The sequence below is a fragment of the Streptomyces sp. NPDC013455 genome, assembly GCF_040632975.1.
In the GTDB taxonomy this organism is placed as follows: domain Bacteria; phylum Actinomycetota; class Actinomycetes; order Streptomycetales; family Streptomycetaceae; genus Streptomyces.
This window is the reverse complement of sequence record NZ_JBEYCX010000008.1, coordinates 57,445-115,115: the sequence shown is the minus strand read 5'-3', so window position 1 is coordinate 115,115 and position 57,671 is coordinate 57,445. Positions and strand designations below refer to the sequence as shown.

Sequence of the window (57,671 nt, the reverse complement as noted above, 5' to 3'; positions counted from 1 at the left end):
GGGAGCTGGCCCGGCACAGGGGCGGCGACCTGCTGCGCCGGCTGCTGGACGGCACGGCGCCGGAACCGGCGACGGCGGCCGCCCGCCTGGGGGTGGACGGCCCGGCCCGGGTGGCGGCCTTCGTGCCGGACTCCGCCGCGAGCGTCCCGGACGCCGAACGCACCGCGCTGCGGCTGCTGGACGTCGTGCGCCTCCAGTGCGAGGTGCGCTACGGCCGGCAGGCGTGCGTGCTGGTCGACGGGGTGGTGTACGCGGTGCTGCCGGCCCCCGGGGAGCGGCACCGCGGGCTCGCCGAGGACATCGCGGCGCGGGCCGGGCAGGCGCTGCGGGTGCCGGTGCGGGCGGGGCTGGGCGAGGTGGTGCCGGGCCCGGCCGGGTTGGCGGACTCCCGGGCGGACGCGGACCTGGTGCTGCGCGTGCTGGACGCGGACCTGCCGGTGGCCGCCGTGGAGGAGGTGCGGCCCCGGGTGACGCTGCTGCGGCTGGCCGACGTGATGGCCGAGCACCGTGAGCTGGGGGCGGGCGCCTGGCGGCGGGTGCTGGCGTACGACGCCGGGCACGGCACCGAATACGCCCGCACACTGATCTGCTGGTTCGACGCGGGCTGCGACATGGCGGGCGCGGCGAAACTCCTCGCCGTCCATCCCAACACCTGCCGCTACCGCCTCAGACAGCTCCGGGAGCACGCCGGGATCGATCTGGACGACCCCGACGAACGGCTCACACTGTGGCTCCAGTTGCGGGTGCTGGCCGGGATCCGCGCAGCCACGCGCTGAGCCGGCTCTCGCACCGCCGGAGGTGGTCCACGGGGACGTACTCCCCCGCCGTGTGCGCCAGCGAGGGGTCTCCGGGGCCGTAGTTGAGCGCGGGCACGCCGAGCGCGGCGAACCGGGCGACGTCCGTCCACCCGAGCTTGGGCCGCGGCTCGGCGCCGAGCGCGCGGACGAGGGCGCCGACCCGGTCGAGGTGCGGCAGGGCGCCCCCGACGACCTCGGTGATCCGCACCTCGTACTCCGGGAAGAGCCCGCGCACGTACGCCTCCGCCTCGGCGGGCGAACGGCTGGGCGCGAAGCGGCCGTTGACGGTCACGACACACTCGTCGGGTACGACGTTGCCGGCCACCCCGGCGCGTACGGCGACGGCGCTCAGCCCCTCCCGGTACTCCAGGCCGTCGATCACGACGCGCTCGGGGACGTGCGCGTCGAGCCGCTGCAGCACCCGCCCGGCCTTGTGTGCCGCGTTGGTGCCCCGCCAGGCGCGGGCGGTGTGCGCGCGGGCGCCCCTGACCACGATGTCGGCGGTGAGGAAGCCCTGGCAGCCGGCCTCGACACCGGCGTCGGAGGGCTCCATGAGGATCGCGAGGTCGGCGTCTTGGAGCAGTCCCGGCCGGGCGGCGGCGATCCGCCCGAGCCCGTTCCGCTCCGCATCCACCTCCTCGCACTCGTAGAAGACGAAGGTGACGTCGCGGGCGGGCTCCGGCACGGTGGCCGCGAGCCGCAGCGCGACCGCGAGCCCGCCCTTCATGTCACAGGCGCCGAGCCCGTGGACCCGCCCGTCGGCGAGCCGGGAGGGCAGGTTCCCGGCGGCCGGCACGGTGTCCAGGTGGCCGGCGATCAGTACCCGTCCGGACCGCCCGAGCCCGGTCCGGGCGACGACGCAGTCGCCGACGCGCTCGACGGCGAGGTGGGGCAGTGCCCGCAGGGCCCCTTCGACGGCGTCCGCGATGTCCGCCTCCCGTCCGCTCTCGGAGGGCAGGTCGACGAGGGCACGGGTGAGTCCGACGACGTCGGCGGTGAGATCGAGACGGGTCATACGAGGTCTTCCCCCCGGGGTCCGGGCGGACGCGGTGTGCGCACGCGGGTCCTCGATGATGCGGACGGGGGAACGCCAACGGGTGTGCGGACCGGCCAAAGACGGGGGGCAGGGGTTGGCCGCCCGGCCAAAGAGCCGGGGTCGACAGGCCGGCCGGAGGGTGGGGGCCGGCAGGCCGGCCGGCACGGGCACCCCCGCGAGCCGGAGAGCCGGCGGGCCCGTTCGCTCAGCGCAGGGCCTCGGCGACCTCGCGGGCCGCCTCCACCACCCGCGCCCCGACCCGCTCCGGCACGGCGTCCGCCAGCATCACCACACCCACGCTGCCCTCGACCCCGGTCACCCCGACCAGCGGCGCCGCGGCCCCGCTCGCGCCCGCCTCCAGCTCACCGTGCGTGAGCGTGTACCCGGGGTCGGCGGACGGCGACTGCCGCGCGGCCAGGATGGCCTTGCCGGCCGCTCCGCGTTCCAGCGGATGCCGGAAACCGGCCCGGTAGGCCACGTGGTAGTCGGTCCAGGTGGGTTCCACCACCGCGACGGCGAGCGCCTCGGAACCGTCCACGAGCGTCAGGTGTGCCGTCGCGCCTATGTCCTCGGCCAGCGACCGCAGCGCGGGCAGCGCGGCCTCGCGGACCAGCGGGTGCACCTGGCGTCCCAGCCGCAGCACCCCGAGGCCGACCCGGGCTCGCCCGCCCAGGTCACGGCGTACGAGCGCGTGCTGCTCCAGCGTGGCGAGCAACCGGTACACCACGGTCCGGTTCACGCCCAGTTTGGTGGACAACTCGGTGACGGTCAGCCCGTGGTCCGTGTCGGCGAGCAGTTTGAGGACGCGCAGTCCCCGGTCGAGCGTCTGAGAGGTCTCCGCGGTCACGACGCCCACTCCTTTGGTGGTGAGGTCGGCGGACCCCTGGGCGACGGATGCGTCGCCGAGTCCCGTCGGCGACGCGCTTCAGAGGCCGCCGATCGGCAGGAAGGTCCGGCGGCTCCGGGCCATGTCGCTTCACGGCTGCGCTCCGCGGCGGCGCTGCCACGGGGCGTTGCGTAGCGGGACAGTAGCGAAGCCGGTTCGCTGAGCGGAAGTCTTCGTCCAGAATCCGGGCAAGACCAGATCCGGCCTGCCTGCATTCGTCCGGATACGCACACCCCACAGGGGGCCCTGCGGGGGGTTCCGGCCCGGCCGTCGGGGGCCGGAACACCCGTGTCGGGAGCCTTCGCGGCGGCCGGGCCGGCCGGAGCGGCGGGCCCGTCACCTCATCCGCGTGGCCCACTCCTGCATCTTGGCGATCCGCTGCCGCAGCTGCCCCGCCGTCGCCTCCGCGCTCGGCGGCCCCCCGCACACCCGACGCAGCTCGGTGTGGATCACGCCGTGCGGCTTGCCGCTCTGGTGCACGTACGCGCTGACCATGGTGTTCAGCTGCTTGCGCAGCTCCATCAGCTCCTTGTGCGTGACCACCGGCCGCCGCTCGGCCGGCAGCTCCAGCAGGTCGGCCTCGGTGTCCGGCTTCTTCCGGCTGTGCGCGATCTGCCGTGCCTGCCGCTTCTGGAGCAGCAACTGCACCTGCTCGGGCTCCAGCAGCCCCGGGATGCCCAGGTAGTCCTGCTCCTCCTCGCTCCCGGGATGGGCCTGCATGCCGAACTCGGCGCCGTCGTACAGCACCCGGTCGAACACGGCGTCGGACTCCAGCGCCTCGAAGGGCAGCATGTCCTGCTCGCCGGTGTCCTCGTCCTGCTCCTTGTTCGCCTCCTCCATCTCCTTCTCGGATTCGGCGTACGGGTCCTCCTCGCCCTCCTTCTTGGGCTTGTCCAGGGCGTGGTCCCGCTCCTTCTCCATCTCGTTGGCGAAGGTCAGCAGGTCGGGCACGGTGGGCAGGAACACGGACGCGGTCTCGCCGCGCCGCCGGGACCGTACGAAACGCCCGACGGCCTGCGCGAAGAAGAGCGGCGTCGAGATGGTCGTGGCGTACACGCCCACCGCCAGCCGCGGTACGTCGACGCCCTCGGACACCATCCGCACGGCGACCATCCACCGCTCGGTACTGGCGCTGAACTCGTCGATCTTCTTCGAGGCGCCGGCGTCGTCGGAGAGCACGAGCGTCGCCTTCGTGCCGGTGATCTCCCGGATGAGCTTGGCGTACGCGCGGGCGGAGTCCTGGTCGGAGGCGATGACCAGCGCACCCGCGTCCGGGATGGCCTTGCGGACCTCGGTCAGCCGCTGGTCGGCGGCGCGCAGCACGCTCGGCATCCAGTCGCCGCGCGGGTCGAGCGCCGTGCGCCACGCCTGGCTGACCGCGTCCTTGGTCATCGGCTCGCCGAGCCGGGCGGCGACCTCGTCTCCGGCCTTCGTGCGCCAGCGCATGTTGCCGCTGTAGGAGAGGAAGATGACCGGCCGGACGACCCCGTCCGCCAGGGCGGAGCCGTAGCCGTACGTGTAGTCGGCGGCGGAGCGGCGGATCCCGGCGTTGTCCTCCTCGTACGTCACGAAGGGGATCGGGTTGGTGTCGGAGCGGAACGGCGTACCGGTCAGCGCCAGCCGGCGGGTGGCCGGCTCGAACGCCTCCAGGCACGCCTCGCCCCAGGACTTGGAGTCACCGGCGTGGTGGATCTCGTCCAGGATCACGAGGGTCTTGCGCTGCTCGACCCGGTTGCGGTGCAGCATCGGGCGCACACCCACACCGGCGTACGTCACGGCGACCCCGTCGTACTCCCGGCCGAGCGGGCCCGCGCTGTACTCCGGGTCGAGCTTGATCCCTATCCGGGCCGCGGCCTCCGCCCACTGCTTCTTCAGGTGCTCGGTGGGTGCGACCACGGTCACCTGCTGGACCACGTGGTGGTGCAGCAGCCAGGAGGCCAGCGTCAGGGCGAAGGTCGTCTTGCCGGCGCCGGGCGTGGCGACGGCGAGGAAATCACGCGGCTGCTCCTGGATGTACTTCTCCATCGCCCCCTGCTGCCAGGCGCGCAGCTTGCTGGCGGTGCCCCACGGGGCCCGGCCCGGGAAAGCGGGCGAGAGGTGGTGGGAATGGGTGGAGGAAGCGGAGGATGCGGCGGTGGTAGTCACGGTCTCCGGGGATCAGTGGTCGGGGGCTCGGCTACGTATGACAACCGGGCCACCCTACCGGCGCCGCGGCGCCGTCAACGCGCGAACGAGGCCGGGTCGCCCGCGGGTGGGAGCCACGTCACAGCGGCCCCAGCTGCCCCTGCACGCACACTGCTTGGCAGGTCACGTGGGGTGACCGGTCACCGTGGGGGCAGGCGGCGGGTCACCCAGGCCCCCGCCAGCGCCACGGCCGCCATGGGCAGGAAGACGGCGGCGAAGGCGGCGGGATGGCCGGTGCCGGCCGCCGTGGCCGTGCCGTGCGCGGTGCTGCCGCCGCCCAGCGCGGCGAAAGCCGCGCCGGTCGCGGCCAGGAGGACCACGTTGGCGAGGGCGTCGGAGATCTGGAGGGCGGCGGAGTTGGCGCCGGCCTCCTCCGGGGCGGACAGCTCCAGCAGCAGGACGCTGCCGGACGAGATCACCAGCCCCATCCCGAAGCAGCCGACCGCCCAGGCGACGGCGACGATCCACACGGGCACGGAGTGCACGAGCACGCTCGGCGCGGTGACGATCGCCACGGCGACCAGCACCATCCCCAAGGTCATCAGCCGCTCCCGGTACGGCGTCACCCGCGGCCGGGACTGGACGAACGATCCCAGCGCCCACGTCCCGCCGCCGGCCGCCAGCGAGAAGCCGGCGAGCGTCGGCGGCAATCCGCGCTCGGTGACCAGCATCAGCGGCACGAAGGACTCGGCGGCGATGAAGGAACCGGCGGCCAGCCCGCGCAGCAGGACGACGGAGGGCAGGCCGCGGGCGGCCCGGTAGGTACCGCGCGGCAGCAGGCCCAGCACGGCGGGCACGAGCAGCGCGGCACCGGCCAGTCCGGGCAGCAGCGCGAGGGGCCGCAGGTCCTGGGCGGCGTACTGGAGGAGTCCGGCGCCGAGGGAGATGCCGAGCGCGAGCCGGATCCGCCGCCGGTCGAGGGCGGCGGATCCGGCTCCCGCGTCCACCGGCCCGGACGCCCGCCGGCGTATCTGCGGCAGGGCGAGGGCGAGCGGGAAGACGACGAGGGCCGGGATGCCGAGGAAGACCCAGCGCCAGCCGAGGTGCTCGGTGACGGCGCCGGAGGCGAGGGGGCCGACGATGGACGGTACGACCCAGCCGGCGGCGAAGGAGGCCATGATCGCGGGCCGCAGCCGCTCGGGGTAGGCGCGGCCGACGACGACGTACAGCGCCACGATGACCAGCCCGCCGCCCAGCCCCTGCACGGCCCGGCCGAGGATGAACACCCACATCTCCCGCGCGGTCCCGGCGACGACCAGCCCCGCGGCGAAGGCGCCGATGCCGGTGGTCAGCGCACCGAGCGGGCCCCGGCGGTCGGACCACTGCCCGGCGAGCACCATCCCGAAGAGGCTGGTCGTGAAGTATCCGGAGAAGGCGAACGCGTACAGCGCCACGCCGTGCAGCTCCCGGGCGGCGACGGGCATGGCGGTGCCGACGGCGGTCGCCTCGAAGGCGATCAGCACCACGACGGACACGATGCCGACACTGAGCGCCCGGTATGCGCGGCTCAGCACCCCGTCGTCCCGCGCGGCGGTGGAGGCGAGGACGTCCGGGTCACGGGACTCGAGGGCGCTCATGCCGCCAGAGTAAGGCCCACAACCCCGTTTGGCCCCTGTCAGTAGCCCGACCTCCCCTCCACCCTTGGTCCTACACCCCCGTTTCATGAACGCCGTATGGCAGTCCCGTTGCACCCCACCCCAACCCCTTGAGCCCCGCCCGCCCACCCCCGTACGTTCTCCTCACGAACACGGCCGTGACGCGGCCGAGAACGACAACAGAACACGGCCGTGTGCCCGAGTGGTTCAGGGGCTCGCCTGCACTGCACCCGACAGCGAGCTCCGCTCGCGGGGAGTCACGTGGGTCCGACTCCCACCACGGCCGAAAACGACAACAGAACACGGCCGTGTGCCCGAGTGGTTCAGGGGCTCGCCTGCACTGCACCCGACAGCGAGCTCCGCTCGCGGGGAGCCACGTGGGTCCGACTCCCACCACGGCCGAGAACGACAACAGAACACGGCCGTGTGCCCGAGTGGTTTAGGGGCTCGCCTGCAAAGCGAGTTACGTGGGTTCGATTCCCGCCACGGCCTCCATCGCGGCGCCATGGGCCGGGCTCGTGTCCGGACCGTGGCGTTGTGCGTTGGGCAGTGCATGCACCGTACTCACCTCGCCTGCGGGCTGCCGCTGCTCGTCTCGGCCTTCAGCGCCCTCGCCGCCGCGACTCCCGCTGCCGCCACCTCGGTCATCGGTTTCGGTGATCCGGCCTTCGGCAACGCCTGCACCAACCACGGCGACCCACGCGCCGGCGGCGGCACGACGCGGCACAGTGGCACCGCCGCCGGCCTCGGTGTCGTCCTGCCCGTCGGCAGCCCGGGGAACCAGTGCGGGACGCTGGGGCTGCCCACCTCCCTCCACGAGGCGGGCGGCATCGACGTGATCGGCACCCTGACGGGCGGGGAAGTCTGAAGGCGCCGTTCCCTTCCGCCCGCTCGCCTCAACTCTTCAGGGCGTCGTCACGGTCCACGGTAAGGCGGTGCGGACACGCCGAGTGAGGGGAAGCCGGATTGCACCGGGTCGGGGGGTCAGAGCGCGCCGCGTGTCTCGTCCTGGAGGAGTTGTGTCCAGTAGTGCCAGGTCGTGTCGGGCTGGGTGCCGGTTCGGTCCAGCGTGTTCAGGGTGTGGAGCATGGCGGCGGCCAGCTGGTCGTAGGCGGTGGTCGCCAGTTCGCGGGCCAGGTGGGTGTCGATCGTGCGCTCGTGGTGGATGAGCCACAGGGTGAACGCGAGCGTGGAGACGTCGGTGTTGAGGGCGTGGAGTGTCGCGTCCCGTTCGCTGAAGGTCAGCACCGTGCCCGTTCTGCCGTCGACCACCAGGCTGTGGTCCTCAAGGAGGTGGCCGAGGCGGATCAAGTGGTCGCAGTGGGCGGGGAGTTCCAGGTGCCGGCGGCCGGGGGCCTCCTCGGTGACGTACTCGCGGAGCGTCGGCAGCGGGACGTCCGTGTCGGCGCGGAAGAACACCGCCTCCTCCGGCAGCCCCGTCTCGCGCAGGAAGCGGCGCGTCGGCTCGTGGGTGAGCGTCCGCGGGAAGTCCACCTCCTCGAACCGGGCCACCCGGCCGTGCCCGAACTCCTGTTCCAGGACGCGGGCGGGGACGTCCAGGGTGAGCTCCGAGGCCGTACCGGGCCCGGCGACCAGGGCGAGGGGGCGGATCACGGCCGCCGCCTTCCAGTACGGCGGGACCTCGCCGTGCGTGCCCTCCTCGAAGAGCGCGAGGAGGCCGCGGGTGGCCTCGGCGACCGTCTTCGGGCCGTGGTGTCCCGCCAGGGAGGCGAACCGGCCGCGCAGGCCCGCCAGTTCCTCGGTCACCGCGGCGAAGCGCAGCAGCGTGGCGAGGGAGGGGGCGAAGGGGCGCTGGTCGGACGGGGCGAAGAGATAGGCCGTCGTGATCTCGCCCGTGGCGCCGTCGAGCAGGATCGACTCGCGCTCCATGCCGGCCGGGGTGAGCAGTTCGCCTATCACCAGGCGGCCCCGCAGCTCCTCGGCCAGCCGGAAGGGGGCGTCGGCGGCGTCGGCCAGCGTGCGCAGGCCGTGCTTGCGCAGCGGGGAGAAGGTCAGCAGGTCGGTCCGGGCGGGCAGGCCGGGGCCCGTGAGCAGGCCGCGCGTCGGCGCGTGCGTGACATGGCGGTCCAGCTCCGCCTCGGTCAGCGTGATCGCCGGAAGTTCGGCGTCGGTCGTGCTCATCGCTCCCCCGCGATCTCCCCGTGCGTGACAGGCGTGCGCACACCGTCGTGCGCGGCCCCGGGCAGGTGCCCCCACTGCTCGGCACCTTACGCCGCCCCACTGACAACGGCCCTCACGAGGGAGGACGTCCGGCGGGCCGGGCCCGTTGCGTCACGTGCGGGCGACCGTGCCGGGCGCGGTCACCGGTCCGTGACCACCGCCGCCTGCGGGCGGATCGGGAGGCGGTTGACCGGGCGGCCGGTGGCGGCACGGACGGCGGAGGCGACCGCCGCCGGGGCCGTCACCACCGGGACCGCGCTGACCGACTTGGCGCCGAAGGGGGCGACCACGTCCCGTTCCTCGACCAGCTTGACGATCCGGATGTCGGGGGCGTCCAGGGCGGTCGGCAGGGCGTAACCGGTCAGGTCGGGGTGGCGGACCAGGCCGCGCGGGGTGCGCAGGTTCTCGGTGAGGGCGATGCCCACGCCCTGGGTGACGCCGGCCTCGATACGGGCGGCCAGCTGGGCGGGGTTGAGGATCCGGCCGACGTCCTGGGCGACCGCGAGCTCCACCACCCGGACCGAGCCCAGCTCGACGTCGACGTCCACCACCGCGCGGATCGCGCAGAACGCGAGGCCCACGAAGGCGTCGCCCTGGCCGGCGGCGTTCAGCGGCTCGGTGGGGTGCGGGCGGCACTGGGCCGTGGCCCACAGTTCCTTGCCCTCCATCGCCTCGGCGACGGTCGTCGAGAGGACACCGTCGTACGAGGTGATCTTGCCGTCGGTGATCTGGAGCAGCTCGGTGGACATGCCGAACTTGTGCGCCAGCGGCTGGAGCAGTTGCGCGCGGACCATCTTGGCCGCCCGCTCCACCGCGCCGCCGGAGACCCAGGTGTGCCGCCCCCGGCAGCCCGCGCCGGCCGGCGGCTGGTCGGTGTCGACGGGGGCGACGTGGACCTCCTCGACCCCCAGGGTCTCCTGGACGATCTGCCGGGCCAGGGTGGTGAAGCCCTGCCCGGTCTCCACCGCCGCGCACAGCACGGTGGCGATGCCGTCGTGGACCTTGACCGTCGCCGTGGACACCTCGTCGGCGCCCTCCGCGCCGAGCATGTGCACCATGCCCAGGCCGTAGCCGACGCCCCGGCGCACCGCGCCCGGTTCGCCCGCGCCCTCGGGGCCGCCGGGCAGCAGCCACTCCTCCTCGGGGGTGTCCTTGGGCAGCGCGGGCAGCGGGAAGTCCCGTACCGCCTGGAGGAGTTCGGCGACCGGCGCCGGGCAGGTGACCGTCTGGCCGATCGGCAGGACGTCACCGGTGGCCAGGACGTTGCGCAGGCGCAGTTCGGCCGGGTCCAGGCCCAGCTTCTTCGCCAGCTTGTCCATCTGAGCCTCGTAGGCGGCGCACACCTGCATGGCGCCCTCGCCGCGCACATGGCCGGAGGGCGGGTTGTTGGTGCGCACGGCCCAGCCCTCGATGAAGGCGTTCGGGACGACGTACGGTCCGCACGCGAAGGAGACCGCGGCGGCCAGCGCGTCGCCGGAGGTGTCGGCGTACGCGCCCGCGTCCAGCAGGATCTGCGCCTCGACCTTGACCAGCCTGCCCTCGGCGTCGGCGTGGTGGCGGTAGCGCAGCAGGGTCGGGTGGCGGTGGGCGTGGCCGAGGAAGGACTCCTCGCGCGTGGCGGTGAGTTTCACCGGGCAGCCGGTCCTGAGCGCGAGCAGCCCGAGCGGCAGCTGGAAGCCCTGGTCCTCGCGGTCCGCCGTGGCGCCGGGCACCCCGGTGACGACGATCTTCACCCGATCGGGGGGCAGTCCGTAGCAGGCGGCGGCGGTGTTGCGGTCGGTGTGCGGGTCGGTCGAGGCCAGGTAGAGCTCCACCCCGCCGTCGGGACGCGGCACGGCGAGACCGGCCTCGGCGCCGATCGGGGCCGGGTCCTGGCGCCCTATGCGGTACAGCCCCTCGACCACGACCTCGCCGACCGCCTCCGGGTCGCCGTGGTGCAGCGGGATGTGCCGGATAAGGTTGCCGTCGGGGTGCAGCGACTCGGCCTCGAAGGACTGTTCCGGGTCGGTGACCGGGTCGAGCACCTCGTACTCGACGATGACGGCGGCGGCGGCCATCCGCGCGGTGTCCGGGTGGTCGGCGGCGACCGCGGCGATGGGCTCGCCGTGGTGCCGTACGACCTCCGAGGCGAACACCGGCCGGTCGGGTGTGCCCCGGCCGTGGCGGGGGGTCCCGGGCACGTCCTCGTGGGTGATGACGGCGCGGACGCCGGGCATCTCGCGCGCGTGGGTGGTGTCGATGGACACGATGCGCGCGTGCGCGTGCGGGGAGCGCAGCACGGCCGCCCAGAGCAGGCCCTCGGCCCACAGGTCGGCCGCGTACGGGAAGGTGCCCTCGGTCTTGGCGCGGGCGTCGGCGTGCGGCAGGGAGGAGCCGAGGCCGTGCGGCAACGGCTCGGCCGCGGGTGCGGGGTCCGCGGCGGTGGTCGCGGTGCCGGCTTCGTTGCTCACGCCTGGCCTCCGTCCTGGCCGTAGTGCTGGTCCTGCGGTCCCGGCGGGGCGCCGTAGGGGTCGGGCGACGCGCCGTAGGAGTCGGGCTGGTCACCGTACGGGGCGGGGGCGTCGCCGTACGGGGCGGGGGCGTCGCCGTACGGGGCGGGGGCGTCGCCGTACGGGCCGCCGTGGGCGTCGTAGCCGTCCGGGGCGGTCCGCGGGGTGTCGAAGGCGCCCGGCGCCTCGAACGCCGACGGGTGGACACCGCCGGAGCCGGGGCCCGCCTGGTGCGGGATGCGCGTCTCGTCCGGGTCCGTGCCGGCGCCGGCCTGGGTCGCCTCCCGTTCGGCGACGACTTCCTTGACGGCTTCCAGGACGCCCCGGTAGCCGGAGCAGCGGCACAGGTTGCCGCACAGCGCCTGGCGGGTCTCCAGCTCGGTCGGCGCCGGGTTGCCCTCCAGCAGGTCGTGGACGGTCATCGCCATGCCCGGCACGCAGAAACCGCACTGCACGGCCCCGCAGCGGGCGAGGGCGCGCTGCACGTCGGAGGGCTGTCCGTCGGCGGCCAGCCCCTCGACCGTCCGTACCTCGCTGCCGGCCGCGGTGACCGCCGGGACCAGGCAGGAGGCCACCAGGCGGCCGTCCACCTGCACGTTGCACGCCCCGCACTCGCCCTGGGAGCAGCCGTCCTTGGCACCCGCCAGGCCGAGCCGTTCGCGCAGCACGTACAGCAGGGACTCACCGATCCAGGCGTCGGTGACCGGGCGGTCGGCGCCGTTGACGCGCAGGACGTAGGAGGCGAGGGGGTGGTCGTCGTGCGGGGAGTGGGGCACGGCCGGCTGCTCGGCGTCCCCGGCGGCATCACCGTCGTCGGCGGCACCTCCGGCGAGGACTTCCCCGTCGGCGGCGGCACCGTCGAGGGCACGACCGTCGGCGGCACCATCGGCGGCACCGTCGAGGGCACGACCGTCGGCGGCACCATCGGCGGCACCGTCGAGGGCACGACCGTCGGCGGCACCGTCGGCGGCGGCCTCCGGGCTGCCGGCCGCTCCGGCGCCGGCGGGTACGGCCCCCTCGGCCGCTCCGGCGCCGGCGGGTACGGCCCCCTCGGACGCTCCGGCGCCGGCGGGTACGGCCGCCTCGTCCGGTACGCGCGCGTGTTCCGGCGCCGCCGGGTCGGTGGACCGCCCGGCCTCCGGAACGGCCGGGGAGCCGGCCTGGTCGACGTCGGTCGGGATGGGGGCGGGCTGTTCCGTCACGCCGTGGGCGGGCGTGTCCGTGGCGCCGGGCACCGGCGGGCCGGCCTGGTCCGCGGCGTCGCCGGCCGCCACCGGGCCGTGGGGGGCCGCCGGCTCGGCGGTGGGATGCGTCGTGGCGGGCTCGGGGACGGTGGCCGCGTCCGCCGGCCCGTCGTGGCGCGCGGGGCCGTCTGCGGGGCGTGCCGGGGCCTGCGCGAGGTCGTGGGCCGCCGCCTCGGGCGCCGGTCCGGGCTGGGCGTGCCGCTGCCCGGCCGGGAGCGGCTCGGCGGCACCGGCCTGTGCGACGACGTCCCCGGGCGTGCGGACGTCCCCGGGCGTGTCGTCGGGGCGCCCGGCGTGCTCGGCGGAACCGGGTCCGGCCTGTCCGGGTCCGGCCTGTCCGGGTCCGGCCTGTCCGGGTCGGGCCTGTCCGGGTCGGGCCTGTCCGGGTCGGGCCTGTCCGGGTCCGGCCTGTCCGAAGTCGCCGTGAGCGCCGTCCGGGTGGCCGGCACCGGCGTGCGCGGCACCGGCGTGAGAACCGTCCACCGGCCCGGCATCGGCGTGCCCGTCCGCAGCGTGACCGCCCTCGGCGCCCGCGTGCCCGTGACCGGCCTCGAGGGGCCCGGCCCCGGTGTGCTCCGCGTCCGCGGGCCCCGCCTCCGGCTGCCTTCCGGCCTCCCCGGTGCCGTCGTCCGCGTCGTGGCCGGCGGGACCGTGCGCGTACCCGCCCTCGGGGCCGTGGCCGTGGCCGTCCGCCGGAAGGTAGCCGTCCTGCGGCGCGTAGCCGTCCGCCGGCCCGTACCCGTCCTCCGCCGCGTGGCCGTCCCCCGGCCCGTGGCCGTCCTCCGGTGCGTGGCCGTCCTCCGGTGCATGGCCGTCTCCCGGCCGGTACCCGTCCTCGGCCGCGTACCCGTCTCCAGGCGCATGACCGTCCTCCGGCCGGTACCCGTCCTCGGGCGCGTAGCCGTCCTCGGGCGCGTACCCGTCCTCGGGCGCGTAGCCGTTCCCCGGTGCGTACGCGCCGCCCGCGTGGGGCGTCGGTGGCTCGGTGCCGCCCGCCGGGTGGGCGCCGGTGTGGTCCGGCAGGGGCGGGTGGCCGACGGGGTCGGTGGGGTCGGTGGCGGGCCGCGGGTCGGCCGGGGCGCCCCAGGAGCGGCCCGCGCCGTCCGTCGCCCAGGGTGCCGGGGCGCCGCCGGGCAGGGTGGCCGGCGGGGTGCCGCCCCACTGCTCGACCAGCGAGGACGTGGTGTACTCGCCGGACTCGTCCGGGAGGTCGCCGCCGGCGACGGGGATGGACCACTGCCCGGTGACGTCGTGTCCCGGGGCGGCCGGGGCCGCGGGCTCCTCGAAGGTCCAGTGCTGGGTGGCACCGGGCTGGTACGTGAACCGGTCGTCCGCGGCCCCCGGCTGGGCCGGCGCGGCGCCGGGGTCGGGCCACTGGGCACCGCCGCCGGGCGCGGGCCAGGTGTCCTGGGCGCCTTCGGTGTGCGCGGCCGTGATCTGCGGCGGCACGTAGCCGTGTCCGGGCGCGGCCAGCGGGCTGTCGCCGGACAGCAGGGCGTCGATGCCGCCCTCGGGGAGCTTGACGAAGGCGGTGGCGCCGTCGTCGTAGTCGCCCTGGGGCAGCGGGTTCCAGCGTCCGCCGCCCTGGGGCGTGCCCTCTCCGTGCTGGTCGTCGGTCACGACAGCGCCCTCCCCAGTGCTCGTCGGGCCAGTGCGGCGACGGTTCGCCGCAGGTGCAGTACGGCGGGCGGAAGCGGGGTCACCGAGCCGTCGGACTCGGGGGCCGGGTCGGGGATGCAGGCCGCGGCGACGTACTCCCCGAAGGCGTGCAGGGCCTCCGGGACGAGCGCGCGGTCGTTGTCCCAGTCGATGAGCCGGGCGACCCACTCCTCGGCCTCCAGGGGCCTGAGCGGCATCGGCGCGATGGCCCCGACGGCGCAGCGCACACCCCGCCGGGCGGGGTCGAGGACCAGGGCCACGGAGGCCAGCGCGCGGCCCGGGCCGGTGCGTCCGGTCGCCTTGAGGAAGACCTGCGGGGCGTGCAGCAGCGGTACGCGCACGTAGCCGATGAGCTCGCCGCCGCGCAGCATCTCCATGCCGGCCAGCAGGTGCGACACCGGGATCTCCCGGCGGGCTCCGCCCGCGCCCGCGATGATCAGCGTCGCCTCCAGGGCGGCCAGCACCGGCAGCGCGTCCCCGGTGGGGGCGGCCGAGGCGATGTTGCCGCCCAGGGTGCCCGCGTTGCGGATGTGCGGCGGGCCGGCGGCGCGCGCGGCGGCGGCGAGCGCCGGGATCAGTGCCGCGAAGTCGGGGCGGCCCATGCGCGCGTGCGTGAGGCCCGCGCCGAGCAGCGCGTGGCCGTCCTGGTACTGCCAGCCGCGGATCTCGCTGATCCGGCCGAGGCCCACCAGCGCGGCGGGCCTGAGCTGGCCGGAGTTGACGGCGGCCATGAGGTCGGTGCCGCCCGCCACGGGGACGGCGGCGGGCACGGCGGTGAGGGCCGCCACGGCCTCGTCCAGCGTCGTGGGCAGCGTGACGGCCTGCGCCGCCTGCGGTGCGTGCGTGGTCAAACCGGCTGCCCCTTCCCGCTGCCCCACCTGGTCCCGCCTGTGCTGCCGTACGGTACGTGCTGACAGGGCGGACGACGCAACTCTGGCACATCTTCGCAACGCCCGAACGCGGGGGTCCGCTAGGAGACATTCGCCCACCTCACCGGGGAGATGGTCCGTTTTCACACGGCATCACCGGTGCGTGCCGATTGCCACTCTTCGGTGATACTGCCGGGGTTTTCCCGTTACCTGTTCGAGGGTTCGGGAGGGCCGCTCGCCGGTGACCGGCCGGCGGCGGGCGCCGGTCAGCGGCCGGCGGCGGTCAGCGGCAGGCGGGCGCCGCTCAGCGGACCGGCGGCGGCCCGTCGATCGGGCGGCCGGGCACGCCGGGGCGGCGCTGCCAGGGACGGGGTCCGGCGGGCGGCCGGTAGGCGACACCGAGGGCGTCGAGCCGCCGGTAGTGGGCGGTCATCCGGCGTTCGAAGCCGGCGAAGTCCCGTTCCGCCGGGGCGGGCAGCGCGCTCCAGGCGACCTCCGCGAAGGCCGCGAGCCGGGGGAAGGCCTGGTAGTCCACGCGCGCGGCGTCCTCCAGCACCTCGGTCCACACGTTGGCCTGGGTGCCCAGCACGTGCCGGGCCTCGGCGTCGCTCAGCCCGTCCGGCACGGGCTCGAAGCGGTAGACGTCCTCCAGGGTGCGCACGTAGCCGATCGGCACCGGCTCGTCCTCGCCCGGGGCCTGACGGTGGTCCAGGTACACGTACTGCTCCGGGCACATGACCACGTCGTGGCCGGCCCGCGCGGCGGCGACACCGCCCGCGTAGCCGCGCCAGGAGGAGACGGCGGCGCCCGGCGCGAGTCCGCCCTCCAGGATCTCGTCCCAGCCGATGAGGCGGCGCCCGCGCGCGGCGAGCCAGGCGTCGAAATGGCCGATGAACCACGCCTGCAGCTGATCCTCGTCGGCCAGGCCGAGGTCCGCCATGCGGTTCTTGGCGGTCACCGACCCGGACCACTGCTCCTTGCGGCACTCGTCGCCGCCGACGTGGACGAAGTGCGAGAACTCCGCGGCGTCCGCGGGGAAGAGCTCCAGGACCTCCTCGAAGACGCCCTCGTAGAAGCGCAGGGTGGTGTCGGTGGGAGCCAGTACGTTGGCGGAGATGCCCCAGGTGTCCCAGACGGGGAGGGCGGCGGTGTCGACGACGTCGGCGTTGCCGAGTTCCGGGTAGGCGGCGATGGCGGCCTGCGAGTGGCCCGGTACGTCGATCTCCGGGACGACGCTGATGTGCCGCTCGGCGGCGTAGGCGACGATCTCCCGGATGTCGTCGTGGGTGTAGTGACCGCCGTGCGGTTTCTCGTCCCACAGCGGTGAGGCACGGTGGCCGAATTTCGTCCGCGGGCGCCAGGAGGCGATCTCGGCCAGTTTCGGGTACCGCTTGATCTCGATCCGCCAGCCCTGGTCGTCCGTCAGGTGCAGGTGCAGGACGTTGAGTTTGTGCGCGGCCATCAGTTCCAGGTAGCGCAGCACGCCGTCCTTGGGCATGAAGTGCCGGGCCACGTCGAGGAGGAGACCGCGCCAGCGGAAGCGGGGGGCGTCCTCGACGACTGCGCAGGGGACGCCGACGGCGGCGTCCGGCCGTACGGGGGCGCGCCGGAAGGCGTCGGGGCCGAGCAGCTGACGCAGGGTCTGCGCACCCCAGAACAGGCCGGCGGGCCCGCCGCCGCGCAGCTCCACGCCCCGGCCGGCGACGGCGGCGAGCCGGTACGCCTCCGGGCCCAGCGTGTCGTCCAGGAGCAGCCGCACCGCGTCGTGGGCGTCCGGCGGCCCGGGCCGCAGCGGCAGGCCCAGGGCCGCGCCGAGCGTGGCGCGCAGCCAGCGCTCGGTGCGTTCGGTGCCCGGACCGGCCCACAGCGTGGTGTCCTGCCCCAGCGGCACGGTGGCCCCTGCCGGGCCCGCCGGTCCCGCCGGGCCTGTCGCTCCCGCCGGTCCTGTCGCTCCCGCCGGTCCTGTCGCTCCCGCCGGTACCGCCGGTACCTGGACGGCGCGTGGCGCCGGAATCAGTTCCACGACATCAGCCCCTCACCCCGGACGGGCGTTGCACAGGACGCAACGCCCTTTGCTCCACGCGCAGCGCACGCACGATACCTCGAAGGCTAGGGACTGCGCCGGACCGCCACAAGAGGTCTGGACCAGTTGCGGCCGGAAAAACAGAGATCCCCGGGGCGCGCAGGACGCGCGCCCCGGGGATCTCACGGCCGCCGGGCAGGCCGGGAACCTACTTGTCGCCGCCCTTGCCCTTGTCGTCGCCGCCGCTGCCCATGGACTCGTAGATCTCCTTGCACATGGGACACACGGGGTACTTCTTCGGGTCGCGGCCCGGCACCCACACCTTGCCGCACAGCGCCACGACGGGCGTGCCGTCGAGGGCGCTCGCCATGATCTTGTCCTTCTGGACGTAGTGGGCGAAGCGCTCGTGGTCGCCGTCGCCGTGGGACACCTGCGGCGTCGGCTCTACGAGGGTCCCCGTACCAGTCCCGCGCTCGGGCTCGAGAGTGCTCATATCAGCAAGGGTACTGAAGCTCACACGCATCAGTTGAGCGACGGGTCGTCGGGATACGTGGCCACCATCGCCAGCTCGTTGCGCTGGCGGCGCAGCACCTCGCGCCAGAGTCTCTCCGGCGCCGGCGAGGAGACGTCCCCCGGCTCGGACTCGACGACGTACCAGGCGCCCTCCACCAGCTCGTCCTCCAGCTGCCCCGGGCCCCAGCCGGCGTACCCGGCGAAGATTCTCAGGGACCCGACGGCGGAGGCGAGCAGTTCCGGCGGGGCCTCCAGGTCGACCAGCCCGATCGCGCCGTGCACCCGCCGCCAGCCGAGCGGCGCGCCGTCACCGCTCGCGCCGCCGGGGATGACGGCGACACCGAGCGCCGAGTCCAGCGAGACGGGCCCGCCCTGGAAGACGACGCCGGGCTCGCCGGCCAGCTCGGCCCAGTCCTCCAGGATGTCGCCGACGACCACCGGGGTCGGACGGTTGAGGACGACACCGAGGGAGCCCTCCTCGTCGTGGTCGAGAAGGAGCACCACCGCACGGTCGAAGTTCGGGTCCGCCAGGGCGGGGGTGGCCACGAGCAGCCGCCCTGTGAGCGAGGACACCTCGGTCATGCCAGACATGATCCCGCATCTTCCCCCGGTGTGGGGACCCAATCGGGGGCGCGGGAGTGAACGCAGCTCAGGGCGTACCGGAGCGGGCCGGGCGCACACCCCTGCGCCGGTGACCCGATGTGCCCGGCGGGGAACGGTTCGTGTTGTGACACGGCTATGACGTGGCTGAGTCGTCCTCGCGCTTACGGACGGGGGGTGCTCGGCGATTACGCTGTCTTCCCGGCCCCCGCGCACAGTGATCGGCCGGCCCCTGACCCACTCATCGGAACGCGAGATTCATGACCGTCAACGACGATGTCCTGCTTGTCCACGGCGGAACCCCGCTGGAGGGCGAGATCCGTGTCCGCGGTGCGAAGAACCTCGTACCGAAGGCCATGGTCGCCGCCCTGCTGGGCAGCGGGCCCAGCCGACTGCGCAACGTTCCGGACATCCGTGACGTGCGGGTCGTCCGCGGCCTGCTCCAGCTGCACGGGGTGACGGTCCGTCCGGGCGAGGAGCCCGGCGAACTGGTGATGGACCCGACGCACGTCGAGAGCGCCAACGTGGCCGACATCGACGCCCACGCGGGTTCCAGCCGCATCCCGATCCTCTTCTGCGGCCCGCTCCTGCACCGCCTGGGCCACGCGTTCATCCCCGGCCTCGGCGGCTGCGACATCGGCGGCCGGCCCATCGACTTCCACTTCGACGTGCTGCGGCAGTTCGGCGCGACCATCGAGAAGCGTGCGGACGGGCAGTACCTGGAGGCTCCGCAGCGGCTGCGCGGCACGAAGATCCGGCTGCCGTACCCGTCCGTCGGCGCCACCGAGCAGGTGCTGCTGACGGCCGTACTGGCCGAGGGCGTCACGGAGTTGTCCAACGCGGCCGTCGAGCCGGAGATCGAGGACCTTATCTGCGTGCTGCAGAAGATGGGCGCGATCATCGCGATGGACACCGACCGGACGATCCGCATCACCGGTGTGGACAAGCTCGACGGGTACGCCCACCGCGCCCTGCCGGACCGCCTGGAGGCCGCGTCCTGGGCCTCCGCGGCACTGGCGACCAACGGCAACATCTACGTCCGCGGCGCCCAGCAGCGCTCGATGATGACGTTCCTCAACACCTACCGCAAGGTGGGCGGCGCCTTCGAGATCGACGACGAGGGCATCCGGTTCTGGCACCCGGGCGGGCAGTTGAAGTCCATCGCCCTGGAGACGGACGTGCACCCCGGTTTCCAGACGGACTGGCAGCAGCCGCTGGTCGTGGCCCTGACGCAGGCCACGGGCCTGTCCATCATCCACGAGACGGTGTACGAGTCCCGGCTCGGCTTCACCTCCGCGCTGAACCAGATGGGCGCGCACATCCAGCTCTACCGCGAGTGCCTGGGCGGCTCCGCCTGCCGCTTCGGCGCGCGCAACTTCCTGCACTCCGCGGTCGTCTCGGGCCCGACCAGGCTCCAGGGCGCCGACCTGGTCATCCCCGACCTGCGCGGCGGCTTCTCGTACCTCATCGCGGCGCTGGCCGCCGAGGGCACCTCCCGGGTGCACGGCATCGACCTGATCAACCGCGGCTACGAGAACTTCATGGAGAAGCTCGTGGAGCTCGGCGCGAAGGTCGAACTGCCGGGCAAGGCGCTCGGCTAGCGGTCCGGGTCCGGGAACACGAAAGGGCGGCCCCCCTCGGCGGGGGGCCGCCCTTTTCGATGTCCTCGGCCAAGGCGCCCCGAAGGGGCGCGGGGAACTGCGCGACCGGCCACGGCGGACCCGCAGTCACCCACGGCGCTCCGGCGGACGGCGCCTCGGCGGGCCGGCGCTCCGAGCGGAGCGCCCGGGCTTACTTGCCCTTGGCGGCTTCCTTGAGCTTGCTGCCCGCGGTGACCTTCACGCTGAAACCGGCCGGGATGTTGATGGGCTCGCCGGTCTGCGGGTTGCGCGCGGTGCGAGCGGCACGGTGGGTGCGCTCGAAGGTCAGGAAGCCGGGGATGGTGACCTTCTCGTCGCCCTTGGCGACGATCTCGCCGACGGTCTCGGCGAACGCGGCCAGCACGGCGTCGGCGTCCTTGCGGGTCACCTCGGCGCGGTCGGCCAGCGCGGCCACCAGCTCACTGCGGTTCATGTTGTTACTCCCGTGTATTTCTTGCCGTTGGGGTGTGCCACGCGGCGGGGCCGCATTAGAGGCACTGCGATGCCGATGCGCTCGCGCCCTTGGGGGTGCCCCCTTGGGACGTAGTCCCTGGGGGAGCATCCTGCCCCTACCTGCGGCGGGAAAGCCAATCCGGCACCCGTAGGAGTCGTGAGAACACCCTGGGGAGTCACACGAAAAGCGCCCGCTCGGCCGTCACCCTAGAGCGCGCCCGGCACCGGGTGGTTCCACGACGCGCCGGTACGCGGGGCCGCCGTGGTGATCCTCACAGCCCCGCACCGTACGCCACGCCGTGGCTAGGCCGTCGCGCCGGCCGCCTTGGCGGCCTCGCGGACCGCCCCGGCCACGGCGCCCGCAACCTTGTCGTTGAAGACGCTCGGGACGATGTAGTTCGGGTTCAGCTCGTCCTCGGTCACCACGTCGGCGAGGGCCTTCGCGGCGGCGAGCATCATCTCGGTGTTCACCGTACGCGACTGGGCGTCCAGCAGGCCGCGGAAGACACCCGGGAAGACCAGCACGTTGTTGATCTGGTTCGGGAAGTCGGAGCGGCCGGTGGCCACGACGGCCGCCGTCTGCCGGGCGATCGCCGGGTCGACCTCGGGGTCCGGGTTCGCGAGCGCGAACACGATGGCTCCCTCGGCCATGGCGGCCACGTCGTCCCCGTCCAGGACGTTCGGGGCGGAGACGCCGATGAAGACGTCGGCGCCGCGCACGGCCTCCTTCAGGGTGCCGGTCAGGCCCTCGGGGTTGGTGTTGTCGGCGATCCAGCGCAGCGGCGAGTCGGCCGGGGCGTCGACCAGGTCCGCGCGGCCGGCGTGGACCACACCGTGGATGTCGGCGACGACGGCGTTCTTCACGCCGGCCGCCAGCAGCAGCTTGAGGATGGCCGTACCGGCCGCGCCGGCGCCGGACATGACGACCCGGATGTTCTCGATCGCCTTGTCCGCCACGCGCAGGGCGTTGGTCAGGGCGGCGAGGACGACGATGGCGGTGCCGTGCTGGTCGTCGTGGAAGACGGGGATGTCCAGGGCCTCGCGCAGCCGGGCCTCGATCTCGAAGCAGCGCGGCGCGGAGATGTCCTCCAGGTTGATGCCGGCGAAGCCGGGGGCGATCGCCTTGACGATCTCCACGATCGCGTCGGTGTCCTGGGTGTCCAGGCAGATCGGCCAGGCGTCGATGCCGGCGAAGCGCTTGAAGAGGGCCGCCTTGCCCTCCATGACGGGCAGCGCGGCCTTGGGGCCGATGTTGCCGAGGCCGAGCACGGCGGAGCCGTCCGTCACGACCGCAACGGAGTTGCGCTTGATGGTGAGGCGGCGGGCGTCCTCGGGGTTCTCGGCGATGGCCATGCAGACGCGGGCCACACCGGGCGTGTAGACCATGGAGAGGTCGTCACGGTTGCGGATGGGGTGCTTCGACGCCATCTCGATCTTGCCGCCGAGGTGCATGAGGAACGTACGGTCGGAGACCTTGCCGAGCGTGACGCCCTCGATGCCGCGCAGCTTCTCGACGATCTCCTCGGCGTGGGCCGTGGAGGTGGCCGCGATGGTGACGTCGATACGGAGCTTCTCGTGGCCGGACGCGGTGACGTCGAGGCCGGTCACCGAGCCTCCGGAGGACTCCACGGCGGTGGTGAGCTGCGAGACGGCGGTTCCGCTCGCGGGCACCTCCAGCCGGATCGTCATCGAGTAGGAGACGCTGGGCGCCGTTGCCATGGCCGACTTCCTCTGCTTTCACCGTGTCGCGAGTTGTGCCGTCCGATCGTCGCACCTACCGCTCAGTACGCGGTAGTCGCCCTGGGTTGCGGACGTTTTGTTCACGCCGGGCGCTTCGATGGACGCAGCATTTCGGAAAACCACTTCCACCATACGAGAAACGATCAGTCGGCGAAAGAGGCCGGCGGAACAAAGAGGGAGGCCCACGTCACATCGTGACGTGGGCCTCCCACACGTTCATGACACCGACCCGCCATGCTCGCCTCGCGGCAAGTGGTCCCTCGCAGGGACGAAGGTTGGGCCCGGGGGCTTGGATCGGGCCGGTGCCACGTCCAGGCTAACAAACGGATCCGGTGAGCCCATTCCCGAACCGGGACTTCGCTGGGTGCTAATCCCGCAGCAGGTCCGGAATCCCGTCCGCGTCCGGCTCGTCCCGCTCCCCCGACACCACCGTCAGCTGCTGGGTGGCCCGGGTCAGCGCCACGTACAGCACGCGCAGGCCGGCCGGGGACTCGTCGGCGATCTCGGCGGGCGAGACCACGACCGTCGCGTCGTACTCCAGGCCCTTGGCCTCCAGACTGCCGAGGGCCACCACCCGGTCGCCCAGCCCGGCCAGCCAGCGCCGGGCCTCCTCGCGCCGGTTCATCGCGACGACCACGCCGACCGTGCCGTCCACCAGCCCGAGCAGCCGCTCGGCCTCCGCGCGCACGGTCGCCGCCGGCGACCGGTCCGCGCCGGTGCCGTCCGCGACGTCCGCCCGCACGAAACGCGGCTCGACCCCGGTGGACCGTACGGCGGAGGGCGCCTCGGCGCCGGGCATGGCGAGCGCCAGCACCTTCGCGGCCAGCTCGGCGATCTCGGCCGGGTTGCGGTAGTTGACCGTGAGCGTGAAGCGGCGCCGGGGGCGGGTGCCGAGGGCCTCGTCGCGGGCCTCTGCCGCCTCGTCCGGATCGGACCAGGAGGACTGCGCCGGATCGCCGACGACCGTCCAGGTGGCGTGCCGTCCGCGGCGGCCGACCATGCGCCACTGCATCGGCGTGAGGTCCTGCGCCTCGTCCACGATGACGTGGGCGTACTCCGTGCGCTCCTGCGCGAGGCGCTCGGCCCGCTCGCGCTGGGACTCCTCGCGCACCGGCATCAGCTCCTCCAGGCCGGTGAGCTGGTCCAGCGGGTCGAGCTCGCGCTTCCTGCGCGGCCGGGCGGGCGCGCCGAGGATGGCGTGCAGCTCGTCCAGCATGGCGATGTCGTGCACGGAGAGGCCGTCGCGTCTGAGCGAGCGGGCGACCTTGCGGACCTCGCCGGGGTTCAGGATCCGCCGGGCCCATCGGCCGAGCCGCCGCTCGTCGGCCATCGCGGCGAGCACCGCCCGCGGCGTCAGCTCGGGCCACCAGGCGTCGAGGAACGCGACGAAGGAGTCCTCGCCGGTGACGTCCTCGTCGAAGGACGAGCGCAGCTCCGCGGCCAGCTCCGGATCGGTGTGCCGGGCGGCCGAGCCGGACTTGGCCCACAGGGCGTCCAGCAGCAGCCTGCGGGCGCGCGGGCGCAGCAGGTTGACGGGCGCGGTGCCGCCGAGCGCGGTGCGGCGGATACGTTCCAGCTCGTCGGCCTCCAGTTCGAGCCGGCGCCCGAAGGCGACGACGCGGAGGCGGGACGGGGTCCCGTCGGGCCGCGGCCCGCCGTCCGGGTCCGCCGCGCCGGTGTGCGCGGGGCCCAGCTCCAGCGCGCCCCGGGCGGCCTTGCGCAGCACCTTCAGCATGCGGTGGGAGCCCTTGGCGCGGGCCACGGACGGGGAGTCGTACAGGGTGGCCTCCGCGCCGTCGACCAGGGAGCCGATCGCGCGGATCGCGACCTGGCCCTCCTCGCCGAGCGAGGGCAGCACGCCCTCGGTGTAGGCGACGAGCAGCGGGGTCGGCGAGACGATCAGGATGCCGCCCGCGTAGCGCCTGCGGTCCTGGTAGAGCAGGTAGGCGGCGCGGTGCAGGGCGACCGCGGTCTTGCCGGTGCCGGGGCCGCCCTCCACGTAGGTGATGGAGGCGGCGGGGGCCCGGATGACCAGGTCCTGCTCGGCCTGGATGGAGGAGACGATGTCCCGCATGGTGTGGCCGCGGGCCTGGCCGAGGGCGGCCATCAGGGCGCCGTCGCCGATGACGGGCAGTGCGCGGCCGTCGAGGAAGGCGGTCAGCTCGGGCCGCATCAGGTCGTCCTCGACACCGAGCACCCGGCGGCCCTTGGACCGGATGACCCGGCGCCGCACCACCCGGCCGGGCTCCACGGGCGTGGCCCGGTAGAAGGGCGCCGCGGCGGGTGCGCGCCAGTCGATGACCAGCGGGGAGTAGTCCGCGTCCAGCACGCCGATGCGCCCGATGTGCAGGGTCTCGGCGATGTCGGCGGTGCCGTCCGGCCGGACGGCCTCCTCCGCGGGCTCGACCGCGGTGTAGGCACCGTCGGGCCCCTTCTTGCCGTCCTTGCCGAGGAGCAGGTCGATCCGTCCGAAGAGGAAGTCCTCGAACTCGTTGTTCAACCGGTTCAGGTGGACACCGGCCCGGAAGACCTGGGCGTCCCGCTCGGCGAGCGCGCCCGGGGTGCCGACCTGGCCGCGCTTGGCCGCGTCGTGCATCAGGAACTCGGCTTCGTGGATCTTCTCCTCCAGCCGCCGGTACACCCGGTCCAGGTGTTCCTGCTCGACGCTGATCTCCCGGTCACGGACGGAATCGTGTGCGTCGTGTACCGAGCCGACCGCGGACTGCTGAACCTGAGCGGCCACCTGGCCCCCTTCTGACGTGCTGGGCAGCCGTCAACCGTACGCGAAGGGGCCGGTCAAAGCTACGGGGCGGTGGTTCCCCCCGGGTCGCGCGGGGCCGGGCCGGGGCACGGCCGCGCCGCCGGGCCGGGGCCGGCCACGGCGCGCCCGCGGCCGTCCCGCGCCCGGCGGAACCACCCGGAAGGGGCTACGCCTGCACCTGAACCAGCTTCTTGCCCTCGAACGTCACCACTTCGAAGTGGTCGATCTCGTTGGGCTGGAAGGCCGCGGCCCCGCCGATGTAGAGCGGTTTCTTCGCCTTCTCGGACGTGGCCTGCGGGAGGCCGTACCCCCAGTCGGGGACCGACCACGACGACATGGTCACCCGCTGCCCGTTCTTGGCGACGAGCACCAGGGAGCACTTCAGCGGGCCCTTGACGTTCTTCAGCTCCAGGACCGCCTGGGTGCCCCAGTCCTTCGACGCCATCCCGACGGTCGCGCTGACATGGGTGGACGCGTCCGTGGCGGACTTCTTCTCGGTCATGCTGCGGAAGGTCGCCTGGGCGGGCGTCGCCGCCACCTGCTCCCCTCCGTCCGAGCCGCCGCCGACCGCCATCGCGGCCAGCGGGCCGGCGATGATCAGCGCGGCCGCCGCCGCGACCATGTAGAAGCCGCGCCGGCGCTTCTGGGCGCGCCGCTCGGCGACCTCGTCCACCAGCTTCTCCGCCAGCCGCGGACTGGGCCTGGCGGACAGCGACTCGCCGATCGCGGGGGTGCTGCCGGAGCCGGGCAGGTCCGCGAGCGCGGCCAGCATCGGCTCCATCCCGGCCAGCTCGTCCAGCTGCTGGGCGCACCACTCGCAGCCCGCGAGGTGCGCTTCGAAAGCGGTTGCCTCGGCGTCGTCGAGGATCCCGAGGGCATAGGCGCCGACGGTCTCGTGCTCGCTCGGCACCGAAGATCCCTGACTGGGGTTCATGGGCCCAGACATACCCGGACCACCCGGTCCGAATCCCTGCATTCCCCCGTACCCATTGCTCATCACGCCGTCACCCCCCGCTCCTCCAGTGCCAGCTTCATCGACCGCAGGGCGTAGAACACCCGGGAGCGGACCGTGCCGCTCGGTATGCCCAGCGTCTGGGCCGCCTCATTGACGGTACGCCCCTTGAAGTACGTCTCGACGAGCACCTCCCGGTGAGCCGGGGTCAGGTCGTCGAGCGCGTCCGACAGCGTCATCAGCCACAGCGCCTTGTCGATCTCGTCCTCCGCGGGGATGACCTCCAGCGGCGACGGATCGACCTCCTGCGGCCGGGCCTGCCGGCTGCGGTGGCCGTCGATGACGATGCGGCGCGCGACCGTCACCAGCCAGGGGCGTACCGAACCGGTCGCCCGATTGAGCTGACCGGCGTTCTTCCAGGCACGGATGAGCGTCTCCTGCACGACGTCCTCGGCACGCTGCCGGTCACCGGCGACCAGCCGCAGGACATACGCGAGCAGGGGCCCCGCGTGCTCCCGGTACAGGGCACGCATCAGCTCCTCGTCCGGCTCCGAGGGCTGCGATGAGGACATGCGATGTCGGGCCCTCGCTCCACGTTCATTGGCCACGGCCGCATCCTTGCGCACGCCCACCTCCGGTGTCCGGGGGTTCCCCCAGTCGGTCGCTCGCCCACCCGTACGGACAGCGGCGCCGCGGTGTTCAAACCGGAGTGACAGATTTCTTCGACGTGACGTGACGAGCGGGACATGGGCCCACATTCCCACCGCGCGATCTTTACATATACGACACAACGCCGGGGCGCCGTCCGAGTCGGCGCGGACTGCCCGTGTACGACGCATCCAAACCTGGTGTAGCGGAAATCACGCCCGCGCGAGTGCGGCCCGCCGCCGGTGCCGGGCCACCCGCTCCCGGTTGCCGCAGACCTCACTGGAGCACCAGCGCCGGCGCCGGCCCCGGGAGGTGTCCAGGTAGACGAGCGGGCAGTTGTCGCCCTCGCACTCGCGCACCGCCGCCCACGCGACCGGGTCGGTGAGCAGGTCGACGGCGTCGCGCGCGACGAGCGCGAGCAGCGCCACGCAGGCCGGTGGCTCCGTCAGCTCCCGTACCAGCAGGCCGCCTTCGCCGTGCACGGCGCGCAGCGCCGGGGGCGCGGCGCGCGCGGTCTCGTTGACCCGCCACAGGGCCCGCGCGTACGAGGGCGCGTCCGCCGCCTCGCCGCCGCGCACCAACAGCCCGATGTGCGCACGCAGTTCCTGGAAGCCGGCCGGCCAGGAGGGGTCGGCGTGCGCCAGCGGGGTGCGGGGCGGGACCAGCCCGGCGCCGGTGATCCAGGCACGCAACGCCTCCGCCGTGCCGAGCCGTTCGGCGGGATGAGCGGTCGCGAGGAGATCCAGACAGATCCGCCCGGCGTCGAACCGCAGCGCGTACGGGGGCGTGGCCGAACCCAGTGCCATGTGCCTGTCACCGCCTAGGCAGGAACCGTGAGGGGAGCGTTCCGATCGCTCGCCCCTTCACAGTGCCCGCCCCGGACGGCGCCCGGAACCCCCCGTGCCCGTCGCGGTCGGACGGACGGCGCGCCGGTCGGGGGCCGCCGCATCCCGGGATGCGGCGGCCCCCTCGCGCGCGGCGGCGGCGCGCCGCCGGCCGGATCAGGGCGACTCGAAGGCCAGCCGGGCCGCGAACCCGATCAGAAGCAGCCCCGTGACCTGTTCGATGCGGGCCCGCACCCGGGGCCGGCGCAGCACCCTGCCGAGCCGGTCCACGGTGGACACGTACAGGCTGAACCACAGCAGGTACAGGACCGCGAACACCAGCGAGAGCAGCAGGGCCCGGGGCAGCACGGCGCCTTCGGAGGGCAGGAACTGCGGCAGGAAGGTGACGAAGAACAGCGCCACCTTCGGGTTGAGCGCGTTGGACAGGAACCCCTGGCGCAGCATCCGCCCGCCCTCGCCCGCCTCCGGCGCCAGGGCGTCGTCGTCCGGCGCGCCCTCCCGCAGGGTGCGGCGCGAGCCGCGCAGGGTCGCGATGCCCATCCACACCAGGTAGGCCGCCCCCACCACCTTCAGCACGGTGAAGGCGGTGGCGGAGGCCAGCAGCAGCGCCGAGACGCCGAGCGCGGCCGCGGAGACGTGGACGCTCAGGCCGAGCAATCCGCCGACCATGGTCAGCAGTCCGGCCCTGCGCCCGCCGGCCAGCGCGTTCCTGGTCATCAGCGCCTGGTCGGGGCCGGGGATCACGATGAGCACCAGGCAGGCGGCGGCGAACGTCAGCACGGCGTGCTCCGCCGCGCCCCACGGGTCGAGGCGAGGGCCGCGGCCAGTGCCCGCTGGACGGGGGCCGGCCGCTCGCGCAGGTAGAAGTGGCCGCCGGGGAAGAGGCGCACCGTCGCCCCGGCCGAGGTGTGCTCGCTCCAGGCCTCCAGTTCGTCCGCCGCGATCCGGTCGTCCTCGCCGCCGAACACGGTGAGCGGCACCGGCAGCGGATCCCCGGCCTGCCAGGCGTACGTCTCCAGCACCCGGTAGTCGGCGCGGAGCGCGGCCGCGGCCGTCTCGCGCAGCTCGGCCGAGGCGAGCACCTCGTCGGGCAGCCCGCCGTGCAGGCGGGCGACCGTGTCGAGCAGTTCGTCGTCGGGCAGCCGGTGGATGCCGGTGGCCGGGTGCGGCAGGTGCGGCGCCCGGAAGCCGGACACGACCAGCCGGTCCGGCAGCGGGCGTCCGGCGGCGGCGAGGGCGCGCGTCACCTCGTAGGCGAACAGCGCGCCCAGGCTGTGGCCGAAGAACACGAACCGGTCCGTGGGGAGCGGCACGTGGGCGACGAACGCCTCGACCAGCTCCCGCATCGAGCCGGGCACCGGCTCGTGCAGCCGCGGGCCGCGGCCCGGCAGCTGGACCGCGTGCACCCGCGCCGTGCGCAGGTCGCGGGCCCAGCGCCGGTACTCGGCGGCCGTACCGCCCCCGTGCGGGAAGCAGTACAGCTCGCAGGCGGCGGTGCGGGGTGCCCCGCTGAGCAGCCAGTCGGACACGCGGCTCACCCTTCCGCCGGCCGCCGTGCGGCCAGGTGGCGGGCCAGGGCGTCGACCGTGAAGTGGTCGAAGACCTCCTTGGGCCGCAGCGGGACGCCCAGTTCGTCGCGGGCCTTGGCGCAGACGACCAGGGTGGTGGCCGAGTCCACGCCGAGCAGGTCCAGGCCGGTGGCCGGGTCGATCTGGTCCGGGGTGACGTCGAGCAGTTCGGCGAGGAAGCCGGTGAGCCAGTCGACGACGGGGACGGGGGTGTGCGCGCAAGCCGTGTTGCTCACTGTTCTCACCTTTCCTCGGTGATGGGCGCCGACGGGCCGAGGAGCTGCTCGAGGTGGCCGTCGAGCGCTTCGACCGTGGTGTACTCCAGGACCGTGCGGACCGGGACGGGGGTGCCGAACGCCGACTGGAGCTGGGCCGCCAGGCGCGCGGCGAGCAGGGAGTCGCCGCCCAGGTCCAGGAAGTCGTCGGCCAGGTCGATCTGGTTCAGGCCGAGCACCTCCTTCCAGATGTCGACGAGTTTGCGCTGCCGGTCCGTGCGCGGCGGCCGGGCCGGCCTGCCCCGTACGCTGCCGCGCCGGCCGGCCTGGGCGAGCGCGGCGCGGTCCACCTTGCCGGTGGGGCTGAGCGGCAGCTCGTCCAGCGCGTACAGCTGGGCGGGGACCATGTGCCGGGCGAGTCGTTCGGCGGCGAAGGAGCGCAGCTCCTCCGGGGCGAACCGGCGCTGCACCGCCGGTCCCCGGGCGACGAGCACGTCGAAGCCGACCGACGCGGGCCCGCCCGAGGTGGTCAGCAGCGCCGACTCGGTGAACCCGGCGGCGGTCAGCTCCTGTTGCCACTGGGCGCGGTCCAGCAGGCAGTGCGTGGTGCGCAGGTCGGTGTCCTCGAAGTTGTCGAACCCCTGCTGAAGGCCCATGACGAGGTCGAACCACGGGTGGAAGGTGGTCTGTTCGACGAGCAGCAGGACACCCCCGGGGGCGAGTACCGAGCGCAGTGCGGTCAGCGTCCGGCGCAGCTGCCGCATGTCGTGCAGCACACTCGCGGCGATGACGAGGTCCGCCTGCCGGCCGTCGAAGCCCTGGGCGGCCGGCGGCCGGTCGAGGTCGAACAGGTCGCAGCGCAGGAACGGGTAGGCGGCGAACTCGGTCTCGGCGCGGTCGAGGAAGTAGCGGGAGACGTCCGTGAAGACGTACTCCGTGCGGTCGGCGGGCAGCAGGGGCAGCAGGTGCCGGGTGAGCGAGCCGTAGCCGGCGCCGACCTCCAGCACGTTCAGCGGCCGGTCGGCGGGCCAGCCCTCGGCCAGCTCGCGCACCGCGGCGGTGGCGGCGGCGTAGGTCGGGCCGAAGAGGCGGGCGTAGACGCCCGGGGTGCGGTCGGAGGCGTACAGCTCGGCGGAGTGCACGCTCTGGGTCAGCACGCCCGCCAGGTTCCCGGCGAGGCCGAGCATCCAGTCGGTGACGTCCTCCGGGACGTCCAGCAGCCGGCCGAGGGCGTCGCGGGCACGCTCGCCCACCGCCTCCGGGAGGCCGTCGGGAAGCTCGCGGGCCACCTCCAGGCCGGCGGCGGTGCGCCGCAGGTACCCCGACTCCTCCAGGGCGGTCACCGCGCGGACCAGCCAGCGCCCGTAGCGGGGGGCCACCCCGGCGCCGCGCAGGGCCGCCGGGTCGAACGGCTCGCCCGGCAGGCGGGGCAGGCCGAAGGCGCGGAAGGCACCGGCGGTTGCGGTGGTGTACACCTCGTTGAGCGCGTCCCAGACGATGCGCAGCTCCTCGGGCGAGGGACCCTCGGCGGGCCGGCCGGCGGTGCCGGCGAGCGCCTGCCACTGCCGGGCGCGCAGCGTCTCGTCGGCCCGCTCCGTCACGAACAGCGTGTCGTCGTCACGGGCCGGCACGACGTACCCCAGCAGGCGGGCGGCGCCGTCCTGGTCGGCGGACTTCACCACGACCGCGCTCTCCACACCCGGGTGCGCGGTGAGCGTCGCCTCGATCTCGCCGAGCTCCACCCGGTGGCCGTTGATCTTCACCTGGCCGTCCCGGCGGCCCAGGAACTCGATCGAGCCGTCCGGCCGGTAGCGCCCGAAGTCACCGGTGCGGTAGAGGCGTTCGCCGGTGCGCGGGTGGGCCACGAAGGCCGCGGCCGTGCGCTCCTCGTCGGCCCAGTAGCCGCGGGCCAGGCCCACCCCGCCGATGTACAGCTCGCCCGGGGTCCACACCGGGCACGGGTCCATGCGGGCGTCGAGCACGTGGAAGGTCTGGTTGCGCAGCGGAACACCGTACGGAATGCTCTTCGCGCCCCGCTCCACCTCGTCGACGGCGTGGTGGATGGACCAGATCGACGCCTCGGTCGCGCCGCCCAGCGAGATGATCTCGGCCTCGGGCCACAGGCCGCGGATCCGGTCGGGCAGGTCGACGGGGATCCAGTCGCCGCTGAGCATGACCAGCCGCAGCCCCTCGGGCAGGGCGCCGCCCGCCTCCAGGTGCTCGACCAGCATCTGCATCTGCGCCGGGACGGAGTTCCACACCGTCACGCCGTGCTCGCCCATCAGCTTGGCCCAGTGCGCCGGCTCCGAGCGCAGCTCCGGGTCGGGCAGGACCAGGGCGGCACCGGCGCCGAGCGCGCCGAAGACGTCGTACACCGACAGGTCGAAGGTGAGTTCGGCGAGGCCGAAGACCCGGTCCCCGGGGCCGACCCCGAACCGCTCGTTGATGTCCACGACCGTGTTGAGGGCCGCGTGGTGCTCGATCATCACGCCCTTGGGTGTGCCGGTCGAGCCGGAGGTGTACAGCACGTACGCCAGGTCTCCGGGGCCGGCGGGTCCGCCCGGCCGGCGCCCGGCCTCCGCCTCCTCGGGACGCACCCGGTCGACGCGGACGCGCGGCAGGCCCTCGGGCCAGCCCAGGCCGTCGGTGGCGGCGTCGGTGAGCACCGCGAGCGCCCGGCCGTCGTCCAGCAGCCCGGCGCGGCGCCGCTCGGGCAGCGCCGGGCCGACGGGCAGGTAGGCGGCGCCGGCCATCATCACGCCGTACGCGGCGGCGATCTGGTCGGCGCCCTTGTGCAGGCCGATGCCGACCAGGCGGTCGCGCAGGCCGTCCGGGCCGAGGGCGGCGACCTCGCCGGCCACCGCCTGGGCCCGTGCGGCGAGTTCCCCGTAGGTCAGGACCCGGTTGCCGGCCAGCACGGCGGGCCGTCCGGGGTGCCGGGCGGCCTGGTCGAGGAACGGCTCGTGCAGCAGCCCGGAGGGACGCTCGCCGCTGGTGTCGTTGGCGCCGTCGCGGGCGGCGAGCTGGTGCGGGGGCAGCTCGACGACGATCTCCTCGTCCCACATCGAGTCGTCGTCGGCGAGCCGGGTGACCAGGGAGGTGTAGGCGGCGAACATGTCGTCGAGCAGGCCCTCGGGGAAGAGCTCCTCCACGCAGTCCCAGGTCAGGTCGAGGGAGCCGGTGATGTCGACGACCTGGTGGTCGAAGAAGACCTGCGGGGTCTGGCTGACCCGGTAGGTGATGTCACCGAAGTAGCTCAGGGGGCCGGAGACGTCGGCGGCGGTGCCCAGGCCGCTGGTGAAGACCACCGGCATCGTCTCGAAGCCGCTCTGCAGGCCCAGCCGGCGGCGTTCGCGCAGCGCCTCCAGCGCGCTGACCTGCCGGTGCCGCAGGTCCTGCTGGAGCTGCACCTGGGTGGCCTCGACCCGTTCGGTGAGCGTACGGCCGGTCGAGGCGTCCGTCTCCAGGAGGCAGATGGAGGTGAAGTCGCCGACCATCCGGCGCAGGTGGGGGTGGACGGTGCGCTTGCCGCCGCCCGCGTCGGCGAGCAGCAGTGGCAGCCGGTTGAAGAGGGTGAGGTTGAGGGTGAAGCGCCGGGAGCCGCCCCACACGGCGAGGACCTCGGAGAAGAGGGCCGCCAGCACCGCGGTGGGGGTCAGTCCCCGGTCCTCGCACCGCCCCTGCAGCGTCTTCCACTTCTCCTCGGGCAGGTGGAACTCACGGTGCGTGAAGCGCGGCCGGTGCACGCTCACCGGTGACTTGGCCAGGGGCAGTTCGGGGGGCGGGGCGAGGGTGGCGGCCCGGGACGTCCAGTAGGCGAGCGCCTTCTGGTAGCGGGGGGCCTGCGAGCCCCGCTCCAGCTCCAGGGCGTAGTCGCGGAAGGTGACCTCCACCGGCGGCAGTTCGAGGCCGGGGTCCTGGCACAGCGCGCTCCACTCGCTGAACAGCAGGGTGAGGCTGGCCAGGTCGACCATCAGCAGGTCGACGCTGACGTGCAGGCGGTCGTGGCCGGGCAGCCGGCTCAGGCGGAGGTCGAACAGCGGCCAGTCGGCCGCCGAGTACACCCGGTGCGACATCTCCTCCCGCACGTCGAGCAGCGTGCGCTCCCTGTCCTCCTCGGAGGCGGAGCGCAGGTCGGTACATCGGACCTCGAACGCGGGCACGGTCTCGAGCACCTGCTGGCGTCCGTCGGGGCCGACGACCGCGCGCAGCATGTCGTGCCGCTCCACCAGCCGGCGCCAGGCCGCGGACAGCACGCCGGGGTCGAGGCGGCGGCCCTCCAGTTCGAAGTACGCGTGCGGGGCCACGTTCCCCAGGACGAAGTTGGGGCCCCGGCCGACCCAGTACGCGTACTGGATCTCGGTCAGCGGGAACGGCTCGTACCGCTCCACTCCGGGGATATTCGTTGCGTTTCGGACCTTCATGACACTCCGTCTCTCCGTCGGGCACAGGTGAGGCGTGCCGGGACCGGCACGGTGGGTGGTGGGATGAGAGGGGGTTTGAGGGTGGGGGCGGCGAGGTGCGCCGTGGGACTACCGCGGCCGTGCGCCGGCCCCGGCGGACTGCCGCGGCGGTGCGGTGGCCCCGGCGGGCCGCCGCGTGTCCGGCCCGGCGGCCGGCGGGCCGGACAGGGCGCTCGGCACGGCACGGCTCGCCGCGGCGGCCCGGGAGCGTGCGCGCCCGGGCACCACGAGGGGCGGCCGGAGGCGGAACACGCACGGACAGACGCGCGCGCCGGGCCCGGAGGGGTCGGCAGACCCGGAGGAGTCGGCAGACCCGGAGGAGTCGGCAGGCCCGGAGGGGTCGGCAGGCCCGGAGGGGTCGGCAGGCCCGGAGGGGTCGGCAGGCCCGGAGGGCTCACCGGTCCCCGAGGGCACGGCGGACGGCGCCGGCCGCGCCCGGCGCGGGCCGTGCGGGGTCTGGGCGGACAGCCCGGCCGCGAGAGGTGCCGCCCACGGGCCGGCCGCGGCACGCGGCCGTTTCAGCGGCGCGGTCGGGCGGCACCCGCCGACGGCGGACGGGTCGGCGGTCGGGCGGCGCCGGGCGATGGCGGACGGGTCGGCGGTCGGCCGGCACCCGCCGATGGCGGTCGGGCGGCGCCGGCCGGTACAGGAGGGCGGCATACCTGAGGCGTCAGCGCCTCGCGAAGGAAGGAGTCAGGCGGATGAGATCCCTGGGAATGACCGGCTCACTCAACATGTCCCCCGTACGTATGAATTCGGCCATGCAATCGAGCAAAGTCATTCCACAGCCGTCGGAGAACGTCAACCGACTTGAGCGAACACCGGCCGCGCCGCTGGCTCGATCCCGCAACCGCCCGAAACGAGACATGTCCGCCTTGCTCTCGACTCCGGTACGGGCCCGGGACGGCCGCCCGGCGCGGCTGGAGGCCGGAGGGATTCCCTGGTCGCCGAGCACCTGCCCGACGGGCAACTCGACTACGGGGGCGGCTGGTTGACCTTCCGCTTGTGTGCGTCCCGGCGGCCGGCGCCGTGCTCCTTGGGGCAGTCTTTGCCCGCCAGCTGGCCGGAAACAGCCCACTGGAGCCACGGCCGCCGCCTCACGCCTCCGCGTACTTCGCGTCGGACGCCGGGTCCAGTGCCAGCCGGTATCCCCGCTTCACCACGGTCTGGATCAGCTTGGGCACCCCCAGCGCCGTACGCAGCCGGGCCATCGCCGTCTCCACCGCGTGCTCGTCGCGGCCCGCGCCCGGCAGCGCGCGCAGCAGCTCCGCCCGCGGCACCACCCAGCCGGGGCGGCGGGACAGGGCGCGCAGCAGGGACATGCCCGCCGGCGGCACCGGCTTGAGGACGCCGTCCACCAGGACGGCGTGCCCCCGGATCTCCACCCGGTGCCCGGCGACGGGCAGCGAGCGGGCGCGGGTGGGCAGCTCCTGGCACAGCAGCTGGACCAGGGGGCCCAGGCGGAAGCGTTCCGGCTGGACCGTCTCCACCCCGCGGGCCTGGAGCGGGATCGCGGTGACCGGACCCACGCAGGCCGGCAGGACGTCGTGGGCCAGGGCCGACAGCAGCTCGTCGAGCAGGCCGCGGTCCTCCGCCCGGGTGAGCAGGGAGGCCGCGGCGGGCGCGCTGGTGAAGGTGACGGCGTCCAGGCCGCGGGTGACGGCCGCGTCCAGGAGGCGGTCCAGCGGACCGAGGTCCTCCGGCGGCATCCAGCGGTACACCGGCACCGGGACCACCTCGGCGCCCGCGGCCCGCAGCGACTCCACGAACCCGGGCAGCGGCTCCCCGTGCAGCTGTACGACGACGCGCTGGCCGTCGACGCCCTCCTCCAGGAGCCGGCCGAGCACCTCGGCCAGGGACTCCGAGGACGGGGACCACTCCTCGGTGAGGCCGGCCGCCCGTATGGCGCCCTTGACCTTGGGGCCGCGGGCGAGCAGCCGCACCCCGCGCAGCCGGCCGAGCAGCTGCTCGCCGAGCCCCCAGCCGTCGGCGGCCTCCACCCAGCCCCGGAAGCCGATCGCGGTGGTGGCCACGACGACGTCCGGTACCTGGTCGATGATCTCCTTGGTGGCGGCGAGGAGTTCGCCGTCGTCTGCGAGCGGCACGATCCTCAGGGCGGGCGCGTGCAGCACGCTCGCGCCCCGCCGCTGGAGCAGGGCGCCCAGCTCGTCGGCCCGGCGCGCGGCGGTGACGCCCACGGTGAACCCGGCGAGGGGTCCGTGCTCGGATTGCTGCTCTTCGTCGTACATGGGGCTCTCCTACCTGACCGGCACGCCGATCGAGCCTGTCAACGATGCGTGACAGGCTCGGTTCGGCTTGATGTCACCGGTGTTACGTCACACCTCGGCATAGCTGAGCTGCGTCTTCTCCTCGGATGCGGCCGGCGTGGCCGGAAGCCGGCCCGCCGGGCGGCGAAGGTATACGGCCCAGGTGACCGCGAAGCAGACACCGTAGTAGGCGAGGAAGACGACGAACGCGCCGGTCCCGGAGCCGTAGGAGAGGAAGGACTGCCGGAAGGCGAGGTTGATGCCGACGCCGCCGAGCGCGCCGACCGCTCCGATGAGGCCCATGGAGGCGCCGGACAGCCGTCGGCCGTGGGCGGCGGCCGCCTCCCCGGTCAGGCCCTTGGCCAGGGCTTTGGCCTGGAAGATGCCGGGAATCATCTTGAACGTCGACCCGTTGCCGAGCCCGCTGAGCACGAACAGGACGACGAAGACGGACACGAACAGCGGCAGCGACCTGCGCATGCTGGCCCCGACGAGGACGGCGGTGGCGGCGGCCATGCAGACGTAGTTCCACAGGGTGATGCGGGCGCCGCCGTAGCGGTCGGCGAGCCAGCCGCCGAGGGGGCGGATGAGGGAGCCGAGCAGCGGGCCGATGAAGGTGAGGTACGCCGCCTGCAGCGGGGTCCGGCCGAACTGGTTGGTCAGCACCTGGCCGAAGGCGAAGCTGTAGCCGATGAAGGAGCCGAAGGTGCCGATGTAGAGGACGGACATGATCCAGGTGTGGCGGTCCCGGGCGGCGTCCTTGGCCGCGCCGGTGTCGTTCTTCACCGTGGCCAGGTTGTCCATGAACAGCGCGGCGAGCACGGCGGCCACCACGATCAGCGGGATGTAGATCCCGAGCAGCACGCGCGGGCCGCCGTTCGCGCCGATGATGGCGAGCGCGGCGAGCTGGATGACGGGCACGCCGATGTTCCCGCCGCCCGCGTTCAGGCCGAGCGCCCACCCCTTCCTCCGCAGCGGGAAGAAGGCGTTGATGTTGGTCATGGAAGAGGCGAAGTTGCCGCCGCCGATGCCCGCCAGCAGGCCCGTCAGGAGGAAGGTGGAGAAGGACGTGCCCGGCTCCATGACCGCGAACGCGGCGATCGTCGGGATCAGCAGCAGGCTCGCCGAGATGACCGTCCAGTTGCGGCCGCCGAAGACGGCCACCGCGAAGGTGTACGGCACCCGTACGACCGCGCCGACCAGCGTGACCACCGACGTCAGCAGGAACTTGTCGGCGGGCGTGAGGCCGTACTCCGGGCCCATGAACAGGACCAGTACGGACCACATGGTCCAGACGGAGAAGCCGATGTGCTCCGAGAGGACGGAGAACCAGAGGTTACGGCGGGCGACGCGCTCCCCGGTCGCCTTCCAGAAGGTCTCGTCCTCCGGGTCCCAGCGCTCGATCCAGCGGCCACTTCGACGGGTTGGGGCTGGGGCTGTCATCACGCCTCCACGGTGCTCCGGCTGCTCGGTCTGCCGACCACTGACGGACCCCGAAGGTAGGCAGGACGCGTTTCCGGCCCTGTGGCTGCGAGTGACCGCAAGGGAACGTTGCTCTCACTCGGCCGGGGGTCGGCCGGTGAGATCGCCCGCCGGTGCCGCGCGCCGCGCGCGTGTCCGCGTCACGGGGAGGGAGGCCGTCCGCTGGGGCCGCCGTTGCGGAAGGCCTGCCAGATGGTGGCGAGCGCCACGAGCTGGGCCAGCAGGAACGCCACCGAGGCCAGGCGCATCTGGTAGATGTACATGACCAGACTCGCGCTGGAGGGCCAGTACCGCCGCTCGCTCATGAAGGTCTGCACGTCCATGACCAGGCCGGTGAACGTCATCACCGACGTGAAGGTGGCGATGGTCGCGATCGATCCCCTCACGTCCTGGCCGCTCAGCTCCCCGAGCATCCAGTGGACACAGACGGGGACGGCGAAGACGGTGGCGATGTAGAACGCCTTGGTCGGGCCGTGGCGGCCGGGGAGGCTACGCCACAGCGCCCCCATGAAGAAAGCGGCGGCCACCCAGGTCACATGCCAGGCGAGGACGTTGAGCACGATGGAGGGGACTCCGCTGCGGTTCTCCACGGTCGTGGTCCAAACGCCACCGCTGACCATGCCGTACCAGTACATCAGGCCCGTCCCGGGAAGGCCGACGAGGCAGCCGATCACCGCGCATCTGCGGGCGTTCGCCCACCACGTGGTCATGGGTCCGCAAGCGAAGGCCACGTCCACGAGCCTGACGCCTTCGGGCAGGTACTGGTCCATCTGATCGATTTCCCGCTCGATCGCCTCTCGGTCCGCTGTGGAATCGCCGTGCTTCGCGCCCGGATGGTGCAGGCACTCCTGGAGGTCCCGGTAACGCCGGACCATGCGCAGCAGTCCGGAGCGGTCGGTCATCGACATCACCTGCCCCAGAGGGCGGTTCCCGACGGAGGGCTGCATCAGTACGGCCTTGCGCCCGGTCCAGGAGAGCAGTGCCCAGGTCAGGAGAAGACCGAGAGCGACAGTGATGAAGTAGCCGGTCACCCCGAAGTGGTACTCGCCCCCGGGTAGCACGACCAGCGTGAAGACGACCACCAGGAGGAACCGCTCCGAGCCGGTGGGTGTGAACGAACTGTCGTCCTGCCGCTCGGCGCGGCAGACGTACAGGGCACCCATCGGGACGAGTGCGAGCAAGGCGAAGGAGGCGGCATCCCACAGGTCCGACAGCACGAAGTCGGGGAAATCCCACCACCACAGGGTGAATTGCTGCTGCAAGTGCGCCGTGTAGGTCGGCCATCCGGTGTCGGCGAGCCAGCTGATGCGGTCCCAGTAGCGCCAGAAGGCCAGGAGTGCCCACAGGACGGTCACGGCGGAAAGACCGACGGACAGCGAGACGACTTGCCATGACGGCAACGCCCCACCGTCCATCCGCACGGCTCGCCGCACCGACGAGATGGCCCCCATGAAGAAAACGGATACCGCAGCCGTGTAGACGAGCAGCGTCACCCAGGAGCCGGCCGGGTAGATGAACAGGTGCTTGTGACTCTCACTCTCGGGCAGCAGCGCGCACTCCGCCACCTCGCAGCCGACCGACATCCCGGCCACAGTGACGCCGACCGCGCACGCTGCGACGAGCAGGAACTTCCGACATCTCCCGAAAAGACACAAAGCGATCCCGAGCAACACCAGCAGCAACAGGGAAAGAGTCGTGGTGTAGTCACCGGACCAAGAAAACGCGCGCCCTAGGAAATCGTGGACATTGTCCCCCATGTAGACGAGCATCCCGATCCCCGCCGACAAGAGCGCCCAGGAGCGCAGCGCCCCGAGTGCCTTCTGCTCGTCGTCCGCGAGAGGCCGTGCGATGCCCTGCCGCAGTCTCCTTCCGGCGAGGAGCAGGAGAGCCCCGTTCGTGACGTCGACCATCGCGGAGGATCCGCTGAACATCCCCAGCGCTTCCCACGCCTGCTCCGGCGACAGTGTGGTCGCGCCCCATCGCTGAGCCGCGGGTGGACGGAAACTGACCGTGAAGTTGGTCGGTTCCTCGTTCTCCCATTTCAGTACGGTGCCGTCTTCTCCGGTGGCGGATTCGGGACTGACGGACAACGCCCTGGGTCCGCCCGTTCGGACCTCCACCTTCTCCCAGGCCGCATTCCAAAGACTCAGCGGAGGCGCGAACTGGATGGTCCAGACGTCTCTTCCAGCCTCCAGTTGCCACGGGCCGATCTGGTGCGTGCCGAGCCACTGCACCCAGACGACGGCCTCGTAGTGCACCACCACCGTCTTCCCGTCGAAATCCACTGTCAGCGGCTTCGGCCGCTGCTCATCGAAAGTGAGCGGGTTCTCTTCCCAGACCGTTCCCAGCAGGCAGCGCAGTGCCTGACGGTACTCGGGTGCGTGAGTATCCAGCAGCAGATCGGGAGCGTGCTTCCAGCTTGCCGGAATCTCGATGTCCAGCACGCTCTCGACTTTGCTGTAGTCGAGACCTCGGTGCTCGAAATCAGCCGAGGCGGTGACTTTGAGACCGCGCATCCCTTCCATACCGCAGGTGTCCGCCCCGTCCGCCGCCCCGGACGAAGTGCCCGCACTCGCCCATACCGAGAGGACGGCCAGCAGCACCACGGACAGCAGCAGCCCCGGCGGGGAGGGTGGGCGACGGATCACCGCCCCAGGATCCACCCGCCGGAGTCATCGGTCGTCCGGTGCTGCGACGTACGCGGGCGAGGCCACTCCGACAGCCGATGCCCGGATCGCGGGCTGGTCGTCAGGGCCCGGCGCCCGTGACCGGTCATCCCGCCGGGACCGGGCGCTCGGCCGGCGGTGCCGCCACCTGGCCCGTGCGGCGGAGTTTCTGCCAGCGCAGGCGGCCGCCGGTGAGGGCGGTGATCCAGGACTGGAGCAGGACGACGTACATGAGCTGGCGGTACAGGAGCTGCTGCAGCGGGAGGGAGAGCAGCGGGGTCGGGCGCTCGCGGTCCAGGTGGAAGGCGTAGGCCGCGCAGGCCGCCTGGACGGCGAGGACGGCGAACCAGGCGGCGACCGTCCGCGCGGTCGGGCCGAAGACCAGGCCGTAGACGAGGAAGAGGTCGATCAGCGGGGCCAGGAGCGGGGCGACGACCATGAAGAGCGCGACCAGGGGCAGCCCGACCCGGCCGAAGCGGCCGGACGGGCCCCGCTCGAACAGCGCGCGCCGGTGCTTCCAGATGGCCTGCATGGTGCCGTAGGACCAGCGGTAGCGCTGGGACCACAGCTGCTGCACCGACTCCGGCGCCTCGGTCCAGGCGCGGGCCTTCTCGGCGTACACCACGCGCCAGCCGTCGCGGTGCAGCGCCATGGTGACGTCGGTGTCCTCGGCGAGCGTGTCGTCGCTCATGCCGCCGACGCGTTCCAGGGCGGATCTCCGGAACGCCCCGACCGCGCCCGGGATGGTCGGCATGCACCGCAGGACGTCGTACATCCGGCGGTCGAGGTTGAAGCCCATCACGTACTCGATGTGCTGCCAGGAGCCGATGAGCCGGTTCTTGTTGCCGACCTTGGCGTTGCCGGCGACCGCGCCGACGCGCGGGTCGGCGAAGGGCTGGACGAGTTCGCGGACGGTGGCCGGCTCGAAGACGGTGTCGCCGTCCATCATCACGACCAGGTCGTACTTGGCGTTCGCCAGGCCCCGGTTGAGGGCGGCGGGCTTGCCCGCGTTCTCCTGGCGGATCACCCGGACACCGGGCAGGCCCAGCTCCTCGACGATCTCCGCGGTGCCGTCCGCGGAGCCGTCGTCGATCACGAGGACCTCGATCGGATGCTCACTGCGCATCAGCGAACGGACGGTGTTCTCGATGCACTTGGCCTCGTTGTACGCCGGCACCAGCACCGACACCGGCTCGGTGACCGGCTGCTCGCCCCAGCGGAAGTCGCGGCGCCGGGTACGGCGGGCGTGCGCGCCGGACAGCAGCAGCATCAGGCCGAAGCGGGCGATGACCAGGACACCGACGACGGCGAGACCGACGACGAGGACGGTGGTGAGGTGGTCGGACGCCGTCACCAGGAAGACCCAGGCCTTCCCCTTCCACAGGTCAAGTCCGGTGACCGGGGTGTCCGCGCTCGGTGCCCGCAGCGCACCGGTGAGGGTCTGGAAGGTGTAGCCCTGCTGCTGGAGCCTGGGCAGGAGCGTGTCGAGCGCCTGGACGGTCTGGTGCCGGTCGCCGCCCGAGTCGTGCATGAGGACGACCGCGCCCTTGCCGCCGGCGGGCGTGGCGTTGCGGACGATCTGCCGCACGCCCGGCCTGCGCCAGTCCTCGCTGTCGGTGTCGTCGACGACGGTGAGGTAACCGCGGCTGCCGATGTACCGGGTGACCGGCCACGACCTGTTGTCGATGGCGTTCGCGGAGGAGGAGTACGGCGGCCGGAACAGCGAGCTGCGGATACCGGCCGCACCGGCGAGCGCCAGCTGGTTCTGGGACAGCTCCCAGTCGATGCGCTCGGTGGAGTGGTACGACAGGTCGGGGTGGCCGAAGGTGTGCAGGCCGACCTCGTGCCCCTCGGCGACCATGCGCCGGACGAGCTCCGGATGGCGGGAGGCCATGGTGCCGGTGACGAAGAAGACCGCGTGCGCGTGGTGCTTCCGCAGCACGTCGAGCACCTTCGGGGTCCAGGTCGGGTCGGGTCCGTCGTCGAAGGTGAGGACGATGCGGTGGTCGGGTACGCGCAGGCTGCGGCTGCGGCCGTCGCGGGTGTCGATGACCGGGCCGCCGTCCAGGATCCGCCGCGGGACCTCGTCGTTGGCCGCGGCCGGCCGGACGCGGTGGTCCGCGAGGATCTCGTTGTGCACGTAGCCGCGCAGCATGAGCATTGCCAGGGTCGCGCCCAGGACCAGGAGGGGCAGCAGGTAGCGCAGCGGCAGCCGGGTACGGCGCCGGGGACGTGAAGCCATCTGAGGGTGTTCCGCCTGGTCAGAGTGAGAGCTTGGGGTGCGGGTGCCGGGTGCGGCCGGGCGGGGTGTGGGTGCGGCCCGGCGCGGGCGGCGAGGGGGCCGGAGCGGTGGCGGTGGGCGAGGCGGACGGGGCCGGGGTCACGTCGGTGGACGGCGCCGCCGGGGACGGGGAGGCCGTGGTGCCGTCCGCGGTGCCGGGCGCGGAGGAGGTGCCGGCCGCCGGCTCCCCGGACGCCGTGGCCTCGCCGGCGGGGCCGGCGGGGTCGGCGGAGGAACCGCTGCCGGGTACGGCGGTGCCGGTCGCCGCGGCGCCCACGGCCGGGCCGGACACCGTGCCGGTTCCCGGCGCGGCCGGTGCCGTGGAGGCGCTGGGCCGCGGCGAGGTGTCCACCTTGCCCGCCGGCCTGCCCTCGTTCTGGCCGGGCACGGGCAGCCAGGGGGCGGCGGAGTTGCCCGACAGCAGGGTGGCGACGATGACGGCGGCGTAAGCGGCACAGGCGACGCCCACCGCGACACCGAGCCGCCGGAAACGCCGGCTGCGGCGCCCCGACGCGTCCACGAACACCGGCCCGTCGGACCCCCGCGGCTCCCCACCGGCCACGGCCCCGATCCGCACCCCCTCCAACTCGACGGTCACGTCGTGCGGCGCGACGGCACCGACGGCCGCGGTGGCTGCGACGGTCGCGGTGGCTGCGGTGGCCGCGGTGGCCGCGGTGGCCGCAGTGGCCGCAGTGGCTGCGGTGGCTGCGGTGGCCGCGGCGTCGTCCTCGGCCTCGCCGGACTCCGCGGGCTCCACGGAGGCCCCGGGCTCCACGGAGTCCTCGGGCTCGGCGGGCTCGCCGCGTTCAGCGGTCTCAGAGGGCTCGGACTCGGGCTCGGACTCGGACTCGGACTCGGCGGTCCCAGAGGGCTCGGACTCGGGCTCAGGCTCGGGCTCGGCGGTCTCGGAAGACTCGGACTCGGGCTCGGACTCGGGCTCGGCGGTCTCGGCGGACTCGGGCTCGGGCTCGGACTCGGCGGTCCCAGAGGGCTCGGACCTGGGCTCGGGCTCGGCGGGCTCGGAGGACTTGGGCTCGGGCTCGGCACCACCCTCGTCGGCCCCTGGCAGTCCGGCGTCGGCCTGGGCGTCGGCGGACCCGGGGAGCCCGGTGTCCTCGGAAGCCTCGGCGGTCCCGGACAGCTCGGCCTTCTCCGGAGCCTCGGCCGTTGCGGTCCGCTCTCCCGCCCCCGCCCCCCTGTCCGAAAGGCTCTGTTCGCTACCCTCGCTGCTCGGCGGCTTCCGTGCGGCGGATGCCGGTTCGGGGCCTTCCGGTTGGGCGTCTTCTGGCCACTTTTTCACGCGCGTAGATCCCCCCACGGGACTGTTCCGGGCGCGCTCTCGATCCCGGGCACCCGTCGACCGGACCAGGCCCCCACCCGGCCCGAGCGCCCCCACTACCAGCCTGTGCCCGGGCCAAGAATGTAGCGCACGCGGAGTGGTGCCGTGCGCCACCTCGTCAGCCGCCGGCCCGCATCACCTCCGCGTCCATGGCCGGAAGCCATCCATCGGCGGGTCGCAGCAGCCACCCCTCCGCCGGTGCGATCTCGGCCACCGCTCTCCGCAGGGCGGCCAGTCCCGGATGAACCAGCCCTTTCCGCCACACCAGGGAGACGGGTGACAACGGGACGGGGTCGACGAGGGGCCGCCGTACCGTGCCCGGCAGGGCGGGGAAGTCCATGACGGCCAGCACCGGGTGCCGGGTCTTGGCCATGATCCGGCTGAACTCCTCGTCCCCGACGGCCAGGGGAAGCGGCGGCGCCGGCCGGATGCCCCGGCCCTCGAAGAGGCGCTGCGCCAGGTCGGTCCACTCGCGTGTGCGCGGGTTGCCGGCGCCGGCGTACACCGCCTCCCCGGCCAGCGCGGACAGCGGCACCTCGGGCAGCGCGGCCAGCGGGTGGTCCTCGGGCAGGACGACGGCCATCGGCTCGTACCGCACCGGCTGCTGCGCCAGGCCGGCGCGGAGCGCCGCGTCGAGCCCGGCGAAGCGGCCGAAGGAGGCGTCCAGACGGCCGGCCAGCAGCTCGGCTGCGGCACCGGTGAGGCCGCTCTCGTAGCGGGCCATCAGCTCGCAGTCGGGGGCGATCTCCCGGGCCCGGTGCAGCACCCGGCGGCCGGTGACCAGGCCCGAGGAGTTGACGTCCACCAGCAGCGGCCGGGCCTGGCCGGGGGCGAAGGCGGCGAGCAGCTCGTCCTGGGCGGCGAGGACACGGCGCGCGTGCGGCAGCAGGCGCTCGCCGTCGGGGGTCAGCGTGACCTGCCGGGTGGTCCGCACGAACAGCTCGGCACCCAGCTCCCGTTCCAGCCGCCGTACGTCCCGGCTGAGCGCCTGCTGGGCGACGTAGAGCCGGGCCGCGGCGCGGGTGAAGTGCAGTTCCTCGGCGACGGCGACGAAGGCGCGCAGCAGGCGCGGGTCTATGACGGCGGCAGCGGGCATGACGGCGAACTTACAACGCGGGTGCGTGAATGGGCACGCGGAAAGTGTTGGACCCGCCGACCGGCTCCGGGCCAACGTAGCCCCATGCCGCAACAGACCAGCCAGGACAGCCGTATACCGCTCGACGCACCGCGACCCGCCGGATACCGGCGGCTCTTCACCCTCCCCGGCACGCGTGCCTTCACGGCGGGCAACCTCCTCGCCCGTCTCCCGATGGGCATGTTCAGCGTGAGCGCCGTCGTGATGATCGCCGGCTCCCGGGGCTCGTACGCCCTCGCCGGTGCCGTCACCGCGACCGGGCTCGCGGCGACCGCGCTGGCCGGGCCGTTCGTCGCGCGGCTCGTGGACCGGCTCGGGCAGGCCCGGATCGCGCTGCCGGCCACGCTGGTCTCGGTGCTCGGCAGCCTCGCCCTGCTGCTGTGCGTGCGCTACGACGCGCCCGACTGGACCCTGTTCGCCGCCTACGCCGGCACCGCGGCCACCCCGAACATCGGCGGCCTGTCCCGGGCCCGCTGGGCCCATCTGCTGCGCGACGAGCCGGGCGCGCTGCACACCGCGAACTCCTTCGAGCAGGCCGCCGACGAGCTGTGCTTCATGCTCGGCCCGGTGCTGGCCTCCTTCCTGACCGGCACCTTCTTCCCGGAGGCGGGCACGCTCGCCGGGGCGCTGCTGCTGCTCGCCGGCATGCTGCTGTTCACCGCCCAGCGGGCGACGGAGCCGCCGGTGCGGGCCCGGTCCCGGGCGCGGTCGCCGCTGCGCTGCCCCGGCATCCCGCCGCTGCTGGTGTGCTTCGCGGCCACCGGCGCGGTGTTCGGCTCGATGGAGGTCGTCACGATCGCCTACGCCGACGCCCAGGGGCACCGTGCGGCGGCGGGCCTGGTGCTCGCGCTCCAGGCGGCGGGCTCGTGCGCGGCGGGGCTGGCGTTCGGGGCCCGGAAGCGGACGGGGGTGCGGCTCGGCCACTGCCTGGCGGGGATGGCCGTGCTGATGACGCTGCCGTGGGCTGCCGCCGGGCTCACCGGTTCGCTGTGGGTGCTGGCGGGCGCGCTGCTGGTGGCGGGCATGGCGACGGCGCCGACGATGGTCACGGCGATGACGCTGGTGCAGGAGCGCACCCCGGCCGACCGGCTGAACGAGGGCATGAGTCTGATGGTGACCGGTCTGCTCGCGGGCGTCGCGTGCGGCTCGGCGGCGGGCGGCTGGGCGGCGGAGCACGCGGCCCCCACGAGCGCGTACGCCGTCCCGGTGGCCGCCGCGGCCCTCGCCCTGGGTCTGGGAGCGCGGCGATGAGCGCCCCGAAAGGGCATGGGGAACCGCGCGACCGGCCACGACGCCCCGCACCCGGCAACCGGCGTCGACCCCCGCGCCGCATCCCCGTGCCACATCCCCGCGGCGCTCCCCCACCGGCGTTACCCCCACCGCCTGGGCATGACGACGGCCCCGCCGCTGGAAAGCGACGGGGCCGTTGCCCACATGGGGTACCCCCAGGAGGGGCTGGTGGAGATGGCGGGAATCGAACCCGCGTCCAACGGTGCGGAATCAGGGCTTCTCCGTGTGCAGTCCGCTGTGCTTTTCTCGGCCCCGGCGATCACGCGGACAAGTCGCCGACGGGCTCAGTCACTGTTTGATTTCCCTCTTCACCCCGTGACCGGGATCAAGGTTTAGTTCCCTAGCTGATGCCAGGATCCGGGTCGGGAACAGCCCCGGGCTGACACTTCGCAAGTCGCTACTTAGGCAGCGAGGGCGAAGGAATCGCGCTTGGTGTTGGCGATTATTTTTTTCGGCCTGTGGTTTACGAGATCATGGCCGCTTCCTCGACACGCTTCCCCTGCTTCGACAGCCGCTGTCGAAACCGATCATCCCCATGTTGTTTTTTCAATCCCCTCCGGGGAGGGGGCGCGCACCCTCAGTGGAGTGCGGTGCCATCGTACGTGACCAACGCACGACGATGCCAGCCTATTCCCGGCGGCCCGGTCAGACGCCCCGCTGCCGGCGCCGCGCCGCCGCGATCGCGCGGTCGGACTCCCGCCGGTCCTGCTTCTCCCGCAGGGTCTGCCGCTTGTCGAACTCCTTCTTGCCGCGGGCGAGGGCGATCTCGGCCTTCGCGCGGCCGTCCTTGAAGTACAGGGCGAGGGGCACGATCGTGTGACCCGTCTCCTGCGACTTGGACTCCAGCTTGTCGATCTCCTCGCGGTGCAGGAGCAGCTTGCGCTTGCGGCGCACGGAGTGGTTGGTCCAGGTGCCCTGGAAGTACTCGGGGATGTGGGCGTTGTGCAGCCACGCCTCGTTCCCCTCGATCTGGACGAAGCCGTCGGTCAGCGAGGCGCGCCCCTGCCGCAGCGACTTCACCTCGGTGCCGGTGAGCACGAGCCCGGCCTCGTAGGTGTCGATGATCGCGTAGTCGTGCCGTGCCTTCTTGTTCTGCGCGACGATCTTGCGCTTGCCGTCCTTGGCCGCCTTCGCGGCCCCTCCGCCCTGCTTGGGCTGGGACTCCTTCGGTACGTACATTCCCTTGCTCATAGTGCCGCCCATTTTCGCACCAAGGAGGGGGTGCGGGGGAAGCGCATTAACGGGGGGCTACGACGGGTCGCCCAGGCCGCCCAGGACCTTCTCGGCCCGCTCCAGGGCGTCTGCGCCCGCCTCCAGGTCGGGGGTGATCCCCCGGCCGTCGACCGTGTGGCCCGAGGGGGTGCGGTAGTGGCCGACGGTCAGCTCCGCCACCGAGCCGTCGGGCAGTGTCGTCGGCATCTGGACGGAGCCCTTGCCGAAGGTCCGGGAGCCGATCACGACCGCGCGGCCCCGGTCCTGGAGGGCGCCGGTGAGCAGCTCGGCGGCGCTCATCGTGCCGCCGTCGACCAGGACGACCAGGGGCCGGGAGGTGTCGCCGCCCGGGGCGGCGTGCAGGGCGCGCTGGGCGCCGTCGACGTCGTAGGTGGCGACCAGGCCGCCGTCCAGGAAGGCGGAGGCGGTGTCCACGGCCTCGGTGACCAGACCGCCGGAGTTCCCGCGCAGGTCGAGCACGGTGCGGCAGTCGGCGGGGGCCGCGCGCAGGGCCGCGCGGACCGCGTCGGCGGAGTGCTTGGTGAACGCGGCGATCCGGACGACGGTGACCCCGCCGGACAGCCGCCGCACGGTCACGGAGTCGGTGGACAGCCGGGCCCGGTGCAGGGTCTCGGTCCACCCGCGCCCGCCGCGCTCCAGGCCGAGGCTGACCGTCGTACCGGCCGGGGCGTCGTCGGCGTCGCCGCGGAGCAGGGCCACCACCTCGGTGACCGGCCGCCCGTCGACGTCGTGGCCGTCGACGCTGCGCAGCCGGTCCCCGGCGCGGATGCCGGCCTCGGCGGCGGGCGAGCCGGGCCGCACCCGGGTGACCTCGATCCGGCCGTCCGGCTCCTGCCGCGCCGACAGGCCGACGCCGGTGTACCGGCCGTCGAGCGCCTCCTGGAACTCCTCGTACTCGCCCTCGGAGTAGACCGCGGCCCAGCGGTCGCCGCTGCGGCTGACGGCCCGCTCGGCGGCCTCCATCGGGGACTTGCCGTCGGCCAGCGCGGCGGCGGCGGCCTCCTCGACGGCCTGGTTCCGGGTGGCCGGCCGGACGGCGGTCTCGCGCGCCGGCCGGTCGGGTGCCGGGAAGGAGCCGGTGGCGGCGCCGGCGACGAGTACGCCGGCGAAGACCAATGTCAGGGCCGCCCCGCGGCGGATGCGGCGGGGCTGACTGAACAGGTCGCGGCCTGACATGGCCGTGAGTCTAGGGGAACGCGAAGGGCCGTACGGCACGATGTCCGTACGGCCCCCTTGGGCGTGCGTCACACCTTCAGATACTTGCGCAGCGCGAAGAACGCCGCCAGGGACGGCATCAGCACGCTCGTGGCGAGGATCAGCGGGAGCTTGGTCAACACCGCGTCCCAGCCGACGAAGTTGATGAGCGTGAGCTTGTGGGAGAGGTCCATGCCGTGGTCGATGGTGAAGTACCGGCCGACCACGAGCGCCACGCAGGCGAGGCCGCCGCCGATGAGTCCGGCGACCGCGGCCTCGGCGATGAACGGCGCCTGGATGTAGAAGCCCGAGGCACCTACCAGGCGCATGATGCCGGTTTCGCGCCGTCGGCTGAACGCCGAGACGCGCACGGTGTTGACGATCAGCAGCAGGGCGACGATCAGCATCATCGCCATCACGCCGAGCGCACCCCGGTTCATCAGGTTGAGCAGCTGGAAGAGGTTGTCCAGGATGCCCTTCTGGTCCTGCACCGACTGCACACCGTCCCGCCCGTTGAAGGCGGTTGCGATCACCTGGTACTTCTGCGGGTCCTTCAGCTTGATCCGGTACGACTCCTGCATCTGGTCCGGGGTCAGCGAGCCGGCCAGCGGGGAGTTGCCGAACTGCTCCTTGTAGTGCTTGTACGCCTCGTCCTGCGACTCGTACGTCACCTTCTCGACGACCGGCATGCCGTGCAGGTCCGAGAGGATCTGCTTCTTCTGGTCCTCGGTGACCGCGCCCTTGGCGCAGTGGACGTCGTTCTCGGCGTCGTGCTTGTTGCACAGGAAGATCGAGACGTTGACCTTGTCGTACCAGTAGCCCTTCATGGTGCTCACCTGGTCGCCCATCAGCAGCGAACCGCCGAACAGGGCCAGGGACAGGGCGACGGAGACGATGACGGCGAAGGTCATCGTCAGATTGCGGCGGAGACCGACACCGATCTCCGACAGGACGAACTGGGCGCGCATGGCGGGTTCTTCAGGCCTTTCGGGAACTGGGCGCGGTCAGTGCTGGTAGCCGTAGACGCCGCGGGCCTGGTCGCGGACGAGGCGGCCCTTCTCCAGCTCGATGACGCGCTTGCGCATCTGGTCCACGATGTTCTGGTCGTGCGTCGCCATGATGACGGTGGTGCCCGTCCGGTTGATGCGGTCGAGCAGCTTCATGATGCCGACGGAGGTCTGCGGGTCGAGGTTGCCGGTGGGCTCGTCGGCGATCAGCAGCTTGGGCCGGTTGACGAAGGCCCGGGCGATGGCCACGCGCTGCTGTTCACCGCCGGACAGCTCGCCGGGCATCCGGTCCTCCTTGCCGCCGAGCCCGACGAGGTCGAGCACCTGCGGCACGGACTTGCGGATCTCGCCACGGGACTTGCCGATCACCTCCTGCGCGAAGGCCACGTTCTCCGCCACCGTCTTGTTCGGCAGCAGGCGGAAGTCCTGGAACACGGTGCCCAGCTGGCGGCGCATCTGCGGCACCTTCCAGTTGGACAGGCGCGCGAGGTCCTTGCCCAGCACGTGCACCTGGCCGTGGCTGCACCGCTCCTCGCGGAGGATGAGCCGCAGGAAGGTGGACTTTCCGGAGCCGGAGGACCCCACGAGGAAGACGAACTCGCCCTTCTCCACCTCCAGGGAGACATCCCTGAGTGCGGGGCGGGTCTGCTTGGGGTAGACCTTGGAGACGTTGTCGAATCGGATCACGGATGCACCACGGGTCGCCGGGGGTAGATGAGCGTGACCATACGCGAACCGGGTGTGCAAGTGCAGGCGCAGGTTGAGGTTGGGCAAGACTTGTACGTTTTTGTACCGGCTCCCGCCTCCGTCGCCTGTACAAGGGCCCCGCGCACGCGGCGCGGGAACCTGGCACAGTGGAAGGGGAACGTTCTCGTTCCCGCGAGCGTTGTACGTGTGATGGCCGGTGCAAGGAGGGCGAGCGCATGACGTACGACCGGTTGGTGTGCGCGAACTGCGCGGCGCCCGTGAGCGAGGGCCGGTGCCCGGTGTGCCGTGCCAACCGCGAGCGGCTTCAGCAGGAGGGCCTCTTCGGGGGCCTCGGCGGGCTGAACCCGACGGCGCTGATCGCGCTGCTGGCGGTGCTGATCGCCGCGGTGGCGCTGCTGGCGCACCAGACCGCCTGAGAGAGCTCGGCGGACCGCCTGGGAAAGCCCGCGGAAAACGTCGCAAGGGCCCGGAGCGTCGAGCTCCGGGCCCTTGCGTCTGTGCCGTGCGAGCGGCTGTGAGCGTGTGGCTACGCTCAGGCCGCGGCGGCGCCCCGGCCGCTCACCAGGCGCGGCAGCACGCGGAAGCCGATGCCGCCGGCGATCATCGTCGCGGCGCCCACCAGCAGGAACGCGGTCTGGCCGGCACCGGTCTCGGCGAGCTGCTTGTCGCCGCCCTGGGCCGTGGTGTCGGAGCCGGTGTCGGTCAGCGCCGAGGAGCCCTCGTCCTGCGGCACGTTGTTGTTGCCGCCGTCGGGGGTGGTGTGGTTGCCGCCGGTGCCGGAGCCGCCGGTGGAGCCGGAACCGCCGGTGGAGCCGGAACCGCCGGTGGAGCCGGAGCCGCCGGTGGAGCCGGAACCGCCGGTGGAGCCGGAACCGCCGGTCGAACCGGAGTCGCCGCCGGTGGAGCCGGAGTCGCCGCCGATGGAGCCGCCGCTGCCGCTGTCGCCACCGGAGTTGCCGTTGCCGCCCGAGTTGCCGTTGCCACCCGAGTTGCCGTTGCCGCCCGAGTTGCCGTTGCCGCCGCCGGTGGAGGCGTCGCCGCCGGTGCTCGCGTCGCCGCCGGTGGAGGCGTCACCGCCGGTGGAGGCGTCACCGCCCGTGGAGGCGTCGCCGCCGGTGCTCGCGTCGCCGCCGGTGGAGGCGTCACCGCCGATGGAGGCACCGCCGCCGATGGAGGCGTCACCGCCGATGCTCGCGTCGCCGCCGGTGGAGGCGTCACCGCCGATGGAGGCACCGCCGCCGATGGAGGCGTCGCCACCGCTGGCGGCCACGCCGCCCGAGCTGTCGGTGCCGCCGTCGGTGCAGATGCCGATCGGGCAGTCGCCGCCGCCACCGTCGGTGTTGCCGCCGTCGGTGTCGCCGTCGGTGGTCACACCGAGGCTGATCGGTCCGGCCTGGACGTCGAGGTCCAGGGCGGAAGCCGCGCCGGCCGCGGTCAGCGAAGCACCGGCCGCGATCACGGCGCCGGCGGCTATCCGCGCGACCCGGATCCGCGTCTTCTTCGTCATATGGTTGCTACCCCCAGTAGCTGATCGTCAATGGGCGTCGCGTGGGGCGTGCCGTGATCGACGGAGGCAGCTGGTGACGAAGCGCGTCAACTCGATCCCCCGGTTCACATGCGCCCCTCAAGTACGCATGCCGCGCCTCACCCTTCCCATTTTTCAAAGCAACGTCAAGGGCGTTGCGCGCGCAATGTCCGATGGGGTGGCGTTTGCGGGGAATCGAAGCCTGTGAGTGTGATGTAAAACCCAGACAAATGACAACTGCCGCCTCTCGGGCGGCAGTTGTCATGTCGACAAAGTTACTTCTCTTGCTGCTTGCGCCAGCGAATACCGGCCTCCAGGAAGCCGTCGATCTCGCCGTTGAAGACGGCCTCCGGGTTGCCCACCTCGTGCTCGGTGCGCAGGTCCTTGACCATCTGGTACGGGTGCAGCACGTAGGAACGCATCTGGTTGCCCCAGGAGTTGCCGCCGTCGCCCTTCAGGGCGTCCATCTTGGCCTGCTCCTCCTGCCGGCGCCGCTCCAGCAGCTTGGCCTGGAGGACGTTCATCGCGGTGGCCTTGTTCTGGATCTGCGACCGCTCGTTCTGACAGGAGACCACGATGCCGGTGGGCAGGTGGGTGATGCGGACTGCGGAGTCGGTCGTGTTGACGCCCTGGCCGCCGGGGCCGGAGGACCGGTAGACGTCGATGCGCAGCTCGGACTCGTCGATCTCGACGTGGTCGGACTGCTCGACGACGGGCAGCACCTCGACACCGGCGAAGGAGGTCTGCCGGCGCCCCTGGTTGTCGAAGGGCGAGATGCGCACGAGGCGGTGCGTGCCCTGCTCGACGGAGAGGGTGCCGTAGGCGTACGGCGAGTGCACGGCGAAGGTGGTCGACTTGATGCCGGCCTCTTCGGCGTAGGACGTCTCGATCAGCTCCGTCTTGTAGCCGCGCTGCTCGGCCCAGCGCAGGTACATGCGCTGGAGCTTCTCGGCGAAGTCCGCGGCGTCGACGCCGCCGGCCTCGGCGCGGATGTTGACGAGCGCCTCACGGGCGTCGTACTCGCCGGACAGGAGGGTACGGACCTCCATCTCGTCCAGCGCCTTGCGCACGGAGACCAGCTCGGACTCGGCCTCGGCACGCGTGTCCGGGTCGTCCTCCTCCTCGGCCATCTCGAAGAGGACCGCGAGGTCGTCGATCCGGCCGCGCAGCGCCTCCGCCTTCCTGACCTCGGCCTGGAGGTGGGAGAGCTTGCTGGTGATCTTCTGTGCCTCGTCCGGGTTGTCCCACAGGGACGGGGCCGCCGCCTGCTCCTCAAGCACGGCGATTTGTGCCCTCATCGCATCAAGGTCCAGAACGGCCTCGATCGACTCCATGGTCGAGGAGAGGGACTTCAGCTCTTCGGATACATCGACGACTGCCACGCCTTCCAGCGTAACGGCTGTGGCAAGCGTCCTCGGCCCCCCGCACCCGGGCACGGCGCTCACCGGGCCCACCGGTGCCCCGGCGCCGCGGTCGCCGACCCGGCCGGGTCAGGGAGCCGACGTGCTGTGGTCGGCCGGTGCCGGCCGTTCGTCACCGTCGGCGGACGCCCACCACGCGCCGACGCCCACGACCGCCGCCAGCACCGCCCCGGCCACGCCCAGCGTGATCCGGCGCCGCCGCACCGCGGCCTTGTGCCGGGCCGAGCCGGGCCGGGGCGCACCGGTGGCCCGGGGCGCGCGAGCGGTCCCGTGGGCCCCGCCGGCCAGCTCGTCCGGCGCCGGCACCCGCATCGAGGTGTGCGTGTCCCGGTTGGAGTCCGGCCTGGCGCCGGGCACCAGCGAGACCGCGCCCCGCCGCCGTACCGGCTCGCCGCCCGCCGGCGCCGCCGGGGCCGGCTCCTCCGGGTCCTCCTCGGCGAGCCCGGGCTCGTCCACGTCCAGCGGCGGCATCCCGGCGAGCAGGGGCAGCTGCTCGCGCAGCCGCGCCGCCAGCTCCGAGGCGCGCAGCCGGGAGGCGGGCGCCTTGGCCAGGCACTGCACCAGCAGCTGCCACAGCTCCTCGGGGATGCCGGGCAGCGGTACGACGGTCTCGGTGACGTGCCGGCGCAGGACCGCGCCGGGGTGTCCGCCGCCGAAGGGGGTGAAGCCCGCCAGCAGCTCGTACAGGACGGTCGCCAGGGCGTAGATGTCCACGGCGGCCCGCGGCGGCAGGCCCTCCACGATCTCCGGCGCCAGGTAGTCCGGCGTGCCGATGATCTTCGTGGCGCGGGTCCGCTTGGGCGAGTCGATCAGCTTGGCGACGCCGAAGTCGGTGAGCAGCGCCGGGTGGGCGCCGCCCGGCCCGAGCGGGCCCTGCATGTCGAGCAGGACGTTCTCGGGCTTGACGTCCCGGTGCACGACGCCGGCCGCGTGGGCGGCGGCCAGCGCGTCGGCGACGTCCGCGACGATCGCCACGGCCGCGTCCGGGGCCAGCCGCCGTTCGCGCTCCAGCCGGGTGCGCAGGTCGGTGCCGCGCACGAGGTCCATGACCAGGGCCAGGTCGTTGCCGTCGACCACCAGGTCGCGCACGGTGACGATGTGCGGGTGCTCCAGACCGAGCAGTGCGGTGCGCTCCTGCACGAAGCGTCCGACGAGCTCCTGGTCGCAGGCGAGGTCCTCGCGCAGCAGCTTGATCGCGACGGGACCGTCCGGCCCCTCGCCCAGCCACACCGTGCCGGCGCTCCCCCGCCCCAGGATCTGGTTCGCGGTGTACCGGCTGCCGATCTTCCGTGCCAAGACTGCTCCTACAGACGCGTGTTGTCGTTAAAACTACGCGTCCGAGGAGTCAACCTTCACCGCGGAGACGGAAATCACCCGGCAGATGTCGACAAATCCCTAAACCAGCGATCAGTTCCCGCTGCCGGACGAGCCGCCCAGATCCTTGATCCAGTCGCCCGCCTTGCCGGCCCAGTCGCTGAGCTGGTCCCAGTAGCCCTTGCCGGTGCCGATCCAGTCCTGCAGCGGGGTCAGCTCCCAGATGAGCCAGCTCGCCACGACCAGGATGACGATGGTGAACAGGCAGCCCTTCAGGCAGCCGAGACCGGGGATCTTCATCGGGTTGGCGCTGCGCTGCCGCGGCGCCCGGGGCTCGCGGGCGGGCCGCCGCGGCTCCGGCGGGGCGGGCGGCGCGTACCGCTGCGGCTGCTGCGGCGGGGCGTACTGCTGCTGGGGCTGCTGCTGCGGGTAGCCGTGGCCGGGGGCCTGCTGCGGGCGCTGCCGGCCGCGCGACTGCGGCTGCTGCGGACGGGCCTGCGGGGCCTGGCGCGGCTGCTGCTGGGGCCGGGCGACCTGCCGCTGGGGGCGGCGGCGCAGCGGGTCCTCTTCCGGGTCCAGGTACTGGATCTGCGTCTGGTCGTTGCGGTCGCGGGCCGCGCGCAACTGGGTCTGCCAGGGGTGCGGCTGATCGGGACCCTGCCCCTGCTGGCCCTGCTGGCCGTACTGCCCCTGGGGTACGGGCGGCAGGACGGCCGTCGGGTCCGCCGCGCCCGTGTTCGGCAGGACGGCGGTGGGGTCGGCGGCGCCGGCCGGGCCGCCGGTGTGCGGCAGCACGCTGGTCGCGGCGTTCGGGTCGTACGCCCCCGGGGGCGCGTTCGTCGGCAGCACCTGGGTGGGGTCGGCGGCGCCGGGCACGCCCGGGACGGCGGCCGGGGCCGGGTCGGGGGCGAGCAGCGCGCCGACCCCCTCGGCGGCGGCGATCTGCGCGGCGTTCGCGTGCACGCCGACACCCTCGGCGACGACCCGCAGGCCGCGCGCGAGGTTCTCGGCGCTCGGCCGCTCGTCGGGGTTCTTGCGCAGGCAGCGCTCGATGACCGTCCACAGCGGGTCGGGAACGGTGGAGGGGCGGCGCGGCTCGGAGCTCAGGTGCTGGTGCAGTACCTCGAGGGCGGTGCTCCCGGCGAACGGCGGGCGGCCGGTGACCAGCTCGTAGAGCAGGATGCCGGCGCCGTAGACGTCCACGGCGGAGGTCTGCGGGCGGCCCTCGGCGGACTCCGGGGCGACGTACGCGGGCGTGCCGACGAACTCGTGGGTGCGGGTCAGACCCGGGGAGTCGGCGAGGCGGGCGATGCCGAAGTCGGTCAGCATCGGGTGCATCCGGCCGGCCTGCTGCATGAGCAGCACGTTCGCCGGCTTCAGGTCGCGGTGGACGACGCCGTCGGCGTGGCTCGCGGCGAGCGCGTCGGCGATCTGGGCCGTCATCAGCGCGGCGGCGACCGGGGTCAGGGGGCCGTTCTGGCGCAGGTAGCGGTGCAGGTCGGGGCCGTCGACGAGGTCCATGACCAGGGCCAGCAGGTCGCCCTCGACGACCAGGTCGCGGACCCGGACGATGTTGGGGTGGGTGAGGCGGAGCAGGACGGAGCGCTCGCGCAGGAAGCGCATCACGATGTCCGGGTCGCTCGCCAGCTCCTCCTTCAGGACCTTGATCGCGACCGTCTCGCCCGGCTGCCCGGGCACGGCCGCCTCGGCACCCGCGGTCTCCCGCTGGCGGGCACGCCAGACGGTGCCTGTGGCGCCGCGTCCGAGCGGCTCCTCAAGCAGGTACTTGCTGCCGACTGGCCGCACGTCACGCGCTCCCTGCTGCTTGCTGTTGCTTGCTTTCCTGCATTCCGGTGTTCCGACCCACTGTAGTGCGGCCCTTCGAGGGACCACGTACGCGTTCCAGAGCTTGTTCGCGGGGGGTTCGACGGAAAGACGCCGGTCCCGGTCCCCTGGTTGCCGGGGCCGGACGTGACCGATCTCAACTGATCGCCGGTGGCGTACTGGTCAGGCATTTTTGGGGGCAGAGCCGACCAATCAAGATCACTTGTCACCGGGTCCCGGGCGGATTGCCGACGGCAGGTGCGAGGATGCTGCCAGCAGCCCGCCCGGTGCCTCCGGCGGCTGCTGGCCGACGTGCTCGTGTGGGGTGGGGGGAAGTCCGCGCCCGCGCAGACCCGCGCAGAAGGGACCGCTGACGCCGATGCAGATCCGGCTGACCGTCGTAGACCCGCTCGGCCCGTCCCCGCAGCGGGGCCGCGCCGCGAGCCGCGACGTGCTGGTCACGGCGCCCGCGGGCACCGAGCTGGCCGCGGTCGCGTCGGCGCTGGCCGGGGCGGTCGCCGCGGACGGCGGCGCGGGCCGGGACACCGGCGGCGCGGCCGTCGTCCTGTACGCGGGCACCGAGCGGCTGGACCCGCGCCGGGCCACGCTCGGCGAACCTCCGCTGCTCGACGGCGCCGTGCTGTCCCTGGGCGCCCCCGCGGCCCCCGAGCCGCATCCCGAGCTGGACGACGCCCCGACCCGGCTGCACGTGGTGGCGGGCCCGGACGCGGGCGGCGTCCACCTGCTGCACGGCGGCCGGATCACCGTCGGCCGCTCCGCCGACGCGGACGTCCCGCTGGACGACCCCGACGTCTCCCGGCTGCACTGCGCGGTGACCGTCGCCGCGGACGGCCGGGTCTCCGTCACCGACCTCGGCTCCACGAACGGCACCACGCTGGACGGCGTGCGCGTGACCGGGCAGCCGGTGCGGTTCCCCGCCGGGGGCCTGCTGCGGATCGGCGAGTCCGCCCTGCGGGTCACACCCTCCGGGGGGCCCGGGACGCGGGTGCGGACGGTGCCGGACGGCGAGGGGTGCGTGCGGGTCGCGGCGGGAGGCGGGGCGTCACCGGGCACGGCCGGGGACGGGCAGCGTGCGGGGTTCCCGACCACGCCGACCACGCCGACCGCGCCGACCACGCCGTCCACGCCGTTCGCGCCGACTGTTCCGGTGCAGGAAGCGGCGCCGGGTGCGGGCGGCCCCGGCGCGGGGCCGTCGCCGTCGGCGGGTGTGCCGTCGGACGGGATATCGCGGGGGGCCCGGGGGGAGGCCGGCGGGACGCGTCACGCCTACGGCTCGTCCGGCTTCGCCGGCCCGGACGGTTCCGGCACCGGGGCGCAGGGGCACCGGCGGGCGGAGGCACCGGTGGTACCGGGACAGGCCGGGGCGCCCCGCATCGAGCACCGCGGCACCCCCCGTGCGTCCGGGGGCGACACCCACGCGGGCCGCTACGGCGTCGGCGGGCCGGGCACGCTGCCCACGGACCCTTACGCCGGCACGGCACCACACGCCACCCCGACCACGGACCCCTACGCCGGCACGGCACCACACGCCACCCCGACCACGGACCCCTACGCCGGCACGGCACCACACGCCACCCCGACCACGGACCCCTACGCCGGCACG

At 73.4% G+C, this 57,671-nt stretch carries 41 protein-coding genes, 3 tRNA genes and 1 other RNA gene (1 of these 45 running past the window's edge); 9 read left to right on the top strand and 36 right to left on the bottom strand.

What is annotated here, in order from left to right:
- Positions 1 to 776: the 3' portion of a helix-turn-helix domain-containing protein gene (locus ABZ576_RS15445; protein WP_360740282.1), read on the top strand. 448 nt of this gene lie to the left of the window's left edge; the window shows 776 of its 1,224 coding nt (coding positions 449-1,224); its start codon lies off the left edge, out of view; it ends in the stop codon at positions 774 to 776.
- Here the strand turns inward: ABZ576_RS15445 and dapE are convergent.
- The 4 genes from dapE to ABZ576_RS15425 form a co-directional block, all read right to left on the bottom strand.
- Positions 721 to 1,812, bottom strand: a complete 1,092-nt coding sequence (dapE, locus tag ABZ576_RS15440) for a succinyl-diaminopimelate desuccinylase (RefSeq protein WP_360740279.1) — start codon at positions 1,810 to 1,812, stop codon at positions 721 to 723. The two genes, ABZ576_RS15445 and dapE, sit on opposite strands and share 56 nt — an antisense overlap.
- 226 nt (positions 1,813 to 2,038) lie before the next feature.
- On the bottom strand, positions 2,039 to 2,680 hold the full coding sequence (locus tag ABZ576_RS15435; RefSeq protein WP_360740276.1) for a helix-turn-helix domain-containing protein: 642 nt from the start codon (positions 2,678 to 2,680) through the stop codon (positions 2,039 to 2,041).
- A 375-nt stretch (positions 2,681 to 3,055) separates the two neighbouring features.
- On the bottom strand, positions 3,056 to 4,864 hold the full coding sequence (locus ABZ576_RS15430) for a DEAD/DEAH box helicase (protein ID WP_360740273.1): 1,809 nt from the start codon (positions 4,862 to 4,864) through the stop codon (positions 3,056 to 3,058).
- Between the two features lie 179 nt (positions 4,865 to 5,043).
- Positions 5,044 to 6,480: an MFS transporter gene (locus ABZ576_RS15425; protein WP_360740270.1), complete on the bottom strand. Its 1,437-nt coding sequence runs from the start codon at positions 6,478 to 6,480 to the stop codon at positions 5,044 to 5,046.
- A gap of 206 nt (positions 6,481 to 6,686) precedes the next feature.
- Between ABZ576_RS15425 and ABZ576_RS15420 the strand changes: the two genes are divergently transcribed.
- From ABZ576_RS15420 to ABZ576_RS15405, 4 genes are all read left to right on the top strand, one after another.
- A tRNA-OTHER gene (locus tag ABZ576_RS15420) sits at positions 6,687 to 6,784 on the top strand.
- Between the two features lie 18 nt (positions 6,785 to 6,802).
- Positions 6,803 to 6,900 (top strand) — tRNA-OTHER (locus ABZ576_RS15415).
- A gap of 18 nt (positions 6,901 to 6,918) precedes the next feature.
- Positions 6,919 to 6,993 (top strand) — tRNA-Cys (locus tag ABZ576_RS15410).
- Positions 6,994 to 7,051: 58 nt separating this feature from the next.
- Entirely contained in the window at positions 7,052 to 7,366 is a 315-nt protein-coding gene (locus ABZ576_RS15405; protein WP_360740267.1) for a hypothetical protein, read from the top strand.
- 116 nt (positions 7,367 to 7,482) lie between these two features.
- Here the strand turns inward: ABZ576_RS15405 and ABZ576_RS15400 are convergent, their stop codons facing one another.
- From ABZ576_RS15400 to ABZ576_RS15370, 7 genes are all read right to left on the bottom strand, one after another.
- Positions 7,483 to 8,640, bottom strand: a complete 1,158-nt coding sequence (locus tag ABZ576_RS15400; protein ID WP_360740264.1) for an SUKH-4 family immunity protein — start codon at positions 8,638 to 8,640, stop codon at positions 7,483 to 7,485.
- Positions 8,641 to 8,819: 179 nt separating this feature from the next.
- A complete protein-coding gene (locus tag ABZ576_RS15395) occupies positions 8,820 to 11,129 on the bottom strand; it encodes a molybdopterin cofactor-binding domain-containing protein (RefSeq protein WP_360740261.1) in 2,310 nt (769 codons plus the stop codon).
- Positions 11,126 to 14,032 carry a 2Fe-2S iron-sulfur cluster-binding protein gene (locus tag ABZ576_RS15390; RefSeq protein WP_360740258.1) on the bottom strand — a complete coding sequence of 969 codons (2,907 nt, stop codon included), beginning with the start codon at positions 14,030 to 14,032 and terminating at the stop codon, positions 11,126 to 11,128. The genes ABZ576_RS15395 and ABZ576_RS15390 overlap by 4 nt, the downstream gene beginning before the upstream one ends.
- Positions 14,029 to 14,922 carry an FAD binding domain-containing protein gene (locus ABZ576_RS15385; protein WP_360740255.1) on the bottom strand — a complete coding sequence of 298 codons (894 nt, stop codon included), beginning with the start codon at positions 14,920 to 14,922 and terminating at the stop codon, positions 14,029 to 14,031. Before ABZ576_RS15385 ends, ABZ576_RS15390 begins: the two co-directional genes overlap by 4 nt.
- 322 nt (positions 14,923 to 15,244) lie before the next feature.
- Positions 15,245 to 16,831 carry a beta-N-acetylhexosaminidase gene (locus ABZ576_RS15380; protein ID WP_360740252.1) on the bottom strand — a complete coding sequence of 529 codons (1,587 nt, stop codon included), beginning with the start codon at positions 16,829 to 16,831 and terminating at the stop codon, positions 15,245 to 15,247.
- 340 nt (positions 16,832 to 17,171) lie between these two features.
- Complete coding sequence (locus ABZ576_RS15375) at positions 17,172 to 17,456, bottom strand: DUF3039 domain-containing protein (protein ID WP_030610517.1); 285 nt, start codon at positions 17,454 to 17,456, stop codon at positions 17,172 to 17,174.
- A 29-nt stretch (positions 17,457 to 17,485) separates the two neighbouring features.
- On the bottom strand, positions 17,486 to 18,058 hold the full coding sequence (locus ABZ576_RS15370) for a YqgE/AlgH family protein (protein ID WP_360740250.1): 573 nt from the start codon (positions 18,056 to 18,058) through the stop codon (positions 17,486 to 17,488).
- A 278-nt stretch (positions 18,059 to 18,336) separates the two neighbouring features.
- On the opposite strand from ABZ576_RS15370, the gene murA reads away from it, so the two are divergent.
- On the top strand, positions 18,337 to 19,677 hold the full coding sequence (gene murA / locus ABZ576_RS15365) for a UDP-N-acetylglucosamine 1-carboxyvinyltransferase (RefSeq protein WP_360740247.1): 1,341 nt from the start codon (positions 18,337 to 18,339) through the stop codon (positions 19,675 to 19,677).
- Between the two features lie 190 nt (positions 19,678 to 19,867).
- On the opposite strand, the gene ABZ576_RS15360 is transcribed toward murA, so the two are convergent.
- From ABZ576_RS15360 to ABZ576_RS15285, 16 genes are all read right to left on the bottom strand, one after another.
- A complete protein-coding gene (locus ABZ576_RS15360) occupies positions 19,868 to 20,149 on the bottom strand; it encodes an HU family DNA-binding protein (protein ID WP_014673024.1) in 282 nt (93 codons plus the stop codon).
- 323 nt (positions 20,150 to 20,472) lie between these two features.
- Positions 20,473 to 21,888 carry an NAD-dependent malic enzyme gene (locus tag ABZ576_RS15355; protein WP_360740244.1) on the bottom strand — a complete coding sequence of 472 codons (1,416 nt, stop codon included), beginning with the start codon at positions 21,886 to 21,888 and terminating at the stop codon, positions 20,473 to 20,475.
- Between the two features lie 388 nt (positions 21,889 to 22,276).
- Positions 22,277 to 24,652 carry a UvrD-helicase domain-containing protein gene (locus tag ABZ576_RS15350; RefSeq protein WP_360740241.1) on the bottom strand — a complete coding sequence of 792 codons (2,376 nt, stop codon included), beginning with the start codon at positions 24,650 to 24,652 and terminating at the stop codon, positions 22,277 to 22,279.
- Between the two features lie 184 nt (positions 24,653 to 24,836).
- Positions 24,837 to 25,604: a zf-HC2 domain-containing protein gene (locus ABZ576_RS15345; RefSeq protein WP_360740238.1), complete on the bottom strand. Its 768-nt coding sequence runs from the start codon at positions 25,602 to 25,604 to the stop codon at positions 24,837 to 24,839.
- A gap of 62 nt (positions 25,605 to 25,666) precedes the next feature.
- Positions 25,667 to 26,254, bottom strand: coding sequence for a sigma-70 family RNA polymerase sigma factor (locus ABZ576_RS15340; RefSeq protein ID WP_360740235.1), 588 nt, complete (start codon positions 26,252 to 26,254; stop codon positions 25,667 to 25,669).
- A 228-nt stretch (positions 26,255 to 26,482) separates the two neighbouring features.
- Positions 26,483 to 27,076: a CGNR zinc finger domain-containing protein gene (locus tag ABZ576_RS15335; protein WP_360740233.1), complete on the bottom strand. Its 594-nt coding sequence runs from the start codon at positions 27,074 to 27,076 to the stop codon at positions 26,483 to 26,485.
- Positions 27,077 to 27,271: 195 nt separating this feature from the next.
- Positions 27,272 to 27,895, bottom strand: coding sequence for a LysE family translocator (locus ABZ576_RS15330; protein ID WP_360740230.1), 624 nt, complete (start codon positions 27,893 to 27,895; stop codon positions 27,272 to 27,274).
- Entirely contained in the window at positions 27,889 to 28,644 is a 756-nt protein-coding gene (locus ABZ576_RS15325; RefSeq protein WP_360740227.1) for an alpha/beta fold hydrolase, read from the bottom strand. Before ABZ576_RS15325 ends, ABZ576_RS15330 begins: the two co-directional genes overlap by 7 nt.
- 5 nt (positions 28,645 to 28,649) lie before the next feature.
- Positions 28,650 to 28,919 (bottom strand): acyl carrier protein, encoded by a 270-nt coding sequence (locus ABZ576_RS15320; protein WP_360740225.1) that lies wholly within the window; start codon positions 28,917 to 28,919, stop codon positions 28,650 to 28,652.
- Positions 28,920 to 28,924: 5 nt separating this feature from the next.
- Positions 28,925 to 33,289: an amino acid adenylation domain-containing protein gene (locus tag ABZ576_RS15315; RefSeq protein ID WP_360740222.1), complete on the bottom strand. Its 4,365-nt coding sequence runs from the start codon at positions 33,287 to 33,289 to the stop codon at positions 28,925 to 28,927.
- Between the two features lie 1,169 nt (positions 33,290 to 34,458).
- Complete coding sequence (locus tag ABZ576_RS15310; protein ID WP_360740219.1) at positions 34,459 to 35,610, bottom strand: uroporphyrinogen-III synthase; 1,152 nt, start codon at positions 35,608 to 35,610, stop codon at positions 34,459 to 34,461.
- A gap of 87 nt (positions 35,611 to 35,697) precedes the next feature.
- Complete coding sequence (locus ABZ576_RS15305) at positions 35,698 to 37,071, bottom strand: nitrate/nitrite transporter (protein WP_360740216.1); 1,374 nt, start codon at positions 37,069 to 37,071, stop codon at positions 35,698 to 35,700.
- 179 nt (positions 37,072 to 37,250) lie between these two features.
- On the bottom strand, positions 37,251 to 39,758 hold the full coding sequence (locus ABZ576_RS15300; protein ID WP_360740213.1) for a DUF6185 family protein: 2,508 nt from the start codon (positions 39,756 to 39,758) through the stop codon (positions 37,251 to 37,253).
- 124 nt (positions 39,759 to 39,882) lie between these two features.
- Positions 39,883 to 42,018: a bifunctional polysaccharide deacetylase/glycosyltransferase family 2 protein gene (locus ABZ576_RS15295; RefSeq protein WP_360740210.1), complete on the bottom strand. Its 2,136-nt coding sequence runs from the start codon at positions 42,016 to 42,018 to the stop codon at positions 39,883 to 39,885.
- Between the two features lie 19 nt (positions 42,019 to 42,037).
- Entirely contained in the window at positions 42,038 to 43,357 is a 1,320-nt protein-coding gene (locus ABZ576_RS15290) for a hypothetical protein (RefSeq protein ID WP_360740207.1), read from the bottom strand.
- Positions 43,358 to 43,514: 157 nt separating this feature from the next.
- Positions 43,515 to 44,492, bottom strand: a complete 978-nt coding sequence (locus ABZ576_RS15285) for a LysR family transcriptional regulator (RefSeq protein ID WP_360740204.1) — start codon at positions 44,490 to 44,492, stop codon at positions 43,515 to 43,517.
- An 84-nt stretch (positions 44,493 to 44,576) separates the two neighbouring features.
- Between ABZ576_RS15285 and ABZ576_RS15280 the strand changes: the two genes are divergently transcribed.
- On the top strand, positions 44,577 to 45,782 hold the full coding sequence (locus tag ABZ576_RS15280; RefSeq protein ID WP_360740201.1) for an MFS transporter: 1,206 nt from the start codon (positions 44,577 to 44,579) through the stop codon (positions 45,780 to 45,782).
- A 205-nt stretch (positions 45,783 to 45,987) separates the two neighbouring features.
- On the opposite strand, the gene ssrA is transcribed toward ABZ576_RS15280, so the two are convergent.
- From ssrA to ftsE, 5 genes are all read right to left on the bottom strand, one after another.
- Positions 45,988 to 46,356, bottom strand: a transfer-messenger RNA (tmRNA) gene (ssrA, locus tag ABZ576_RS15275).
- Between the two features lie 110 nt (positions 46,357 to 46,466).
- On the bottom strand, positions 46,467 to 47,012 hold the full coding sequence (gene smpB, locus ABZ576_RS15270; protein ID WP_360740198.1) for an SsrA-binding protein SmpB: 546 nt from the start codon (positions 47,010 to 47,012) through the stop codon (positions 46,467 to 46,469).
- Positions 47,013 to 47,069: 57 nt separating this feature from the next.
- Positions 47,070 to 48,230, bottom strand: a complete 1,161-nt coding sequence (locus ABZ576_RS15265; protein ID WP_360740195.1) for a S41 family peptidase — start codon at positions 48,228 to 48,230, stop codon at positions 47,070 to 47,072.
- Positions 48,231 to 48,298: 68 nt separating this feature from the next.
- Entirely contained in the window at positions 48,299 to 49,216 is a 918-nt protein-coding gene (gene ftsX, locus ABZ576_RS15260; protein ID WP_360740192.1) for a permease-like cell division protein FtsX, read from the bottom strand.
- 36 nt (positions 49,217 to 49,252) lie between these two features.
- The gene (gene ftsE / locus ABZ576_RS15255; RefSeq protein WP_055707746.1) at positions 49,253 to 49,942 is read right to left on the bottom strand and encodes a cell division ATP-binding protein FtsE; all 690 of its coding nucleotides are present in this window, start codon (positions 49,940 to 49,942) and stop codon (positions 49,253 to 49,255) included.
- A 236-nt stretch (positions 49,943 to 50,178) separates the two neighbouring features.
- Here ftsE and ABZ576_RS15250 point away from each other — a divergent pair, with 236 nt between their 5' ends.
- Positions 50,179 to 50,379, top strand: a complete 201-nt coding sequence (locus ABZ576_RS15250; protein WP_360740189.1) for a hypothetical protein — start codon at positions 50,179 to 50,181, stop codon at positions 50,377 to 50,379.
- Positions 50,380 to 50,495: 116 nt separating this feature from the next.
- On the opposite strand, the gene ABZ576_RS15245 is transcribed toward ABZ576_RS15250, so the two are convergent.
- The 4 genes from ABZ576_RS15245 to ABZ576_RS15230 form a co-directional block, all read right to left on the bottom strand.
- A complete protein-coding gene (locus tag ABZ576_RS15245; protein ID WP_360740186.1) occupies positions 50,496 to 51,470 on the bottom strand; it encodes a hypothetical protein in 975 nt (324 codons plus the stop codon).
- Between the two features lie 293 nt (positions 51,471 to 51,763).
- Positions 51,764 to 52,870, bottom strand: coding sequence for a peptide chain release factor 2 (gene prfB, locus ABZ576_RS15240; protein ID WP_360740183.1), 1,107 nt, complete (start codon positions 52,868 to 52,870; stop codon positions 51,764 to 51,766).
- Positions 52,871 to 52,978: 108 nt separating this feature from the next.
- A complete protein-coding gene (locus ABZ576_RS15235; RefSeq protein ID WP_360740180.1) occupies positions 52,979 to 54,205 on the bottom strand; it encodes a serine/threonine-protein kinase in 1,227 nt (408 codons plus the stop codon).
- 111 nt (positions 54,206 to 54,316) lie between these two features.
- Positions 54,317 to 56,029, bottom strand: coding sequence for a serine/threonine-protein kinase (locus ABZ576_RS15230; protein ID WP_360740177.1), 1,713 nt, complete (start codon positions 56,027 to 56,029; stop codon positions 54,317 to 54,319).
- Between the two features lie 397 nt (positions 56,030 to 56,426).
- Here ABZ576_RS15230 and ABZ576_RS15225 point away from each other — a divergent pair.
- On the top strand, positions 56,427 to 57,671 hold a 1,245-nt coding region (locus tag ABZ576_RS15225), incomplete at its 3' end, for an FHA domain-containing protein (protein ID WP_360740174.1).

Excerpts from the sequence above, each read along its gene's own strand:
- ABZ576_RS15250 (WP_360740189.1), top strand. The coding sequence starts at position 50,179 with ATGACGTACGACCGGTTGGTGTGCGCGAACTGCGCGGCGCCCGTGAGC.
- ABZ576_RS15265 (WP_360740195.1), bottom strand. The coding sequence starts at position 48,230 with ATGTCAGGCCGCGACCTGTTCAGTCAGCCCCGCCGCATCCGCCGCGGG.
- ABZ576_RS15310 (WP_360740219.1), bottom strand. The coding sequence starts at position 35,610 with ATGTACGACGAAGAGCAGCAATCCGAGCACGGACCCCTCGCCGGGTTC.
- ABZ576_RS15405 (WP_360740267.1), top strand. The coding sequence starts at position 7,052 with ATGCACCGTACTCACCTCGCCTGCGGGCTGCCGCTGCTCGTCTCGGCC.
- ABZ576_RS15345 (WP_360740238.1), bottom strand. The coding sequence starts at position 25,604 with ATGAACCCCAGTCAGGGATCTTCGGTGCCGAGCGAGCACGAGACCGTC.
- ABZ576_RS15295 (WP_360740210.1), bottom strand. The coding sequence starts at position 42,018 with ATGGCTTCACGTCCCCGGCGCCGTACCCGGCTGCCGCTGCGCTACCTG.
- ABZ576_RS15360 (WP_014673024.1), bottom strand. The coding sequence starts at position 20,149 with ATGAACCGCAGTGAGCTGGTGGCCGCGCTGGCCGACCGCGCCGAGGTG.
- ABZ576_RS15335 (WP_360740233.1), bottom strand. The coding sequence starts at position 27,076 with ATGGCACTGGGTTCGGCCACGCCCCCGTACGCGCTGCGGTTCGACGCC.
- ftsX (WP_360740192.1), bottom strand. The coding sequence starts at position 49,216 with ATGCGCGCCCAGTTCGTCCTGTCGGAGATCGGTGTCGGTCTCCGCCGC.
- smpB (WP_360740198.1), bottom strand. The coding sequence starts at position 47,012 with ATGAGCAAGGGAATGTACGTACCGAAGGAGTCCCAGCCCAAGCAGGGC.
- ABZ576_RS15355 (WP_360740244.1), bottom strand. The coding sequence starts at position 21,888 with ATGGCAACGGCGCCCAGCGTCTCCTACTCGATGACGATCCGGCTGGAG.
- ABZ576_RS15400 (WP_360740264.1), bottom strand. The coding sequence starts at position 8,640 with ATGAGCACGACCGACGCCGAACTTCCGGCGATCACGCTGACCGAGGCG.
- ABZ576_RS15425 (WP_360740270.1), bottom strand. The coding sequence starts at position 6,480 with ATGAGCGCCCTCGAGTCCCGTGACCCGGACGTCCTCGCCTCCACCGCC.
- ABZ576_RS15245 (WP_360740186.1), bottom strand. The coding sequence starts at position 51,470 with ATGACGAAGAAGACGCGGATCCGGGTCGCGCGGATAGCCGCCGGCGCC.
- ABZ576_RS15305 (WP_360740216.1), bottom strand. The coding sequence starts at position 37,071 with ATGACAGCCCCAGCCCCAACCCGTCGAAGTGGCCGCTGGATCGAGCGC.
- murA (WP_360740247.1), top strand. The coding sequence starts at position 18,337 with ATGACCGTCAACGACGATGTCCTGCTTGTCCACGGCGGAACCCCGCTG.
- ABZ576_RS15375 (WP_030610517.1), bottom strand. The coding sequence starts at position 17,456 with ATGAGCACTCTCGAGCCCGAGCGCGGGACTGGTACGGGGACCCTCGTA.
- ABZ576_RS15370 (WP_360740250.1), bottom strand. The coding sequence starts at position 18,058 with ATGACCGAGGTGTCCTCGCTCACAGGGCGGCTGCTCGTGGCCACCCCC.
- ABZ576_RS15285 (WP_360740204.1), bottom strand. The coding sequence starts at position 44,492 with ATGCCCGCTGCCGCCGTCATAGACCCGCGCCTGCTGCGCGCCTTCGTC.
- ABZ576_RS15280 (WP_360740201.1), top strand. The coding sequence starts at position 44,577 with ATGCCGCAACAGACCAGCCAGGACAGCCGTATACCGCTCGACGCACCG.
- dapE (WP_360740279.1), bottom strand. The coding sequence starts at position 1,812 with ATGACCCGTCTCGATCTCACCGCCGACGTCGTCGGACTCACCCGTGCC.